At 64.8% G+C, this 55,912-nt stretch carries 52 protein-coding genes, 2 tRNA genes and 1 pseudogene (1 of these 55 cut by a window edge); 25 read left to right on the top strand and 30 right to left on the bottom strand.

The window, feature by feature from the left end; all coding sequences use genetic code 11:
* Positions 1-41: the start of a porin gene (locus B2P87_RS18005; RefSeq protein ID WP_141891797.1), read on the bottom strand. The gene continues 973 nt to the left of window position 1, outside the view; only the first 41 of its 1,014 coding nucleotides appear in the window; its start codon is at positions 39-41; the stop codon falls past the left edge of the window.
* Positions 42-349: 308 nt separating this feature from the next.
* Between B2P87_RS18005 and B2P87_RS18000 the strand changes: the two genes are divergently transcribed.
* From B2P87_RS18000 to B2P87_RS17980, 5 genes are all read left to right on the top strand, one after another.
* Positions 350-835 carry a DUF3576 domain-containing protein gene (locus B2P87_RS18000; protein WP_141891796.1) on the top strand — a complete coding sequence of 162 codons (486 nt, stop codon included), beginning with the start codon at positions 350-352 and terminating at the stop codon, positions 833-835.
* Between the two features lie 88 nt (positions 836-923).
* Positions 924-3,488: a leucine--tRNA ligase gene (gene leuS, locus B2P87_RS17995; protein WP_141891795.1), complete on the top strand. Its 2,565-nt coding sequence runs from the start codon at positions 924-926 to the stop codon at positions 3,486-3,488.
* Complete coding sequence (lptE, locus tag B2P87_RS17990) at positions 3,475-3,990, top strand: LPS assembly lipoprotein LptE (protein WP_141891794.1); 516 nt, start codon at positions 3,475-3,477, stop codon at positions 3,988-3,990. The genes leuS and lptE overlap by 14 nt, the downstream gene beginning before the upstream one ends.
* Positions 3,987-5,015: a DNA polymerase III subunit delta gene (holA, locus tag B2P87_RS17985; RefSeq protein WP_141891793.1), complete on the top strand. Its 1,029-nt coding sequence runs from the start codon at positions 3,987-3,989 to the stop codon at positions 5,013-5,015. The genes lptE and holA overlap by 4 nt, the downstream gene beginning before the upstream one ends.
* A gap of 76 nt (positions 5,016-5,091) precedes the next feature.
* Positions 5,092-5,682, top strand: a complete 591-nt coding sequence (locus B2P87_RS17980) for a glutathione S-transferase family protein (RefSeq protein WP_141891792.1) — start codon at positions 5,092-5,094, stop codon at positions 5,680-5,682.
* On the opposite strand, the gene B2P87_RS17975 is transcribed toward B2P87_RS17980, so the two are convergent.
* Entirely contained in the window at positions 5,655-6,854 is a 1,200-nt protein-coding gene (locus B2P87_RS17975) for a TIGR03862 family flavoprotein (protein WP_141891791.1), read from the bottom strand. The genes B2P87_RS17980 and B2P87_RS17975 overlap by 28 nt on opposite strands.
* Before the next feature lie 68 nt (positions 6,855-6,922).
* Between B2P87_RS17975 and B2P87_RS17970 the strand changes: the two genes are divergently transcribed.
* On the top strand, positions 6,923-7,216 hold the full coding sequence (locus tag B2P87_RS17970; RefSeq protein WP_141891790.1) for an HNH endonuclease: 294 nt from the start codon (positions 6,923-6,925) through the stop codon (positions 7,214-7,216).
* Here the strand turns inward: B2P87_RS17970 and B2P87_RS17965 are convergent.
* From B2P87_RS17965 to B2P87_RS17955, 3 genes are read right to left on the bottom strand one after another with little or no spacing between them, the layout of a single operon-like run.
* Entirely contained in the window at positions 7,213-7,899 is a 687-nt protein-coding gene (locus B2P87_RS17965; RefSeq protein WP_244940755.1) for a VOC family protein, read from the bottom strand. The genes B2P87_RS17970 and B2P87_RS17965 overlap by 4 nt on opposite strands.
* On the bottom strand, positions 7,896-8,507 hold the full coding sequence (locus B2P87_RS17960) for an enoyl-CoA hydratase/isomerase family protein (protein WP_141891788.1): 612 nt from the start codon (positions 8,505-8,507) through the stop codon (positions 7,896-7,898). Before B2P87_RS17960 ends, B2P87_RS17965 begins: the two co-directional genes overlap by 4 nt.
* Positions 8,504-9,253, bottom strand: a complete 750-nt coding sequence (locus B2P87_RS17955; protein ID WP_141891787.1) for an SDR family oxidoreductase — start codon at positions 9,251-9,253, stop codon at positions 8,504-8,506. Before B2P87_RS17955 ends, B2P87_RS17960 begins: the two co-directional genes overlap by 4 nt.
* Before the next feature lie 135 nt (positions 9,254-9,388).
* Here B2P87_RS17955 and B2P87_RS17950 point away from each other — a divergent pair, with 135 nt between their 5' ends.
* From B2P87_RS17950 to lpxK, 5 genes are all read left to right on the top strand, one after another.
* Positions 9,389-10,912, top strand: coding sequence for a DUF2125 domain-containing protein (locus B2P87_RS17950; RefSeq protein ID WP_141891786.1), 1,524 nt, complete (start codon positions 9,389-9,391; stop codon positions 10,910-10,912).
* A gap of 121 nt (positions 10,913-11,033) precedes the next feature.
* Positions 11,034-12,380, top strand: coding sequence for a TldD/PmbA family protein (locus B2P87_RS17945; protein WP_141891785.1), 1,347 nt, complete (start codon positions 11,034-11,036; stop codon positions 12,378-12,380).
* A complete protein-coding gene (locus B2P87_RS17940) occupies positions 12,367-13,170 on the top strand; it encodes an inositol monophosphatase family protein (RefSeq protein ID WP_141891784.1) in 804 nt (267 codons plus the stop codon). Before B2P87_RS17945 ends, B2P87_RS17940 begins: the two co-directional genes overlap by 14 nt.
* A 113-nt stretch (positions 13,171-13,283) precedes the next feature.
* Positions 13,284-14,477: a 3-deoxy-D-manno-octulosonic acid transferase gene (locus tag B2P87_RS17935; RefSeq protein ID WP_141891783.1), complete on the top strand. Its 1,194-nt coding sequence runs from the start codon at positions 13,284-13,286 to the stop codon at positions 14,475-14,477.
* Entirely contained in the window at positions 14,464-15,465 is a 1,002-nt protein-coding gene (gene lpxK, locus B2P87_RS17930; protein ID WP_141891782.1) for a tetraacyldisaccharide 4'-kinase, read from the top strand. Before B2P87_RS17935 ends, lpxK begins: the two co-directional genes overlap by 14 nt.
* 83 nt (positions 15,466-15,548) lie before the next feature.
* Here lpxK and B2P87_RS17925 read toward each other — a convergent pair whose 3' ends face one another.
* Both B2P87_RS17925 and B2P87_RS17920 read right to left on the bottom strand, forming a co-directional pair.
* Positions 15,549-16,220 carry a DsbA family protein gene (locus tag B2P87_RS17925; RefSeq protein WP_141891781.1) on the bottom strand — a complete coding sequence of 224 codons (672 nt, stop codon included), beginning with the start codon at positions 16,218-16,220 and terminating at the stop codon, positions 15,549-15,551.
* Positions 16,217-16,744: a DUF721 domain-containing protein gene (locus tag B2P87_RS17920; protein ID WP_058285289.1), complete on the bottom strand. Its 528-nt coding sequence runs from the start codon at positions 16,742-16,744 to the stop codon at positions 16,217-16,219. The genes B2P87_RS17925 and B2P87_RS17920 overlap by 4 nt, the downstream gene beginning before the upstream one ends.
* An 84-nt stretch (positions 16,745-16,828) precedes the next feature.
* Between B2P87_RS17920 and B2P87_RS17915 the strand changes: the two genes are divergently transcribed.
* Both B2P87_RS17915 and B2P87_RS17910 read left to right on the top strand, forming a co-directional pair.
* Entirely contained in the window at positions 16,829-17,893 is a 1,065-nt protein-coding gene (locus tag B2P87_RS17915; RefSeq protein WP_141891780.1) for an A/G-specific adenine glycosylase, read from the top strand.
* A gap of 84 nt (positions 17,894-17,977) precedes the next feature.
* A complete protein-coding gene (locus tag B2P87_RS17910) occupies positions 17,978-19,111 on the top strand; it encodes an alkane 1-monooxygenase (RefSeq protein WP_141891779.1) in 1,134 nt (377 codons plus the stop codon).
* A gap of 3 nt (positions 19,112-19,114) precedes the next feature.
* On the opposite strand, the gene B2P87_RS17905 is transcribed toward B2P87_RS17910, so the two are convergent.
* From B2P87_RS17905 to B2P87_RS17890, 4 genes are all read right to left on the bottom strand, one after another.
* The gene (locus B2P87_RS17905; protein ID WP_141891778.1) at positions 19,115-20,506 is read right to left on the bottom strand and encodes an adenylate/guanylate cyclase domain-containing protein; all 1,392 of its coding nucleotides are present in this window, start codon (positions 20,504-20,506) and stop codon (positions 19,115-19,117) included.
* A 190-nt stretch (positions 20,507-20,696) separates the two neighbouring features.
* Positions 20,697-21,800: a site-specific DNA-methyltransferase gene (locus tag B2P87_RS17900; RefSeq protein ID WP_058285285.1), complete on the bottom strand. Its 1,104-nt coding sequence runs from the start codon at positions 21,798-21,800 to the stop codon at positions 20,697-20,699.
* 107 nt (positions 21,801-21,907) lie between these two features.
* Positions 21,908-22,525, bottom strand: a complete 618-nt coding sequence (locus B2P87_RS17895) for a ribonuclease HII (protein WP_141891777.1) — start codon at positions 22,523-22,525, stop codon at positions 21,908-21,910.
* Between the two features lie 102 nt (positions 22,526-22,627).
* Complete coding sequence (locus B2P87_RS17890) at positions 22,628-23,146, bottom strand: hypothetical protein (RefSeq protein WP_141891776.1); 519 nt, start codon at positions 23,144-23,146, stop codon at positions 22,628-22,630.
* 170 nt (positions 23,147-23,316) lie between these two features.
* Here B2P87_RS17890 and B2P87_RS17885 point away from each other — a divergent pair, with 170 nt between their 5' ends.
* From B2P87_RS17885 to B2P87_RS17875, 3 genes are all read left to right on the top strand, one after another.
* Positions 23,317-23,610 carry a hypothetical protein gene (locus tag B2P87_RS17885; RefSeq protein WP_141892137.1) on the top strand — a complete coding sequence of 98 codons (294 nt, stop codon included), beginning with the start codon at positions 23,317-23,319 and terminating at the stop codon, positions 23,608-23,610.
* Complete coding sequence (locus tag B2P87_RS17880; RefSeq protein WP_058285282.1) at positions 23,582-24,283, top strand: winged helix-turn-helix domain-containing protein; 702 nt, start codon at positions 23,582-23,584, stop codon at positions 24,281-24,283. Before B2P87_RS17885 ends, B2P87_RS17880 begins: the two co-directional genes overlap by 29 nt.
* 130 nt (positions 24,284-24,413) lie before the next feature.
* Positions 24,414-25,988: a DUF427 domain-containing protein gene (locus tag B2P87_RS17875; RefSeq protein WP_141891775.1), complete on the top strand. Its 1,575-nt coding sequence runs from the start codon at positions 24,414-24,416 to the stop codon at positions 25,986-25,988.
* Positions 25,989-26,171: 183 nt separating this feature from the next.
* On the opposite strand, the gene B2P87_RS17870 is transcribed toward B2P87_RS17875, so the two are convergent.
* Both B2P87_RS17870 and B2P87_RS17865 read right to left on the bottom strand, forming a co-directional pair.
* On the bottom strand, positions 26,172-27,206 hold the full coding sequence (locus B2P87_RS17870; protein ID WP_141891774.1) for an ACP S-malonyltransferase: 1,035 nt from the start codon (positions 27,204-27,206) through the stop codon (positions 26,172-26,174).
* On the bottom strand, positions 27,203-29,392 hold the full coding sequence (locus B2P87_RS17865; protein WP_141891773.1) for a dehydrogenase E1 component subunit alpha/beta: 2,190 nt from the start codon (positions 29,390-29,392) through the stop codon (positions 27,203-27,205). Before B2P87_RS17865 ends, B2P87_RS17870 begins: the two co-directional genes overlap by 4 nt.
* Before the next feature lie 381 nt (positions 29,393-29,773).
* On the opposite strand from B2P87_RS17865, the gene B2P87_RS17860 reads away from it, so the two are divergent.
* The 5 genes from B2P87_RS17860 (at position 29,774) to B2P87_RS17840 (ending at position 34,919) form a co-directional block, all read left to right on the top strand.
* Positions 29,774-31,222 (top strand): mannose-1-phosphate guanylyltransferase/mannose-6-phosphate isomerase, encoded by a 1,449-nt coding sequence (locus tag B2P87_RS17860; RefSeq protein ID WP_141891772.1) that lies wholly within the window; start codon positions 29,774-29,776, stop codon positions 31,220-31,222.
* 4 nt (positions 31,223-31,226) lie between these two features.
* Entirely contained in the window at positions 31,227-32,321 is a 1,095-nt protein-coding gene (locus B2P87_RS17855; RefSeq protein ID WP_141891771.1) for a glycosyltransferase, read from the top strand.
* A gap of 124 nt (positions 32,322-32,445) precedes the next feature.
* The gene (locus B2P87_RS17850; protein ID WP_027245290.1) at positions 32,446-32,712 is read left to right on the top strand and encodes a spike base protein, RCAP_Rcc01079 family; all 267 of its coding nucleotides are present in this window, start codon (positions 32,446-32,448) and stop codon (positions 32,710-32,712) included.
* Complete coding sequence (locus tag B2P87_RS17845; RefSeq protein WP_141891769.1) at positions 32,709-33,611, top strand: phage head spike fiber domain-containing protein; 903 nt, start codon at positions 32,709-32,711, stop codon at positions 33,609-33,611. Before B2P87_RS17850 ends, B2P87_RS17845 begins: the two co-directional genes overlap by 4 nt.
* A 45-nt stretch (positions 33,612-33,656) precedes the next feature.
* Positions 33,657-34,919 (top strand): O-antigen ligase family protein, encoded by a 1,263-nt coding sequence (locus B2P87_RS17840; protein ID WP_141891767.1) that lies wholly within the window; start codon positions 33,657-33,659, stop codon positions 34,917-34,919.
* On the opposite strand, the gene B2P87_RS17835 is transcribed toward B2P87_RS17840, so the two are convergent.
* The 6 genes from B2P87_RS17835 to B2P87_RS17810 form a co-directional block, all read right to left on the bottom strand.
* On the bottom strand, positions 34,895-35,959 hold the full coding sequence (locus tag B2P87_RS17835) for a glycosyltransferase (protein ID WP_141891766.1): 1,065 nt from the start codon (positions 35,957-35,959) through the stop codon (positions 34,895-34,897). The two genes, B2P87_RS17840 and B2P87_RS17835, sit on opposite strands and share 25 nt — an antisense overlap.
* Positions 35,956-36,876, bottom strand: a complete 921-nt coding sequence (locus B2P87_RS17830; RefSeq protein ID WP_141891765.1) for a sulfotransferase — start codon at positions 36,874-36,876, stop codon at positions 35,956-35,958. Before B2P87_RS17830 ends, B2P87_RS17835 begins: the two co-directional genes overlap by 4 nt.
* Complete coding sequence (locus tag B2P87_RS17825; RefSeq protein ID WP_167510275.1) at positions 36,873-38,192, bottom strand: lipopolysaccharide biosynthesis protein; 1,320 nt, start codon at positions 38,190-38,192, stop codon at positions 36,873-36,875. Before B2P87_RS17825 ends, B2P87_RS17830 begins: the two co-directional genes overlap by 4 nt.
* A 100-nt stretch (positions 38,193-38,292) precedes the next feature.
* Positions 38,293-39,672 (bottom strand): polysaccharide biosynthesis/export family protein, encoded by a 1,380-nt coding sequence (locus tag B2P87_RS17820; RefSeq protein ID WP_208764508.1) that lies wholly within the window; start codon positions 39,670-39,672, stop codon positions 38,293-38,295.
* Positions 39,673-39,697: 25 nt separating this feature from the next.
* A complete protein-coding gene (locus B2P87_RS17815) occupies positions 39,698-40,339 on the bottom strand; it encodes a YjbF family lipoprotein (RefSeq protein WP_244940754.1) in 642 nt (213 codons plus the stop codon).
* Positions 40,336-42,414: a YjbH domain-containing protein gene (locus B2P87_RS17810; RefSeq protein ID WP_244940753.1), complete on the bottom strand. Its 2,079-nt coding sequence runs from the start codon at positions 42,412-42,414 to the stop codon at positions 40,336-40,338. Before B2P87_RS17810 ends, B2P87_RS17815 begins: the two co-directional genes overlap by 4 nt.
* On the opposite strand from B2P87_RS17810, the gene B2P87_RS17805 reads away from it, so the two are divergent.
* The gene (locus tag B2P87_RS17805) at positions 42,413-42,784 is read left to right on the top strand and encodes a hypothetical protein (protein ID WP_141891760.1); all 372 of its coding nucleotides are present in this window, start codon (positions 42,413-42,415) and stop codon (positions 42,782-42,784) included. The two genes, B2P87_RS17810 and B2P87_RS17805, sit on opposite strands and share 2 nt — an antisense overlap.
* Before the next feature lie 2 nt (positions 42,785-42,786).
* Positions 42,787-43,077: a hypothetical protein gene (locus tag B2P87_RS17800; RefSeq protein WP_027245281.1), complete on the top strand. Its 291-nt coding sequence runs from the start codon at positions 42,787-42,789 to the stop codon at positions 43,075-43,077.
* 99 nt (positions 43,078-43,176) lie between these two features.
* Here B2P87_RS17800 and B2P87_RS17795 read toward each other — a convergent pair whose 3' ends face one another.
* From B2P87_RS17795 to B2P87_RS17760, 8 genes are all read right to left on the bottom strand, one after another.
* Complete coding sequence (locus B2P87_RS17795; protein WP_141891758.1) at positions 43,177-45,321, bottom strand: GumC family protein; 2,145 nt, start codon at positions 45,319-45,321, stop codon at positions 43,177-43,179.
* Positions 45,322-45,424: 103 nt separating this feature from the next.
* Positions 45,425-46,111: a sugar transferase gene (locus B2P87_RS17790; protein ID WP_141891757.1), complete on the bottom strand. Its 687-nt coding sequence runs from the start codon at positions 46,109-46,111 to the stop codon at positions 45,425-45,427.
* Between the two features lie 537 nt (positions 46,112-46,648).
* Positions 46,649-46,894: a VPEID-CTERM sorting domain-containing protein gene (locus B2P87_RS17785; RefSeq protein ID WP_058285269.1), complete on the bottom strand. Its 246-nt coding sequence runs from the start codon at positions 46,892-46,894 to the stop codon at positions 46,649-46,651.
* Positions 46,895-47,033: 139 nt separating this feature from the next.
* Positions 47,034-47,762: a metallophosphoesterase gene (locus tag B2P87_RS17780; RefSeq protein ID WP_141892134.1), complete on the bottom strand. Its 729-nt coding sequence runs from the start codon at positions 47,760-47,762 to the stop codon at positions 47,034-47,036.
* A gap of 134 nt (positions 47,763-47,896) precedes the next feature.
* Positions 47,897-48,409: a hypothetical protein gene (locus B2P87_RS17775; RefSeq protein WP_141891755.1), complete on the bottom strand. Its 513-nt coding sequence runs from the start codon at positions 48,407-48,409 to the stop codon at positions 47,897-47,899.
* A 176-nt stretch (positions 48,410-48,585) separates the two neighbouring features.
* Entirely contained in the window at positions 48,586-50,187 is a 1,602-nt protein-coding gene (xrtE, locus tag B2P87_RS17770; protein ID WP_141891754.1) for an exosortase E/protease, VPEID-CTERM system, read from the bottom strand.
* A gap of 143 nt (positions 50,188-50,330) precedes the next feature.
* Positions 50,331-51,362 (bottom strand): SDR family NAD(P)-dependent oxidoreductase, encoded by a 1,032-nt coding sequence (locus B2P87_RS17765; protein WP_167510274.1) that lies wholly within the window; start codon positions 51,360-51,362, stop codon positions 50,331-50,333.
* Between the two features lie 272 nt (positions 51,363-51,634).
* Positions 51,635-51,710: transfer RNA gene (locus B2P87_RS17760), tRNA-Thr, on the bottom strand.
* 175 nt (positions 51,711-51,885) lie between these two features.
* Here B2P87_RS17760 and B2P87_RS17755 point away from each other — a divergent pair.
* Positions 51,886-51,972, top strand: a tRNA-Leu gene (locus B2P87_RS17755).
* A gap of 96 nt (positions 51,973-52,068) precedes the next feature.
* On the opposite strand, the gene B2P87_RS17750 is transcribed toward B2P87_RS17755, so the two are convergent.
* Positions 52,069-53,556 carry a flavin-containing monooxygenase gene (locus B2P87_RS17750; RefSeq protein WP_141891750.1) on the bottom strand — a complete coding sequence of 496 codons (1,488 nt, stop codon included), beginning with the start codon at positions 53,554-53,556 and terminating at the stop codon, positions 52,069-52,071.
* Between the two features lie 11 nt (positions 53,557-53,567).
* On the bottom strand, positions 53,568-54,011 hold the full coding sequence (locus B2P87_RS17745) for a cupin domain-containing protein (RefSeq protein ID WP_058287464.1): 444 nt from the start codon (positions 54,009-54,011) through the stop codon (positions 53,568-53,570).
* 125 nt (positions 54,012-54,136) lie between these two features.
* On the opposite strand from B2P87_RS17745, the gene B2P87_RS17740 reads away from it, so the two are divergent.
* Positions 54,137-55,171, top strand: coding sequence for a helix-turn-helix domain-containing protein (locus tag B2P87_RS17740; protein ID WP_244940752.1), 1,035 nt, complete (start codon positions 54,137-54,139; stop codon positions 55,169-55,171).
* Between the two features lie 383 nt (positions 55,172-55,554).
* Here the strand turns inward: B2P87_RS17740 and B2P87_RS17735 are convergent.
* Positions 55,555-55,912 (bottom strand): annotated as a pseudogene (locus B2P87_RS17735) (hypothetical protein); the annotation flags it as partial.

The following is a 55,912-nucleotide window of genomic DNA, read 5'->3' as shown; positions in this document are numbered from 1 at the left end:
GTGGCGATCAGCGCGGTAGTCGCGAAGAGAACCTTTTTCATGTTTTTCCCTCGGTTTCTATTCCTCAGCCCAAACCGGGGAATCCGGCGTGGGTATGCCAAGGGGTTTCGCTCTTTCGGCCCCGTTTTGGCAAGTCTTGGGAAAGTCAGGCGAAACGATGCGGCCCGGGATGGTGCAGCTTTGCCACAGTCTGCCCGCCCCTGGCGCACTGTGCCGCCGGATAAGCCCGGGTTACGGCGGAAACACCCGGCGGCGCAGCACAACAGCCTCACTATAGCAGCCAAAGCCCTTGCTCCGCCGGCTTGGCTTGCGTTAGGTGTTCGCGCAGAAAATGGCTCCGGGAGCGGTTATGGAATACGGAAAGACCCTGCGGGTAACTTTGGTCGGTGCGATCTGTCTCAGCCTCGCGGCGTGCGGCGGCAACAGAGGCGGCGATGCGCCGTCCAGCACGGCCCGGACAATCAGCCACAAGGAAGAGATTCAGGGCGCCGCGACCAAGTCCTCGGTCTTTGACTTCCTGAACGCCAAGCCGGATCAGACCGTTCAGGTGAACCGCTACCTGTGGACCGCCAGCCTGGATGTGCTGTCGTTCCTGCCGGTGCAGTCGGTCGATCCGTTCACCGGTGTCATTGTCACCGGCTACGGCACCCCGCCGGGCGGCGGCCGCTCCTACCGGGCGACCATCCATATCAAGGACCCGGCGCTGGACGCGCGCTCGCTGAATGTGGCCCTGCAGTCCAAGGGCGGCCCGGTCAGCGCCAGCACCACCCGGGCGGTCGAAGATGCGATTCTTTCCCGCGCTCGGCAGCTACGCATCGCGGACAAGAAACTCTGACCCGCTGCGCACTGGAAACACCAGCCAAACCCCATTATCAGATGCGCCGGGCCACTTGCCCGGCGTTTTCATGCAAAGGACCGCTCTGATGCCGCGTTACATAGCTCCTGAAATCGAAGCACGATGGCAGAAAGCCTGGGACGAGGCCGGAATTTTCCAGGCCAAGCGAACCGGCGGCAAGCCCAAGTACTATGTGCTGGAGATGTTCCCCTACCCGTCGGGGAAACTGCACATGGGCCATGTGCGCAACTACACGATGGGCGACGTGATCGCGCGCTACAAGCTGTCGACCGGCCATAACGTGCTGCATCCAATGGGGTTTGACGCCTTCGGCATGCCCGCCGAAAACGCCGCGATGGCGTCCGGCGGACACCCCAAGGACTGGACGTACTCCAACATCGACACGATGGTCGAGCAGATGAAGCCGCTGGGCCTGTCGCTGGACTGGAGCCGCATGTTCGCGACCTGCGACCCGGAATATTACGGCCAGCAGCAGGCGCTGTTCCTCGACTTCCTGGAAAAGGGCCTGGTCTACCGCAAGAACGCGGTGGTGAACTGGGACCCCATCGACATGACCGTGCTGGCCAACGAGCAGGTCGAGAACGGCCGCGGCTGGCGCTCCGGCGCGCTGGTGGAGCGGCGCGAGCTGACCCAGTGGTTCTTCAAGATCTCCGATTTCTCCGAAGAGCTGCTGTCGGCGCTGGACACCCTGGAAAACTGGCCCGCCAAGGTCCGCCTGATGCAGGAAAACTGGATCGGCAAGTCGCGCGGCCTGCAGTTCTCGTTCGAGCGCACCGACGGCGGCGCGCCGATCGAGGTCTACACCACCCGCCCGGACACGCTGATGGGGGCATCGTTCGTCGGCATCTCGCCCGATCACCCGGTTGCCAAGGCGCTGGAGGCCGAATCGGAAGAGGTTGCAGCGTTTGTTGCCGAGTGCCGCAAGGGCGGCACCACCGAGGAAGCCATCGAAACGGCGGAGAAGCTGGGCTATGACACCGGCATCCGCGTGAAGCATCCGCTGAACCCCGACTGGGAGCTGCCGGTCTGGATCGCCAATTTCATCCTGATGGATTACGGCACCGGCGCGATCTTTGCCTGCCCGGCGCATGACCAGCGCGACCTGGATTTCTGCCGCAAGTATGACCTGCCGGTCACCAACGCCTTCTTTGCACTGGATGAGGACGCGCCGGTCGCAACCGAGGCCCTGGTGCCGCCGAAGTCCGAAAAGGTCCGCTGGGTGGATCATTTCGCCGGGCTGACCGAGGCCACCGGCGAAGATGCGATCAACGCCACCGTCGACTTCGCGGAAAAGGCCGGCTGGGGCCAAGGCGTCACTAAATACCGCCTGCGCGACTGGGGCCTCTCCCGCCAGCGCTACTGGGGCTGCCCTATCCCTGTGGTCCACTGCGCAGACTGCGGCGTGGTGCCGGAGAAGAAAGAGAACCTGCCGATTGCGCTTCCTTATGATGAGGGCGGCAAACCGATCGACTTCTCTGTTCCGGGCAACCCGCTGGACCGCCACCCGACCTGGCGCGACTGCGCATGCCCGTCCTGCGGCAAGCCGGCCCAGCGCGAAACCGACACCATGGACACCTTCGTGGACTCGTCCTGGTATTTCGCCCGTTTCACCGCCCCGCGCGCCGAAACCCCGACCGACATGGCCGAGGCCGAATACTGGATGAACGTCGACCAGTACATCGGCGGCATCGAGCACGCGATTCTGCACCTGCTGTACTCGCGCTTCTTTGCCCGCGCGATGCACATCTGCGGCCACCTGCCGGAGAAATCGAAGGAGCCGTTTGACGCGCTGTTCACCCAAGGCATGGTGACCCACGCGATCTACAAGACCACCGGCGGCAATCACCGCCCGGTCTACCACTACCCCGAGGAAGTGGAACTGAAGGACGGCAAGGGCTTCCTCAAGGACGGCACCGAGGTGGAAATCATCCCCTCCGCCAAGATGTCGAAGTCCAAGAACAACGTGGTGGACCCGCTGCACATCATCTCGTCCTTTGGCGCCGACACCGCGCGCTGGTTCGTGCTGTCCGATTCGCCGCCCGAGCGGGACGTGGAATGGACCGCTTCCGGTGCCGAGGCCGCGCACAAGCACCTGAACCGGGTCTGGAACCTGTGCGACCGGATCGGGGAGATGGACCGCAACGCCGATGGCGAAGGCGACGAGGAGTTGCTGCGCGAGATGCATAAGTGCATCCGCGACGTGACGCTGGGCATCGATTCCTTCGGCTTCAACGCCGCGATTGCCAAACTTTACGCCTTCACCGGCACGCTGTCGAAATCCAAGGCCAGCTATAAGGTGCAGCGCCAGGCGGTGATGACGCTGGCGCAGCTGATGTCCCCGATGACCCCGCACCTGGCAGAGGACATCTGGAACCATCAGGGCGGCGAAGGCCTGTGCGCCACAGCACCCTGGCCGGTTGCGGACGACGCGATGCTGGTCGAGGACACTGTCACCCTGCCGATCCAGATCAACGGCAAGCGCCGCGGCGAAATTGAGGTCGCCAAGGATCTGGACAAGGCAGAGGTTGAAAAACTGGCCCTCGCGCATGAAGCTGTGCAAAAGGCGCTGAATGGCAGCGCTCCGAAGAAGGTGATCGTTGTGCCGGGCCGGATCGTGAATGTCGTTGCTTAACCGCAGAACCCTGCTGCTGGCCCTGCCCCTGGTGGCAGCGGCCTGCGGCTTTACCCCGGTGTACGCTCCCGGCGGCACCGGGTCCGCGCTGCATGGGCGGATCGCGGTTCAGGCACCCGAGGAGATCACAGGCGCCACCGGCACCGACGCCTATTTCCTGGTGCAGAACCTGGAACAGCGGCTGGGCCGCGGCGGCAGCCCGGACTACCGGCTGGATCTGACGCTCAGCACCCAGGAAGAAGGGCAGGCAATCACCGCCGGAAATGAGATCACCCGCTATTCGGTGATCGGAACGGTTAACTATTCCCTAACACGATTGTCAGCTGGCAATATTGTCTCCAGCGGCACCGTGCGGAACTTCACCGGCTACTCCGCCACCGGCTCCACCGTGGAAACGCTGGCGGGCGAGCGCGACGCGCATGAGCGGCTGATGGTGATTTTGGCAGACCAGATCACGACACAGATCCTGGCAACTGCGGATCTCTCCGCGCCGGCAGAATGAAGCTCTCCCCGCGCGAGGCAGACGGGTATTTCGCCAAGCCCGATCCGGGCAAAACCGGCATCCTGATCTATGGCGCCGACGCCATGCGCGTGTCGCTCAAGCGGCAGCAGGTGCTGGCCACCCTGCTTGGCCCCGGCGCCGAGGAAGAGATGCGCCTGAGCCGCCTGCCCGGCGCAGACCTGCGCAAGGATCCGGCCCAGCTTTTGGATGCGGTGAAGGCAGTCGGGTTCTTTCCCGGCATCCGGGCGGTCTTTGTCGAGGGCGCCAACGACACGGCCACGCCTGCCATCACCGCAGCGCTGGAGGAATGGCAGCCGGGCGATGCCCAGATCGTTGTCACTGCCGGGCAGCTCAAGGCCACGTCCAAACTGCGCAAGGCGTTTGAGGGCCACAACAACGCCTACGCCGCGGGCATCTACGATGATCCGCCCTCGCGGGCCGAGATCGAACGCATCCTCGGCGAGGCCGGCATCCGCGGCGTGCCCGCCGACAGCATGTCGGCGCTTACCGATATCGCCAATGACACCGGCCCCGGCGACTTCTCCCGCATGATCGAGAAGCTGGCGCTGTACAAACACGGCGACAGCAGCCCGCTGGCGCTGGAGGATATCGCCGCCGTTGCCCCGCAATCGACCGAAGCCGCGCTGGATGACGTGCTGCACGTGGTGGCCGAGGGGCGCAGCGCCGAAATCGGCCCGCTGATCCGCCGCCTGCAGGCGCAGGGCACCAACGCGGTCACGCTGTGCATCGGCGCGACACGGCATTTCCGCACGCTCTACACCATCGCAGCCGCCCCCGGCGGCCCGGCCCAGGGCATCGGCCATCTGCGCCCGCCGCTCTATGGCAAGCGCCGCGACCGGATGCTGCGGCAGGCGCAGAACTGGGGCGCGAACCGGCTGGAAACCGCGCTGACCATCATCACCGACACCGATCTGGCCTTGCGGTCTGCCGGCCAGACCGCCCCGGCGCTGGCGCTGATGGAACGGGCGCTGATCCGGCTGGCAATGCTGGGCCGCGCCCGCTGAACCGGCGGCGCGCCGTCCCGCTTGATCCGCCTCCGCCGGCGGCGCATCTTACCCGCACATGAACAGGAGAGAGATGATGTACACCGTCACAGGCATGCCGCTCACCCGCACCTTCCGGGTGCTCTGGGCGCTTGAAGAGCTTGGCGAGCCTTATGAGCTCCACCCGCACGGCCCCCGCAGCCCGGAGGTTCAGGCGCTGAATATCTCGGGCAAGGTGCCGGTGCTGCAGGCAGAGGGGGAGGTCATCACCGATTCGACCGCCATCATCACCTATCTGGCCGACAAGCACGGCGCGCTGACAGCGCCCGCCGGGACGGTGGCCCGCGCCAAGCAGGACGCGATCACCCATCTGCTGCTGGACGAGTTCGACGCCGTCCTGTGGGCCGCGGCCCGCCACAGCTTTATCCTGCCCGAGGAACAGCGGGTGCCGGAGGTGAAAGGCAGCCTGAAATGGGAGTTCGGCCACAATCTGGCGCGGCTTGAGGACAAGATGACCGGTCCCTTCCTGATGGGCGAGGACTTCACCATCGCCGACATCATCTTCACCCATTGCCTGAACTGGGCGCGCAGCGCCAAATTCCCGGTCGAGGGCGAGAAGATCCAGGACTACGGCAAGCGGATGCGGGAGCGCCCTGCCTTTCAGCGGGTCGCGGCACTCGCCAAGTAAGCCGCCGCCGCCCGGCCCGCCCAGCGCCCGGTCGCCAGGCATCCGGTCAGAAGGTAGCCGCCGGTGGGCGCTTCCCAATCCAGCATCTCCCCGGCGCAGAACGTGCCGGGGAGCTGTTTCAGCATCAGGGTGTCCTCCAGCGCGCCGCGGCAGACGCCGCCTGCGGTGGAAATCGCCTCATCCATCGGGCGCAAGCCTGCGTGCTGCACCGGCAGCGCCTTGATCAGCTGCGCCAGGGTCTGCGCATCCTGCGGCAGCGGTCGCCCGAATTCCTGCAACACCGCCGTTCGCGCGGGTCCCAGCTTCAGCACCTTGCGCAGATGGTTGGAAAAACTCGCCTTGCCGCGCGGCCGGGACAGGCGGCTGGCAATCTCCGCCGCATCCATGTCCGGCAGCAGATCCATCTGCAGAACCGCACCCTCCCGGACCGCCGCGCAGACGGAATAAACGCCGCCGCCCTCCAGGCCGCGCTCCGAAATGACCGCCTCACCGCGCGACGCCAGGCTGCCGGCGCGCAGGGCAATGCCCTTCAGCGGCTGGCCGAACTGAGGCTTCATATGCGCGGACCATTCCACCAGCAGACCCGCATTGGCCGGCTGGAACGGCGCGGTTTTCACGCTCTTTTCACGCAGATGCGGCACCCATGCCCCGTCCGAGCCGAGCCGAGCCCAACTGGCGCCGCCCAGCGCCAGAACCACGGCCCCGGCCCCGATCCGCTGCGGCCCCTCCGGCGTCTCAAAGGCGAGCGCAGCGCCGTCCCAGCCGGTCCAGCGCCAGCGGGTGCGGATCTGAGCACCGTACCCGTCCAGCCGCGCCAGCCAGGCGCGCAGCAGCGGCGAGGCCTTCATCACCGTGGGAAACACCCGGCCCGTCGATCCGGTGAACAACGTGCTCCCCAGCCCCAGTGCCCAATCCTGCACCGCTTGCGCATCAAAGGCGCGGATCATCGGTGCCAGCCAGTCCGCTGCGCCGCCATAATGCGTGATCAGCTGCTCAAAAGGCTCATCCTTGGTCAGGTTCAGGCCGGACTTGCCCGCCATCAGGAACTTGCGCGCAACCGACGGCTTGGCCTCGATCACCAGCACCCGGTGCCCGGCGCGGCCCAGTTCCTCTGCCGCCATCAGACCTGCAGGCCCGGCGCCGATCACCACTGCGTCCCACGTTTCCGTCATGCCATCCCCTTGCCAGCGCCCGCCGCCAGCGTGTCTATTCAGCGCACGAAACCGCAAGAGGCCCGCACATGTCCGATCCGGTCTGCCCGCTTTGCGGCCGTCCCATTCCCGACGGCGTTCCGCAAAGCCTGCACCATCTGATCCCAAAACTGAAAGGAGGCAAGGGCGGGCCGACCGTGCTGCTGCATGACATCTGCCACCGCGAGATCCACGCGACGCTGACGGAGGCAGAACTGGCCCGCGAGTACAGCACCCCGGAAGCGCTGAAAACACACCCGCGGCTGGCCAAGTTCATCGTCTGGGTGCAGAAACGCCCGCCGGGCTTCCGTTCCCGCGTGCCCGGCAAGCGGCGCAAGCGCTAGGTGATCTCCAGCCCCAGAAACGCCGGGCTGTCGCGCAGGTCGGCCCCGGCAATATGCTGGAATTCCAGCGTCGTATACGGCCGCTTCCACAGCCAGGGCCGGTTTGCCACAGCCCGCAGATCGGGATCCGGCGGGGTTTCCTCCGTATAGGCCAGGAAATGCAGGTCAAAGCCGAACTCCGCCACGTCCTGAACCGCCAGCAGCGTCATGTCCGAGTGCATGGCCAGTTCGGCGGCGATGTCGCCGGTGCGCAAGGTGATCTGCCCAAGATGCGCCCCGCCGCCCAGCGGCAGCGCCGGGTCGCCCGCCCCGTCGGGCCGTTTGCCCTGGAAGTCATGCTGCAGCAGCTCGATGGCAAAGCCTTCGGGATCGTGCAGATGCGCCATATAGCCGATGTCGCGGAACTGGTGCGGGGCAGAGACCTCTACCCCCTTCTGCCGCAGCTGTTCGCAGGCGGTGTCCAGATCGGGCAGGCAGATGCCGATTTTCCAATACCGCTCCTCCCGTGAATGCGGAACCGGGCGGCCGCCCGGCTGCAGGACCAGATCGGCGTCCGCCCCTGCATAGCCTGCGCGCCATCCGCCGTTGCCGCTGCGCGCCGTCATGCCCAGCACATCCGAATAGAACCGGGCCAGCCGTTCGAGATCCTGCACCTGCAGCTTCACACCGGACAGCCGCTTCACCGGCACATCCTCAGGATCCCGGCGGCGGTCTCCGGCTTGGCCGCCAGCGAATGCGCCAGCAGGTCCTGCGCGGTGGCCATCAGCGCGTCCGGCTCCACGATCCGGTCGACGAGACCGTAATCATAGGCTTCCTGCGCGGTGATCTTCTGCCCTGCCGCCAGGATCATCTTGGTGCGCGCAGGCCCGATCAGCGCCGCCATCCGGCCCGCGTCCGAGGGCTGCGGCAGGTAGCCGAGCTTCATCACCGGATAGAAGACCTTGGCCGACGGCACGGCAAGGCGGATATCGCAAGCCAGCACCATGCCGTTGGCGCCACCCGCGAGGGTTCCGTTCAGCGCAGCGACCTTAAGGCAGGGCACGGCGGCCATCGCATTCGACAGCCGCTCCCACACCGGAGAAGTCGCCAGACCGGCCCGTGCCTCGTCCAGGTCGGCACCGGCGCTGAAGACCTTGCCGGTGCCGGTCAGGATCAGCCCGCGCGCCTCCTGCGCGCGCTCGGCGATCTCTGCCAGCTCGGTCAGCATCGCGCCGGTCAGCGAATTGGCCTTGTCCGGGCGGTTGATGGTGATGGTCCACAGGCCGCTGTCCGCGATGTCCAGCCCGATCATGCCAGTCCGACCCGCTGGCGGATGCTGTCTTCCCGCAGGGAGACTTCCTCGCCGATATAATTGTCAGCGTCGGCCGTGCACATCCACAAGAGCGTCCGGGCTGGCCATTCCGGCGGGATGTGGTCTTCCCACTCCAGCGCGCTCACCGGGTTGATGCCACTGGCCTTGATCTCGCGCTGCATCCGGGTTGCCACCGTACCCGGCGACAGGCCCATAGCGCGGATGCCGTTTTCGCGCTCCTCCAGGTCCAGCGCGCTGGTCAGCATCGCCGCACCCGCCTTGGAGGTGCAATAGGCGCTCCAGCCCTCCAGCGGGCGGTGCGCAGCGCCGGAGCTGACGGTGATGATGGTGCCGCCGCCCGCGGGCTTCATCAGCGGCAGCGCGGCCCGGATCCCGTTGAACACGCCTTTGACGTTGATGTCGATCAGCTTGCCCCAGTCGTCTGGCTCAGCCGCCTCCAGCCTGGCGATCGGTTCGATCACGCCGGCATTGTTGATCAGAACATCCAGGCTGCCGAATTTCCGGTGCGTCTCCGACAGCGCCGCCGCCACCGCGGCATAGTCAGCCACATCGCAGGCGAAGGTCAGCACGTTCCCGCCGATTTCCGCCGCCAGTTCCTGCAGCGCCGCGCCGCTCCTTGCCAGCAAGGCCAGATTGGCCCCGGCAGCGGCAAACACCCGGGCCGCATCCGCGCCGATGCCGCGGCTGGCCCCTGTAATTACAACTGTTTTTCCATTGAAATCCATCCGCTGTCCCTCCAAGTGGCTGCTGTCCCAAGTGGTAAAGCGGTTAAGGGGAGCGGTCCAGCCCAAGGCCCCCTTGACGGCACCGCCCGCCGGGCCGACGATGATTTCAATTATCTCACAGAGAAAGGTTCTCTAATGTCCCGAATTTTTGCGCGCGGCGGTGCCGCAGCGGCAATTTTGGTTGTTTCAGCCCAGGGCGCCCTCGCCGATCTCAGCGCTCAGGACGTCTGGGCCGAGTGGAAAGCGTACCTGACCAGCACCGGCTACACCGTGTCCGGCACCGAATCCATTTCCGGCAGCACCCTGACCGTTTCCGATGTGTCTATGGTCATGCCGATCCCCGAAGAGGACGGGTCCGGCACCGTCAGCCTCCCGGAAATCAAGTTCGTGGAAAACGGCGACGGCACCGTCAACCTGCTGCTGCCTGCGGAATTCCCGGTCGGGTTTGAGTTCTCTGGCGACGGCGAAGAATTTTCGGGCAAGCTGCTCTACACCCATGACGGCGCGCCGCTGACGGTGGCCGGCGATACCGAGAACATGAGCTATGATTACAGGTCGTCCAAGGTCACCGTGACTTTGGCTGAACTGGCCGCCGATGGCGAGGCGGTTCCGGACGGCGTGGCGAATGCGCAGGTCACCCTGAACGATGTGACCACCACAACCGACATGAAGATCGCGGAGGTGCGCACCTACAAACAGTCGCTGTCCGCCTCCAGCCTGAGCTACGACATGGGGTTCAACGACCCGGAAAGCAACGGCAACGGGTCCTTCAAGGGCGCGCTGGAAGGGCTGAGCTTCAAGGGCACCAGCACCGTTCCAACGGGCCTCGACGCCCCCGACATGGCAGCGCTGCTGGAGGCCGGTTTTGCCTTTGACGGCACCTTTACCTTTGCCGGCGGCAAAGGCTCCATTTCCGGCCAGGAGGGCAGCGAAAGCTTTGCCATGGAGAGCAGCTCCGAAGGCGGTTCGGTCGCCATAGCGATGGACAACAAGCACCTGACCTATGACGTGTCGCAGAGCGGCACCAATGTGAACATCACCGGGTCCGAGATCCCCTTCCCGCTGGCGATCAGCATGGCGGAAGCCGGGTTCAACCTGATGATACCGCTTGCCAAATCCGAGGAAGAGCAGGATTTCGCCCTGGGCGTCACCCTGCGCGACTTTGCGCTGCCGGAGATGCTGTGGGGGATGTTCGATCCGACCGGCCAGCTGCCGCATGACCCGGCTACCGTCGTTCTGGACCTGGCCGGCAAGGGCAAGGTGCTGTTCGACATGTTCGACCCGGAAGCGATGGAAGCCCTGGAGAAGGGCGAGGAACAGCCGGGCGAGCTGCATGCGCTGACCGTCAATCAGCTGCAGGTGTCCGCCGCGGGCGCTGAGCTGACCGGCACCGGCGACTTCACCTTCAACAACGAGGATCTGACCAGCTTTGACGGGGTGCCTGCCCCCGCGGGCGAGGCCAACCTCAAGCTGACCGGCGCCAACGCCCTGATCGACAAGCTGATCCAGATGGGCCTGATCACCGAGGGCGACGCCATGGGCGCGCGCATGATGATGGGTATGCTGGCAGTGCCGGGCGAGGCTGAGGACACCCTGACCTCGAAGATCGAAATCTCCGAGGATGGCCAGATCCACGCCAACGGCCAGCGCATCAAATAACCGTCAAACCCTGACGGGTACTTAAAAGGGGCTGCCATGCGCGGCCCCTTTTTTGCAGCCCGCACTTGCGGCAAGGCGCCTCACTGGATAGCTCTTTTACAGAGCAGAACAGAAGGTGCCCATGACCCAGTCCCCCGAAGCGCTTTGCCACGCCCTGATTGACGCCGCCCGCAAGGCCGGCGCGGATGCCGCTGATGCGATGGCTGCTGAGGGCAGCTCTCTCAGCATCGAAGTGCGCGAGGGCAAACTGGAGCATGCGGAGCGCTCCGAAGGGACAGACCTGGGACTGCGGGTGTTCGTGGGCAAACGGCAGGCGCTGGTGTCGTCCTCGGACATGCGCCCGGAGACCATCGCCGCGATGGCCGAACGCGCCGTGGCGATGGCCAGGGAAGCGCCGGAGGATCCCTATGCGGGGCTTGCCGACCCGTCGCAGCTGGCCCGCGGCTGGGACCTGGCCGCGCTGGAGCTGGAAGACCCCTCGGGCGAGCCGGAACCGTCCGCGCTGCAGGCGGACGCCCTGGCGGCCGAGGCCGCCTGCCAGGAGATCGACGGCATCAGCCAGGTGCAGTCCGCCGCCGCGGGCTATGGCCGGCACGCGGTTCACATGGCTGCCACCAACGGGTTCTCCGGCGGCTACCAGCGCACCGGGCGGTCGCTGTCCTGCACCGGGATCGCAGGCACCGGCACCGGCATGGAGCGTGACCACGATGGCGACTCGCGCACCTTCCAGGGTGACCTGCGCAGCGCTCAGGAGATCGGCCGCACCGCCGGCGAGCGGGCCGTGGCCCGGCTGGGGGCGCGCAAGCCCAAGACCGGCAGCTTTCCGGTGCTGTTCGACGAACGCATCTCCTCCTCCCTGATCGGGCATCTGCTGTCCGCCGCCAATGGCGCCGCGATTGCCCGCGGCTCCTCCTGGCTGAAGGATTCGCTGGGCCAGCAGGTGCTGCCCGAAGCGCTTTCGGTCATCGAGGACCCGCACCGCCCGCGCATTTCCGGCTCCCGCCCCTTTGATGGCGAAGGGCTGCCGACCCGCCGCCGCACCGTTGTGGACAATGGCGTTCTGACCGGCTGGACGCTGGACCTGGCCTCCGCCCGCAAGCTGGGGCTGGAAAGCACCGGCAACGCCGCCCGCGGCATCGGCGGGGTGCCCTCGCCCGCAACCTGGAACATCGCGCTGACCCAGGGCGAGGCCAGCCGAGAGGATCTGATCGCCCAGATGGGCACCGGCCTGCTGGTCACCTCGATGATCGGCTCCACCATCAATCCGAACACCGGGGATTATTCCCGCGGCGCCTCCGGCTTCTGGGTGGAAAACGGCGAGATTGCCTATCCGGTGAACGAATGCACCATCGCGGGCAACCTGCTCGATATGCTGCGCCGGATCGTGCCGGCCAATGACGCGCGCACGCATCTGTCCACCGTGGTGCCATCGCTGCTGGCCGAGGGGATGACACTTGCCGGCAACTGACCTGCCCCTGCTTGTGAAAGCGGCGGAACTGGCCGGAGACATCGCATGCCGCTTCACGGGTCCCGAGGCCAGGAGCTGGGACAAGCCCGGCGGCGCGGGGCCGGTGACAGAAGCAGACCTGGCCGTGAACGCCATGCTGGAAGACATGCTGCAGAAGGCGCGCCCCGGTTACGGCTGGCTGTCGGAGGAGACCGAGGACAGCGCCGCGCGGCTGACACGGGACCGGGTGTTTATCATCGACCCGATCGACGGCACCCGCAGCTTTGCCCAAGGCTCCCGCACCTGGGCGCATTCCATTGCGGTTGCGGAAAAGGGCGTGGTGACGGCGGCGGTGATCTACCTGCCGCAGCGGGAGCTGATGTACACCGCGGCCAAGGGCCAGGGCGCTGCCTGCAATGGCGCCCCGATCCGGGTTTCCTCCGCCTTGGACCTGTCCATAACAGAGGTGCTGGCCGCCAAGCCCAACCTGCAAGCGCATCACTGGCTGGGCGGCACCCCGCCCGCGTTCATCCGCAGCTACCGGCCCTCGCTGGCCTACCGCCTGGCAAAGGTGGCGGACGGCCGGTTCGGTGCGATGCTGACGCTGCGGCCGAGCTGGGAGTGGGACATTGCCGCAGGCGATCTGCTGCTGCGCGAGGCCGGCGGCACCATCACCGACAGGACCGGCACCCCCTTGCGCTTCAACAACCCGGCCCCGCGCCTGAACGGCGTGGTGGCCGGCGGCAGCGCCCTGCACCGGGCATTGCTGGACGCGCTGGACCCGGACAGCCCCGGCATCACTGGACATTGACAGCGGCCGGCCTTAAGCGGCGGTAGCAGAGGCGGCTGCAACGCCGGCAAATTTTTCACAGACAAACCCGCATGTTGCCGATACGTTGGGCCGGAAATTTCAGATCGAACCAGATGCAACGGCGAACCACAGCTCCCAGCCGCCAATCCGTGCTGCAGCCCCGTCCCAGGGGCGAGCTGCTGTGGGTGCACGCAACAACGGCGGAGCGCTACCTGGCGCTGTGCGATATCGGCCGCCGGCTGAAGACCCTGCGCCCGGACCTGTCGGTGCTGGCCAGCTGGGAGCCCGGCCTGCGGCTGACCGGCACCGTCGGCTGCGATGTTCCCGTCGGCCCGCTGGCAGAAGACACCCAGGCGGAGGCGCGGGAGTTTCTGGGGCACTGGCAGCCGGACGCCTGCATCTGGACCGGCCCGCCGGCCCGGCGGGTGATGCTGCGGCAGCTGCGCGAGCAGGGCACCGGGGTATTGCTGGCCGACCTGCTGGAGGATGAGGTTCCGAACCGGGCCAGCCGCTGGCTGCCGGACCAGCGGCGGCGGCTGCTGGAGGGGCTGGCCTGCATCCTGACCCCGTCCAAGGACGTGCAGGCGCGGCTGGTCCGGACCGGCTTTCCGGCGGAGCGGGTAGAGCTGGCCGGCAAGCTGCGGGTCTCCGCTATTCCGCCCGGCTGCAACGATGACGAGCTGGCCGCGATGCAGCAGACCCTGGGCAGCCGCCCGGTCTGGCTGGCGGCCCATGTGAAGCTGAGCGAGCTGTCCCGCATTCTGGACGCCCACCGGGGCGCCTTGCGGCTGCTGCACCGGCTGCTGCTGGTGATCGCGCTGGACGATTACGCGGATCTGGACGCCGCCCGCAGCCTGCTGCAGGACAGCGGGCTGTCCTTTGCCGACTGGGAGACCGGCGGCGAGCCGGACGATTTCACCCAGGTGCTGCTCACAGGCGGCGAGGATCTGGGTCTCTGGTACCGGCTGTCCCCGGTTGCGCTGATTGCCAGCAGCCTGGATCCCGCGGCCCAGGGCCAGTCGCCCCTGGATGCCGCCGCCCTGGGCTCGGCCCTGCTGCACGGCCCGGGCATCCATGCCCACCGCGACTTGTACGAGCGTCTGGCCAAGGCCGGCGCTGCCCGACCCGTGCGGACGCAGGAGGAAATGACCGATGCGGTGGTCGCGATGTCGGCGCCGGACAAGGCAGCCGAGATGGCGCTGGCCGGCTGGCAAAGCGTGACCGAAAGCGCGGCCACGACCGACACACTTCTGGAAAAGGTTCAGGATCTTCTGGACCGGCGCGAGGATACCGATGCGGGCACCTGATTTCTGGCACAAGCCGCCGGGCGAATTCGATGCGCGGGCCGCCTTGCTGGCGCCGCTCGGCTGGGCCTATGCGCGCGCCACCGCGTCCAGAATCGCCAAGGGCAGCCCGGCCGCGGCCGGTGTGCCGGTGATCTGCGTGGGCAATCTGAACGCCGGCGGCACCGGCAAGACGCCCACGGTGATCTGGCTGCTGGAAACCCTGCGCAGCCAGGGGCATGAACCGCATGTGGTGACCCGCGGCTACGGCGGCACGCTGGAGGGGCCGGTGCAGGTGCTTCCCGCCACGCATGAGGCGGCGCAGACGGGGGATGAGCCGCTGCTGCTGGCCGCCTTTGGCGAGGTCTGGGTTGCCAAGGACCGCGCCGCTGGCGCCCGGGCCGCTGCCGCAGCCGGGGCGACGGTCATCCTGCTGGACGACGGCTTTCAGAATCCTGCGGTGGCGAAGGACCTGTCGCTGATCGTGGTGGACGCACAGCATGGCTTCGGCAACGGCCGCTGCCTGCCGGCCGGTCCCCTGCGCGAGCCAGTGGCCGCCGGGCTGAAACGCGCCGATGCTGTTCTGTCGATCGGGCCGGAGGCGGCCCAGCAGACATTCGCCGCCGCCTGGGGCGGCAAGCTGCAGGGCCTGCCGCATTTCACCGGCGCGCTGGAGCCCTTGCAGACCGGAATGCCCTGGACCGGCACCCGCGTGCTGGCCTTTGCCGGGATCGGCCATCCGCAGAAATTCTTCGACACCCTGCGCAGCCTTGGGGCGGATATCGCCCGGGCCGAGGCGCTGGACGATCATCAGCCGCTGACCCCGGCGCTGCTGACCCGGCTGGAAAATGAGGCCCAGCTGCGCGGCGCCCAGCTGGTCACCACCGAAAAGGATGCCGTGCGCCTGCCCGCCAGCTTCCGCCGCAAGGTGATCACCCTGCCGGTGCGGCTGCAGGTTGCCGGAGACGGCGCCTTGAAAGACCTGCTGAAGAAAGCCGCGCCTGCGCCCTGAGCCGCCACGGGTTTCGCCGTGCCCCCTCAAACAAAAAAGCCCGGGCACAGGCCCGGGCTTGCCATTGTTGCAGCGGTGCTGGCTTAGCTTTCCAGCTCTGCATCGAGCAGCTTCTTGAACTCCTCGTAGGACTGGTTCGAGATCTTTTCGCCGTTCAGGATGAAGGACGGGGTCGACTCGATGCCGTGCTCGGTCGCGTTCTCCTGGTACCATGCCACCAGGGTCTGCGCCTTGGCGCCATCCTGCAGGCAGGCTTCCAGCTGCTCGTTCTCCAGCCCCGCCAGGCGGCCGATCTTGCGCAGCTCGTCAACGATTTCCGACGCACCGCCGGCGCGTGCCCATTCGGACTGGCCCTTATAGATCAGGTCGGAGATGCCAAAGAACTTGTCCGGCCCGTTGCAGCGCGCAATCATCGACGCCCACAGCCCGTAGCGGTCGAAATAGACCTCGCGGTAGATGAACTTCACCTTGCCGGTGTCGATGTAGTCTTTCTTCAGCTGCTTGAAGACCGTGTTGTGGAAATTGGCGCAATGCGGGCAGGTGTAGGACGCGTATTCGATCAGCGTGACCGGCGCATCCTCAGCCCCCAGGGTCATCTCGGTGATGGTCGAGGTGTCCACCTCGGCCTCTTGCGCAAAGGCGGCGCCGACCAGCGGGTTTTCCGGCAGATTGCTCTGGCTGTTGAAACCGGTCAGGGCATAACCGCCCGCCACAACCGCAACAGCGGCAAACACACCAGACATGAGACGGGTCATTTGAACCCCTTTCCTTGCGTTTTCTGTTTTGTCAGCACATTGCGCCCCAGACGTTCCAGGGCGGCGCGCAAATCGTCGTTTTCCACCCCTTCGGCTGCCTTGCTGGCCTCCGCCGCATCCTGCGGGTCCGGCTGAAGCGGCGCTTGCACCTTGGGGGCATATTTGAATTCCACGCGGCCGTCGGAAAATCCCGTCGGTGCCGTTTGCGTGATCCGCACCTTGGAGATGGCGTTGAAGCCGTAAACCGCGTTCACCCGCTCGCGCAGGCGTTCCTTCTGCATCTCCAGCATCGGCGCGTTGGCCCCGGTTGTCAGCACCGTCAGCGTGGCGCCAAAGGAGCCGCGGCCATAGCCGACATTCACCGGCCGCGCCATCGCGGCAATATCCGGGCCTGCGATCTCTTCCCAATGGGTCAGCAGCCGGGATACCGCGAAGCCGCGGCTCTCCCCCGCCTTGCGGATCTGCTCATTGAGAAGCTTGGAGGTTCGTGCGAACCCGCGTGTTGTGCTGCGCCTGAATGCCATGATCTAGCTTTTGCTCGACTGCGTACCCTATTGTAAAGAGCCCGAGTACAGGTGCCAGCCTAACCGAATGCCAGGGAATAACGAATGCGTGACTTGAACAGCAATGCAGCGGAGATGAGCGGAGAGCTGCTGGCCTGGTACGATATCCACGCCCGCGAAATGCCGTGGCGCGTCAGCCCAGCAGAGCGCGCCACCGGTATCCGCCCCGATCCTTACAAGGTCTGGCTGAGCGAGGTGATGCTGCAGCAAACCACCGTGGCCGCGGTGCGGGAGTATTTCCTGCGCTTCACCAGCCGCTGGCCGACGGTGCTGGATCTGGCCGCGGCAGAGGACGCCGACGTGATGAGCGAATGGGCAGGCCTTGGCTATTACGCCCGCGCCCGCAACCTGCTGAAATGCGCCCGCACGGTGGCAGGTGAACTGGAGGGCGTCTTTCCCGGCAGCTACGAGGGGCTGCTCAAGCTGCCCGGTATCGGCCCCTATACCGCTGCTGCCATCGCCTCGATCGCCTTCGACCGCCCGGAGACCGTACTGGACGGCAACGTCGAACGGGTGATGTCCCGGCTGCATGACATCCATGATCCGCTGCCCGAGGTGAAACCGGTGCTGAAGGAGCGCGCGGCGGAGCTGACCCCGGCCCGGCGGCCCGGCGACTATGCCCAGGCGGTGATGGATCTGGGCGCCACCATCTGCACCCCCCGCAGCCCGGCCTGCGGCATCTGCCCCTGGCGGGACCCTTGCGCGGCGCGGGTGGCGGGCACGGCCCCTGAGCTGCCCAAGAAGACACCCAAAAAGCCAAAACCCACCCGCTACGGCATCGTTTACCTGGCCGAATCCGCGGCCGGCACCTGGCTGCTGGAACGGCGCCCGGACAAGGGGCTGCTGGGCGGTATGCTGGGCTGGCCGGGGTCGGAGTGGAACGAGGCCCCTGCCCCCAATCCCCCCTTTGCGGCAGACTGGCAGGATCTGGGCGGCGAGGTGCGCCATACTTTCACCCACTTCCACCTGATCCTGCAGGTGATGACGGCGGAGCTGCCAGAAGGGTTCAATCCGGACCCTGCGCAGGAACTGATCCCCCGCCACGGGTTCCGCCCCGCCAGCCTGCCCACGGTGATGCGCAAGGCCTTTGACCTCTACAGGGGGCGTTAGGTCAGGCTGCCTGCCACTTGGGTTTTCAGATCTTTGGGCCTAGGGTCAGCGCAGACGCGCGCTGACTGATTGGGAGACCCCGGCATGATTGCCCCCGAAACCCTTGCCCGCTGGCAAAGCGCCCTGCCATTCTGGATGTCCTTTCTGCTGCTGCCGCTGGTCTGGTTCGGCGCGCTGCAGGGGGGCTGGGCGCTGCTGCTGCCGCCGCTGGTCACCTGGCATCTGTTTGCGGTTCTGGACGGGATGTTCGGGCTTAACCTGGAAAACGCCGATCCCCAGACGCCGGACAGCGATCTGAAGTGGTACAAGGCGCTGACCGCGGCCTGGGTGCCGCTGCAGTTCCTCACGCTGTTCGGGCTGATCTGGTATGTCAGCGGCGCGGAACACCTGAACGGGTTCGAAAAGTTCGCCGCGTTTTTCGGCGTCGGCGTGGTGACCGGCGCTGTCGGCATCAACTACAGCCACGAGCTGATGCACCAGTCCAGCCGGGCCGAGCGCTGGCTGGGGGATATCCTGCTGGCGATGGTGCTCTACTCGCATTTCCGGTCGGAGCATCTGCTGGTGCATCACCGCTATGTCGGCACCCCGCGCGATCCGGTCACTGCGCGCTACAACGAGGGTTTTCACCGCTTCTATCCGCGGGTGCTGCGGCAGTGCTGGCATTCCGCCTTCCGCGCCGAGAAGGAGAAGCTGGCGAAGAAAAACCGCCCCTGGACCGACCGCTCCAACCCGTTCTTCCGCTACTGGGCGCTGCAGGCAGCCATGCTGCTGCTTGCGCTGCTGCTGGGCGGCGTGACCGGCGTGCTGCTGTTCCTGGTGCAGGCAGGCACCGCCATCTGGCAGCTGGAGGTGGTCAACTATGTCGAGCATTACGGGCTGACCCGCAAGCATCTGGGCGATGGCAAGTATGAGCCCGTCCAGCCGCGCCATTCGTGGAATGCGGCGCACAAGGCATCGAACTGGCTGCTGATCAATCTGCAGCGCCATTCTGACCACCATTACAAGCCGAACCGGCGTTTTCCGCTGTTGCAGAATTATACCGAGGCCGACGCACCGCAGCTGCCCTACGGCTACCCGGTGATGACCATCGCCGCGATGATCCCTCCCCTGTGGCGCCGGGTGATGAACCCCCGCGTGCGCCGCTGGCGGCAGCGGTATTACCCCGAAATCACCGACTGGCACGCCTATAACAAGGCCGAGAATCCGCTTCCGCGCTAAGGCTCAGCCCCAGGCCAGCACGGTCATCGGCTGATCCAGCCCGCGCACCTCCTGGCCGGGGTGCCGGGTGGCACCGTCCAGCAGGCCCGGCTCTGCCTGTTCTGCCCTGACCTGCTGCGCCAGCGTTTCACTGACCACGATCCTGGCCTGCAGCGTGCGGGTCAGGCTCTCCAGCCGGGCGGCAACATTCACCGTCATGCCGATCACCGCATATTCCAGCCGGTTGGCGCCGATATCGCCCAGCAGCGCCGCGCCATAGTGGATGCCGATCCCGGCGCGGATCTCCGGCTTGCCCTGGCGGATGCGCTCTGTATTCCACTTTGCCAGCGACGCCCGCATGGCATGGGCACAGGCCAGCGCGTTGCTGGCATCCCGCACCCCCGACACCGGCGTGCCGAAGGTCGCCATCAGCCCGTCGCCCAGGTATTTATCCAGCGTGCCGTGGTGGCGGAACACCTCGCGCTCCATCCGGCCGTGAAATTCGCGCAAGAGATCGATCACCGCCCGCGGCTCCATCCCCGCTGACAGCCGGGTGAAGCCGACGATGTCGATAAACAGCACCGCCACGTTCTCGCTGCGCACCTGTTTCAGCGGCTCGTCGTTCTGCGACAGCTGCTCCACCACGTTGGGCGAAAAGTAGCGCGACAGGTTGGCCCGCTCCCGCGTCAGGCTGGCATTGCGCCGCAGCAGCCCGTTGAACCGGCGCACCGAAAAGCCCAGCGTCACCGCCACCAGCACAAAGACCACCGCCTCCTGCACCCGCAGCCGCACAACAAAACTGTTTGGATCAAAAAACTCCGCCAGTTCCGGACTAAAGCCTAGGGCCGTGTTCACCGCTTCCGAGAGCCCCGGAACCGGGCTGGAGAACCACCACACAAGGGCCAGCGCGCTGAGCCACATCATCGCCGTCCAGGTGCCGATCGCAATCACCGTGCGCCAGGAATAGGCCATGGTGCCAGCCGCAAGGATGATAAAGAAATACTGGAAATTGTCGAACCTGTACTGCATGGCCACCGGTATGACACGGCTGTCGAAGGGGTTGGGCACGACCAGGCCGTAGGTCATGATGAGAAGGTCGAGGAAGATCAGGAAAAGCTCTACCCGCGACCTGCCGACTTTGCCCGCCCGGCTGATGAACCATCCATTGAGGCACAAGAGCGCAAGGATCCCGTGGTAATACAGCACGCTCCAGACCGGGTTCAGGAAGACAATGAAAATCGCAATAATAGGCAGTGCAATCCAGCGGGCCCGCACAGCCAGCTGCAGCCCGCGCCGCTTGTGCGCATCCAGCGCCGCCTCCGCAAACTTGCTTTCGGCGGATGAGGCCCGCTGCAAGCTGCCGCGCTCCGCCGCCTGAACGGCGCTGGTTCCGGACGCAAAGGCGGTATCGGTCATCGGCTTTCCCCCCTGCCCGCGGGCTGCTGCAGTTGCGGCACTTCAGATAACGGCCCGGCACGGCACAGGGAATAGCGCATCGGGCCGCATCAATGCAAAAAACCCCGCCTGGAACAGGCGGGGCAAGGTGTGCGCCTGCGCATGCGCGCAGGCACCTGCAATAGACTGCTGTGTTCGGAACCCGTGGTCTTCAGTTCTGCATCTCGGCCCGGATCTGCTGGCGCAGCACGTCGATCGGCACCGTCTTGCCGTCGCGCTTGAAGCACCAGTAGGTCCAGCCGTTGCAGGACGGCGCATTTTCCAGATGCGCCCCAACCTGATGGATCGAGCCCTTGATGTTGTCGCCGATCAGGGTGCCGTCTGCCCGCACCTTGGCCTTGTGGCGGCGGTTCATCGAATAAAGCTCCTCGCCCGGGCGCAGCATGCCGCGCTCCACCAGCTGGCCGAACGGCACCCGCGGCGCCGCGCGCTTGCTGGCGGAAACCTCCAGCGCCTCGCGGTCGAACTTGCGCACTGCCTTGATCCGCTTTTCCGCCACCTTGCGGTAGGCTTCCTCGCGCTCGATCCCGATGAATTCACGGCCCAGCATCTTGGCCACTGCGCCGGTGGTGCCGGTGCCGAAGAAGGGATCCAGCACCACATCGCCCGGGTTGGTCGCACCAACCAGGATGCGGTGCAGCAGCGATTCCGGCTTCTGCGTCGGGTGCGCCTTGTCGCCGTTCTCGTCCTTCAGCCGCTCGTGGCCGGTGCAGATCGGCAGCACCCAGTCGCTGCGCATCTGGATGCCTTCGTTCAGCGCCTTCAGCGCTTCGTAGTTGAAGGTGTATTTCGCGCCTTCCGACTTCGACGCCCAGATCATCGTCTCATGCGCGTTGGTAAACCGCTTGCCGCGGAAGTTCGGCATCGGGTTCGACTTGCGCCAGATGACGTCGTTCAGCACCCAGTAGCCTTCGTCCTGCAGCAGCGCGCCGACCCGGAAGATGTTGTGGTAGGAGCCGATCACCCAGATCGAGCCGTTCGGCTTCAGCACCCGGCGCGCCGCCTTCAGCCACTCGCGGGTGAACTGGTCATAGGCCGCAAAGCTGGAGAACTGGTCCCAGTGATCGTCCACGGCATCGACCTTGGAGTTGTCGGGGCGGTGCAGCTGGCCTTTCAGCTGCAGATTATAGGGCGGATCCGCGAAGATCAGATCGACCGAATTGGCCGGCAGACTGTTCATCGCCTCGATGCAGTCCCCGCCAATAATCGTGTTTAAAGGGAGCGCTGCCGCGCCCTTTGTCATGGTTTTATTCATTGCTCTGCCTCATAACCGCGGCGCATTTTTGCGCTCATTAGGTTGTCCACAGGATGAGTCATCGCGGATTCGAGGTCAATTTGTTTATTACAACAACGCCTTACGGTTCACTCTTGATACAAGATGTTGTGTACCGGCTTAAAGGAGCGCCGATGATGTGGGGTCACACCCAGTTGAACTAGCGCCTCGCGGTGCTGTTTCGAGGGGTAGCCTGCGTTTTTCTCCCAGCCATATCCGGGGAACTGTTGCGCCAAATCCACCATGATCCGGTCGCGTGCCAGTTTGGCGATGATCGACGCCGCCGCAATCGACAGCGATTTGGCATCCCCCTTGACGACCGCTTCGCAGGGCAAGACCACCCCCTTGGGGATCAGATTGCCGTCGATCAGCAGGTAATCCGGCGCCGGGTCCAGCGCCGCCACCGCGCGCTCCATCGCCAGATGGGAGGCGCGCAAAATATTCAGGGAATCAATCTCTTCCACCGTGGCGTGGGCAATGGCCGTCTGCGCGGAGGACAGGATCAGGCCTTCCAGCGCCGCGCGTTTTTTCAGGCTCAGTTTCTTGGAATCGTTTAGGCCCTCGGGGATCGCGGCACCGTCCAGAACCACTGCCGCGGCCGTCACCGGCCCGGCCAGCGGCCCGCGGCCCACCTCATCCACTCCGGCAATCCTCAGATGCCCCTGGGCAAGGGCGGCGGCTTCTAGGCTGTAGTCTGGCTGTGTCATGCGCCCGACAAAGCCAATGGCCGCCGGTTATGCAAGGGCCGCGGCGAAAAAAGGGGGGGCCGAAGCCCCCCAGTTTGCTGCTGCTCGAATCTGCGCTTTGGCTCAGCGCCGCACCAGCCGGTAGCCGTGGCTGTTCAGGCACCCGGGCTTGTATCCGGTGCGATGGCGCTGGCCGTTCCAGAACGTCACCCGGCAAGACTGCGGCAGCGCCTTGGTGTGGCCATAGCTGCGCTCCAGGCAGCCCTTGCCGACCAGCGGATGAGTGCGGCTGTAGCGCGGGAAGTATTTCAGGCACTGGGACGGCAGGTCATAGCGGCGCACCCGGGGCGGCAGCGGTTTCACATACCTGTCATCACGGCCATAGCCCCGGTAAGTGTGGCCGCCATGGGAATGGTTGTGCGGGGGCTGCGTGTAGTTATGGGTCACCGCATTGTCATCCTTATCCCTTGAATGCTTGATGGCAGCGCCAAGGATTCCCAGCAGCGCCAAGCCGCCGAGGATCTTTGCAACGTCTTCATCGGCGCGGGCGGGGGCCGCCGTGAACCCGGTGATGGCAATGGATGCGGCGACGATCAAAGCAATGAATTTGCGGTGCGGTTGCGGGCGGGATGTCCGGGCCATATCGGGACCTTTCTCAGAAATGGATTGTCGCGCAGCCAATGCGCCTTGATGACCCCAGCCTGCTTCCGCCCGCGCCGGACACGCAATATCGGCCTGTTGTTATCAGATATCAGCCTGCCCAACCCCCTGCGGTTATTGAATTTCACGCCGCAGAACCGCAGGATGCCTTCATGAAACAGCACCTTCTGATTGCCGCTGCCGCGGCCGCCCTTCTGGCGCTTTCCACCCCGGCTCAGGCCGCCGAATGCTTTGCCGATTACAAGGCCAAGCAGGACAATCCCTTGCGTCTGCATTACGGTGTGATCCAGCTTTTAGGCGCCTGCCAGAAACAGGCCGCCCGCAGCGAGATCCAGGCGCGCATCGCGTCCGATGGATGGAAGCTTTTAAATGTCCTGACCGTCTTCGGCCCCGAAGGCCTGCAAGAAAGGAAGGCCAATGCCGGATCCTACTATCTCCGTTTCTGAGGCCCGCGCGGCCGGCAGCAGGGTGATCGCCTTCGGCATTGCCGCCATCGTTGCGCTTTTGGTGATAGCGGGCACGGTGCTGCTGCTGACCCTGCCGGATGCCAATGCGTTCAACGCGCGCGTTGAGCGGCTGTTTGTCGAAAACGACCTGACCGCCCAGGCCGAAATCAAGCTGCTGGAGATCCTGGCCCAGTCCGGCACCGCCTTTGCCGACACGCTGACCAGCTACCGGATGGTGATTTTCGTGCTGCTGGTCTTTGCAACCGCTATGATGGTGGCAGCGCTGGCGGTGCTGGGCATGCTGGTGATGCTGAACCGCCGCATGGCGCAGATTGAACGGTCTGGCATCCAGGTGAATGAACTGCTGATCAGCCGCGATGAAAACACCGTCTATCTGAACAATATGGGGTTCAAGCTGACGCCCGCCGCGATGGAAACCCTGTCGGTCCTGGCCGAGGCCCGGCTGGACGACGACGTGCTGTCGGGGGCCGAGATCGAGGCGGTCATCTCGGGCCGCACTTCAGCCGATTGCGAGGAAGCTGCCGGCGCCACCCGGATCAAGCGGCTGCGGGACACGCTGGGCAATCAGATGGTCAGCGAGCTGCTGGTCAAGAACATCGCCAAGCGCGGGTATGTTCTGGCCATCAGCAAGGATGTGATCCGCATGGTCTGACTCTGCCCGCTCCGGTCCGCTCAACATCACGTGTTGCGCACTGGAATTCCCGCCGGCAGACCCCAGATAGATCAGAACCGGCCAATGCCGGCCGGTCCTGACAGCCGCAGAACAGACAAGGACCTTAAGGATGGATGCACAGGTTCAGACCGGCACCCGCGGATACGGCATTGTCGTCGAGCCGCTGCACGGCCAGGTCACTGCCCGGCGCAATGGCATCATCCTGGCGCAAAGCACCCGTGCCAAGGTGATGTATGAAACCCGCCTGCCCCCGGCGGTCTATTTCCCGGCAGAGGACGTGACCGTCCCGCTCTCCCCCCATACCGCCCTGCAAACCTTCTGCCCGTTCAAGGGCACCGCCAGCTACCGCGACATCCTGCTGCCGGGGGATCGCGTGCCGAACGGTGTCTGGGCCTATGAGGACGCGATGCCCGAGGCCGAGGCGATCTCCGGCCATATCGGTTTCATGCCCGGCGCAGAGGCTGAATTCGACCTGGGCCGGAACACGGTTGAGATGCCGGACTACGGCAATATCTCTGGGCCGGTGATCGACTGGCTGCTGCGCGATGCTTCCTTGCTGGCGACCCCGGAAGAGCTGACCGCCGCCTTGGCGGAGAAACTGGTGGAGCAGGGCATCTACCTCTCCCGCCTCTCGGTCATGGCGTGGTCGCTGCACCCGCTGATCGCGGGCAAGAACTACATCTGGCAAAGGAAGACCGGCGAGGTCACCACCTACGCGCCGTCTTACGAGATCCACGATCACCCGGCCTACCGCAACAGCCCGCTGCGGCATGTGTCCAACGGCTTGGGCGGGGTGCGCCACAGGCTGGACGCCTGCTGCTCCGACGATGCCTTCCCGATCCTCGAAGATCTGCGCAAGGAAGGCGCCACCGATTATGTCGCCATGCCGCTGCGGTTCTCCGACGGGCGCATCAACGTGCTGACCCTGACCAGCGCCCACCCAAACGGATTTTCCACCGCAAACCTCGGGCTGATCTTCGAATGCTCCGGCGTGATCGCGCGGTATTACGAAATCTTCATGCAGCACGAAAACGCCCAGTCGCTCTTGGAAACCTATGTCGGCAAACGCACCGGCGCCCGGGTGCTGGGCGGCGAGATCCGCCGCGGCGACGGTGATGAAATCGACGCCGCCATCATGTTCTGCGACCTGCGCGGCTCCACCCGGCTGGAGGAGCAGCTGGGCCGCCAGGACTATATCGCGCTCTTGAACCAGTTCTTCGAGACCGCCTCGACCATCGTGCATGATCACGGCGGCGAAGTTCTGAAGTTCATCGGCGACGCTGTGCTGGCGGTTTTTCCGGCCGGCAGCGACCCGGAACAGGCCCGCACCCAGGCGCTCAACAGCGCCCGCGCCATCGTGGCCCGGCTGGAGGAGATCGCGGAGGAGGAAGACGGACACCGCTGCGAAGCCGCCATCGGCATCGCCTACGGCCGGGTGACCTATGGCAACGTCGGCTCGCGGGAGCGGCTGGACTTCACCGTGATCGGCCAGGCCGCCAATATCGCGGCGCGGCTGGGCGATTACGGCAAGACGGTCAATCATCCGGTCGTCGTCAGCTGCGACATCCTGAGCGATCCTTCACATGGCATCCCGCTGGGCGCGGTCAGCCTGCACAATGTCTCGCAGCCGGTGACCTGTTTTGCCATCCCCGCCAGGCCCGCACCGCAAGCCGCGGCGGGATAGACGCGGATGAAGATGCGCACCGCAGAAGGGCCGCCGGTGCAACCCTGCCCCTGAACGCCGTCTCATCAGACCCCCTCCCGCCCTGCCCGCAGGGCAGGGCCACGCCCAAGGCTGCTTTGCCGGCATCTTCGATGCAGGCAACAGGCGCGGGAGCTTTCCGCTACCCCGCACCCAACGCCGCATTCAGCCGGTTGCAATCCCGCGCTGCGCCTCGTCGCCCATGAAGACCAGCAGCGGATTCTCCGCCTGACGCGCCTTGAAGGCCGCCTTGCCGGTCATCCCGTTCCAGCCGCAGTGCACCAGCGATTGCGCCACCGCGCCGCCCAGCGTGGTGCCGGGGCCGGTCACGATGAACAGGTCCGGCGCAAACTCATAGGCCGCGTTCTGCACCGCACGGGTGAAATCATAGGGCTCCACCACCTGATGCCCCAGCGTGTAGTCCCAGAGCGCCTGGGTATCCGTGGCCCCCGGCCACCAGATCTGCCCGCGCCCGTCGATCAGCGGCACCTTCGGCTGGGTGAACAGGTCCGCCCCCAGCCGCTTGCGCCCCTCTGCCGCCACCGGCGCCTGCAGCGCGGTGTGGAACGCCGCATGGTTGGCCAGACGCATCGGGAAACGCTCCTCCACCACCGGCACCGCCGCCTCGAACGCCGCCAGCCCGGCCTCGTTCCCGGCCAGCACCAGCAGCCCGCCCAGATCGATCGACAGCGCCAGTTCATGCCCCTCGCGCGCATTGATCCCTGCCACCAGTGCCAGCAGCTCCGCCTTGCGCACGGGATCGTTCTGCCAATCCGGCCCGGCAAAGGGATAGACCAGCTGGCCGCCGATCAGCTGCTCCTGCATCAGGGTGCCCATTGTGTTCACCACCTTGAACCCGTCCGCCGCACTCAGCGCCCCGGCCGCCGCCAGCGCGATGTACCAGCCCATCGAGTTGCCGGTGACCGCAACCACCTCGATATCCTCCACCAGCGACTGCGCATCCGCCAGCGCCGAGGCATAGATCAGCGGCGAGGCGATATCCCCGCGCGAATACTTCGACACGGAGAACCGCGTGGCCCCGTCCAGTGCAGTGACCTCTTCTTGCCCGGCGTCCCGCCGCTGCGCATCAAAACCCGCAAACAGCGCGGCCTTATCCGCGTGGTGGCGGTGCAGATACCCCAGCTCCGCCTTGTTATAGGTGCCCCGTCCAGGGCAGATCAGAACAGCGGTGCGGGTCATTTCTTGCCTCCTGCCAGCGTCAATGCAGCCGCAACGATGCTGTCCTTGGACGGCAGCGTCGCGCCATAGGCGGGTCCGGTTGCGATGAAGCAGTCGCTGGCGGCAATCCTAGCCATGGGGATATCGCTCTGCTCCGCAAACAGCGCCATCAGCGCTTCCGACTGGCTGCCGGTGATGCGGCATTCATCGACGATCAGCACATGCTTGCAGCCCTCGACCGCCTCCAGCAGCGCCGCCTCCGGCAGGGGCGCCAGCCAGCGCAGGTCCACGATCCGCGCCTGCACGCCCTGCGCCGCCAGCTCTGCCTGCGCCTGGGTGGAAAGGTAGCGCCCGTTGCCATAGGTCACGATGGCCAGATCGCTGCCATCCCCATGCACCCCGACCTCACCCAATCCGATGCGCTGGTCCGGCGAGGGGTAGGTCCGCATCCAGCCGCCGTCCTTTGCCTCAAGCAGGTCCCGCATCGGGTAGAGCGCAATCGGTTCGACAAAGACCACCACCCGCTGCTCCTCGCGCGCCAGCCGCACCGCCTCGCGCATCATCATCGCAGCCTCGGCGCCGTCCGACGGGCAGGCAATCACCAGCCCCGGAATATCCCGCAGCACCGCCAGCGAGTTGTCGTTGTGGAAATGGCCGCCAAAGCCCTTCTGGTAGCCCAGCCCGGCAATCCGCAGCACCATCGGGTTCGCAAACTGCCCGTTCGAGAAAAACGGCAAGGTCGCCGCCTCGCCGCGCAGCTGATCCTCGGCGTTGTGCAGATAGGCGAGGAACTGGATTTCCGGGATGGGCAGGAACCCGTTGTGCCCCATGCCGATCGCCAGCCCCAGGATCGACTGCTCATCCAGCAGCGTGTCAATCACCCGGTCCGGCCCGAACCGCTGCTGCAGCTTCTGGCTGACGCCATAGACCCCACCCTTGCGGCCCACATCCTCGCCCATCATGACGATTTCGCGGTGCTCCAGCATCAGATCTGTCAGCGCCCAGTTGATCAGGCGCGACATCGGCTGCGGCTCCTCCATCGCCCGCAGGTCGCTGCCGAATGCCTTAGCGCGTGTCTCGGCACTGGGGCCATTGGTCGGCGCACACTGCCGCTGCGGCGGGATCAGGCTGGCCGCCACATCCGCCGCCGTTTTCAGATGCGGCCGCGTCACCGCTTCCGCCCGGATCCGCTCCACCCGCGCGCAGGTGTCCTGGTAGATCTTCAGCGCGTCCGCAGGGGTCAGCACCCCGGCTTCCTCCAGCAAGCGCACCGAATGCAGCAGCGGATCGTTGGCCTCATCCGCCTCTACCTCGGTCTTGGCCAAGTAGGAGGTCGGCACATCCGCGCCGGCATGGCCGTAAAGCCGCACGGTGCGCAGGTGCAGGAACGCAGGCTTCTTGCGGGTCCTCACATACTCCGCCGCCTCCTGCGCCACCTGAAAGGCGTTGTAGATATCCAGCCCGTCCGCCTTGAAATATTTGATACCGGGGCGATGCGCCATCGAGGCCTCGATCCAGCCTTTCGGCGTCTTGGTCGAAATGCCGATCCCGTTGTCCTCGCAGACGAACAGCAGCGGCAGAGGCACCGCCTGCACCGAGGTCCAGCCCGCCGTGTTGATCGCCCCCTGCGCGGTCGAGTGGTTGGCAGAGGCATCCCCGAAGGAGCACATGACAATCGCATCCTCAGGCAGCACCTGGTGTTCCGGCTGGTGCCGCTTGGCGGCGCCAATGGAATAGGCCGCGCCGACCGCCTTGGGCAGATGCGAGGCGATGGTCGAGGTCTGCGGCGGGATCATCAGCGCCTTGGAGCCCAAGACCTTGTGCCGCCCGCCCGAGGTCGGATCCTCGCTGGAGCAGGCAAAAGACAGCAGCATGTCCCAGGCAATCCGCTGCCCCGGCACCTGATCGGCGCGGGCGATCTGGAAGGCCGCATCCCGGTAATGCAGGAACGCCATGTCGGCCGGGCGCAGGGCGCGGGCCACCGCCGCCATCCCCTCATGCCCGGAGGAGCCGATGGTGTAGAACCCCTCTCCCGCTTTCTGCATCGCCCGGCTGGTCAGATCCAGCGCCCGGCTCAAGACCTGCGCGCGAAAGATGCCTGCAGCCTCCGCCGCGGCAAGCGGCCCTGCGGGCGCGGCGCCTGCAGGCAGGGTCCCGGCCTGAACCCTTTCGAGGAAATTCTGATGCACGATCTGGGCGCGGTCCATGCGGCCTCCTTGGAACACTTGCTGTGTGCAGTTATCCGCGAAACCCCGGTGCAACGCCAATGAGATTGCGTACTGCTGCCATTCCAAAATGGAATGACAGACGGCTGACTCAGTCCGATCCATCACACAACTGGCGGACCAAGCCGGCCCTGGCCGCATAAGCGCTTTCGCCCCCCCCTTCAGCTCGGGCTCCCAACGGAGAGGCCTTTTCCGGCTCAAAGGCTCAGACCGCCGGGACGGCGCCGGCAAGCGGCGGGCGAACACGGCAGCGCCGCTAAACCTATGATGATATTTTGCGCCGCGACTCACCTCGCAGGGTTGTCAGGGCAACGGCCATTTACTAGGACCACGCGTAAGCGAACTTTAATTGAGTATTTTATCATGTTGATTACCCCAATCCTCCTGTGCGGAGGGTCCGGAACCCGCCTGTGGCCGCTGTCGCGCAAAAGCTATCCCAAGCAATTCGTGCCCCTGATGGGGGAAGAGACCCTGTTTCAGGCCTCCGCCCGGCGGCTGTCGGGGCAGACGGATCAGCTCAGGTTTGCCGCGCCGATGGTGCTGACCAATTCCGATTTCCGCTTCATCGTCACCGAGCAGCTGCAGGCCATCGGCATCGACCCCGGCGCCGTCCTGATCGAGCCGGAGGGGCGCAACACCGCGCCTGCCGTGCTGGCCGCGGCCCTGCGCGCCCAGGCCGAAGACCCCGATGCGGTGCTGCTGGTGGCGCCCTCGGACCACGTGGTGCCGGACACCGCAGCCTTCCACGCCGCTGTCGCCAAGGGCCTCGAAGCGGTGGCCCAGGGCCAGATGGTGACCTTTGGCATCACCCCTGCCCATGCCGAAACCGCCTATGGCTATCTGGAGCTTGCTGCCGCGCCAGAGGCCGGGAACGCCCCGGTTCCGCTTAAGCAGTTTGTCGAAAAACCCGATGCCGCGCGCGCCGCTGAAATGCTGGCAGCGGGCAACTTCAAATGGAACGCGGGGATCTTCCTGTTCCGCGCCGCGGATGTCATCGCCGCCTTCAAAACACATGCGCCGGCGCTGATGGAGCCGGTGCAGGCAGCGCTGGATCAGGCCAAGACAGACCTCGGCTTTCTGCGCCTGGCGGCAGAGCCCTGGAGCCGTGCCGAGGACATCTCCATTGACTATGCGGTGATGGAAAAGGCCGAAAACCTCTCAGTCGTGCCTTTTGACGCGGCCTGGTCGGACCTTGGCGGCTGGGATGCGGTCTGGCGCGAAAGCGGCCCGGACGCAACCGGCGTTGTCACCAGCGGCGGCGCCACCGCGATTGACTGCCGGGACACGCTCCTGCGTGCCGACAGCGAACGGCTGGAGGTTGTCGGCATCGGGCTGGACGGCATAATAGCGGTGGCGATGAATGACGCGGTGCTGGTTGCCGACAAATCCCGCGCCCAGGATGTGAAAAAGGCCCTTACCGCGCTGAAGCAAAAGGGCGCGGCTCAGGCCACCCAGTTCCCCAAGGACCACCGCCCCTGGGGCTGGTTCGAGAGCCTGGTGGTTGGCGACCGGTTCCAGGTCAAGCGGATCCAGGTGCATCCCGGCGCGTCGCTGTCACTGCAAAGCCACCTGCACCGCTCTGAGCACTGGATCGTGGTGAAGGGCACTGCCAAGGTAACGGTGAATGACGAGGTGAAACTGGTGACGGAAAACCAAAGCGTCTACGTCCCGCTTGGCGCCGTCCACCGGATGGAAAACCCCGGCAAGGTGCCGATGGTGCTGATCGAGGTTCAGACCGGCGCCTATGTCGGCGAGGACGACATTGTGCGCTATGAAGATGTCTACGCGCGGGGACAGGGCGAAAAGGGCTGAGTCTGTGAAAGTCGCCATTGTTCATTACTGGCTCGTCGGCATGCGCGGCGGGGAGAAGGTTCTTGAAGCTCTGCTGGACCTTTACCCGGATGCAGTGATCGTCACGCATGTCTACGACCCCGCCCAGGTCAGCAGCCGGGTCCGCCGCCATGAGGTGCGCGAAACCTTCATCGGCAGGCTGCCGGGCGCAAAGAAGCATTACCAGAAGTACCTGCCGCTGATGCCGCTGGCGCTGGAGCTTATGGACATGCAGGAGTTCGATCTGGTCATTTCCAGCGAATCCGGGCCGGCCAAGGGCGTTATCGTGCGCCCTGATGCGGTCCACATCAGCTATTGCCATTCGCCGATGCGCTACATCTGGGACCATTACCACGTGTACCGGGCGCGTGCAGGGCGGCTGGCCCGGCTGATGATGCCGCTGGCCGCCCACAGGCTGCGGATCTGGGATGTCACCACGGCCGCGCGTGTCGATCATTTCATCGCCAATTCCTCCTTCATCGCCAAGCGCATCGAAAAGTTCTACCGGCGCGAGGCCGAGGTGATCTTTCCGCCGGTGGACACCGCGGAGTTTGCGGTTTCCCCGGAAGTCGGCGGCCACTACCTGCTGGCCGGGGAAATGGTTTCCTACAAGCGGGCGGATCTGGCAGTGGAGGCGTTCAACGCCTCCGGGCGCAAGCTGGTGGTGGTCGGCGACGGGGAGATGAGGGAGGCGCTGGAGCGCAAATCCGGCCCCAACATCACCTTCCTGGGCCGGGTGCCCTTTGCCGAACTCAAGCAGCAGTTTGCAACCTGCAAGGCGCTTGTCTTCCCCGGGGAGGAGGATTTCGGCATCATCCCGGTCGAGGTCATGGCCTGCGGCCGCCCGGTGATCGCCTACGGGCGCGGCGGCGCGCTGGATACGGTGATCGAGGGGGTGAGCGGGGTTCTGTTCCACGAGCAGACCGCGGACGCCCTGAACGAAGCCATCTCCCGGTTCGAGGAGGAGCCGGGCCTGGTTGCCGGCCCTGAAGCAATCCGCGAGCTGGCAAAGGGGTTTGATACAGCCGTTTTCAAAGAAAAATTCTCTGCATTTGCGGCGCGGGCACTGGACAGAGCCTGACGCGCGCCGGCGCCGGGCCGCAAGGGTTGAGACGGGGTTAACGGGGCGTGCGCAGGCCTAGGGGGACTTTCATCCCTATGCCTTACCGTCTTGGCGGAACAAAACAGCTGATGAGGCCAGTCCGATGACCAACCCTTTTGACAACCGTGTGCCCGCGCTCTCCGGCCCCGCCCGCGACATTGCGCCGGTCGTCCCGTCCGATACCGTGGACCTGCCGGATGTCGCGATTGCGCTTTATGCCGAAACCGGCGGCGCGGTGACCCTGACCACCGTCCGGGGACAGCAGCGGACCGTCCAGGTCGCCGATTTCTCGATCCTGCCGGTCGGCACCGTCAGGGTTCATGCCACCGGCACCACCGCCGCAGGCATCCACGCGATGGTGCTGGCATGAAACTGCTGACCGATCTCTCCGTCACCGCGCGCCGCCACCGTCCGGCGGCGGCCCCTGCCCTGCTGCTCGACTTCGCCCGGCAGGCCTACCGGGCGGCAGGCGTGCCTGTGCCGCTGTCCTCGGTGCTGAATTTCAGCCGCGCCTCTGCCGCCGTCCGCGGGACCGCAGGCGGCCTGCTGGAAACGGCCGGGCCGGACGTGCTGCGCCTGGACCATGCCTTTGGCTCCGGGGCCTTCCGCGGCGCGCTGTTTGAACCGGCGGCCACCAACCTGCTGAGCCATTCCAGCGATTTCACCCAGAGCGCCTGGTCCGGATACGCCGCCAAGCCTGCGGTCACCGGCGGCCAGGACGCGCCGGACGGAAGCCTGACCGCGATGACGTGGAACTGCAGCGCCACCACCGGCGGTGCCGGCGGCCAGCGCGGCGGCATCCTGGTTGTTGGCGGCAGTGTCTCCGGCGTTGCCACCGCCAGCGTCTGGCTGCGCGCCAGCGCGCCGCTGGGGATGCGCTTCGGCCATTCGGACGGCACCTCAAAGGCCATCACCGTGACCCCGGAGTGGCAGCGTTTCAGCTACACCAATGTGCTGCCCAACACCCAGAACCGGGTTTTCATGCTGTATGAGGATGTGAACGCGGACACCGACGTCTTCATCTGGGGCGCGCAGGTGGAACTGGGCGGCAGCGCCAGTTCATACATCAGCACGGGCGCCAGCCCCACCGCCCGCAGCGCCGACCAGCCCGGCCTGACCGGGATCAGCGGCACCTTTGATGTGACCATCACCTATGATGATGATAGTCAGGATAAACTGGCCGGAGAGACGGTGAGCGAAGGCTGGTGGCCCGCGCTGTCACGGCCCTGGGTGAAGAAACTGGTGGTGGGAAAAGAGGCTGGAAGGTAGGTTCCGGCATCTGGTTCGCCCCTCCCCTTGAGATAGTGAGCGGTAATGAAAGTTGGCTTGATTTCATTTTTCCTGTTGTTTGCGCCGTTTACTGCTGCACGTATTTCTGACGGCTTCTCGATCGGCCTGCTGGACTTGATGTCTTTCGCATTTCTTGCGCTGGCCCTGCCGAGGATTTCGTCTGTCGCAAAAACGGGCCTCGGCTTTCTTCTGACCCTGCTGATCTGTACCCTGACCTTTTCATTTTTAGCCGGAAGCATCGTTAACGAGTTTTCGGCCAGGGACCTTGCATTCGCAAGAATGATTTTCATCATGCTCCCCGCCATCCTGCTTATTTCCCAACCCATGTCCGAGGAAAAAGTCTGGCGAATGACATTTCTCTTTTTCTGGGGAGGCTTCATTGCGGTCCTCTTGGGGATCGTGCTCCATCATCTGGGGATTCAAATCCGAAGCAATCAGCAAGCCCTTTGGGCCGGGGATGGTTCAGGTCCGAGCCTGAGAGCCGGCGGAGTACTCGGCAACAGCTCGGACTTCGGGCATCTGACCGCAGTGTGGGGAAGCGTATGCGGGTTGGGAGTGCTTGTGTTCGGACGAAGGAGAAGCCGCTTCCTGGTGACTCTGCTCATTTTCGCAGTGTCCTTTTACGCGACATGGATCGCGTCCTCGCGCGCAGCCACGCTGCACCTTCTGCTTGCCTACGGTCTGGCGCTGCCATTTCTGCTCGGGCGAACCGGCTGGGCTATGGCGGGCTGCGCCACGGTATTTACCCTTTTGTCGCTTCCATTTCTGCTGTCCGAGTTCAGCCTGTTGCTTCCGCAAAACGTTACATACAACCTTCAGCGGCTGGATTTCCTGAACATTTCGGGAAACAGCACGTTTATGCAAACCGGCCGTTTTGTAAACTGGATTCACCTGATGGCTGTTTTCCAGGAAAATTGGTTCCTTGGAATTGGATACAAGAACATCAACAGCGACTATGGAGTCTGGGGCGACAACTCCTATTTAACGATCCTTGTTGAATTCGGACTGCTCGCCGGGGCTGTCAATATCCTGCTTTGGATCTGGCTGATCGCAATATCTGCGGCGTCCGCGCTGAAAAACCGCCGCGGCGTCGTGTTTTTTGCGGTCGTTTTGTCCGAAGCCGTGCATGGGCTTACCGTGGATACAGGTACAATCTGGTACTCTATGCCGTTTGCATGGTTGTTTATCACCGCCCACTATCTTCTTCAGACCCAGTCCGGGGGCCTTAGGAACAAGAGAGGGGCAGCAACTGCCAGGAACCTCTATCCGGCGACACCGTATACCTGATAGGTTTTTGCCGCCATAACGTCGGCAGAATAGGTCTGCTCAGCCTCCCGGCGCGCGGCGGCGCTCAGACGCGCGCAGTCCTCCACGGTCAGCCCCTGCAGCATCCGGACGGCCTCGTCCGAGGTCCGGAACAGGCGCCCGGTCTCCCCGTCCCGGATCACGTCGGCGTTGCCGACCACATCGGTGGCCAGAACGCAAAGCGCTTCGGACATGGCTTCCAGAACCGCCAGCGGCATGCCCTCCCAGCGTGAGGTCGACACAAAGACGTGGGTCCGCCGGAAGTAGTCCCGGGGATTGGCGACGCCGCCGTGCAGCGTGACATGCTGCGCCAAGCCCTCATCGTTGAGGCGCTGCTGGATCTGCGGCAAGCGCTCTCCGGTACCGATCACATCCAGGTGGAACCGGAGGCTGCCGCTGAGCGCCTTGGCGATGTCGATGAGCAGATCCGGGTTCTTCTGATGGTCATACCTGCTGACTGCCAGCAGCCGGAGCTTCCCGCCATCCCATTGCGGCCGCGTTACCGTTTCGGGGATTTCGATGCCGTTGGGGATCACCGCCAGCTTGTCAGCGCGGATGACCCCAGCCTCCCGGATGAGCCTGGCCTCGCCTTCCGACACGCAGATGGCCTTTTGCGTGCCCCAGCCCAGGAGCTGCTCAAGACGGAGGTACAAGGCTTTCTTCAGCGGGCTGTATTCACCGGTGTGAAGCCCGTGGAACGTATGCACCACAGGGCGCCCGGTCCACAGTCCCAGCATGCGGGCATAAAGCCCGGCGCCCTTGCCATGGGAGTGCAGCACGTCGATTCCTTCGCGCCGTATGAACCTTGCGGTTGCGGCCAGCGAACCCAGCGAGAACGCGCGGTGCGGCAGCGGGACGATTCTGTCAGGCCCCAGCAGCGCGCGATAACGGTCGTGGTAGGGCTTGTCATCCGGGCAGGCCACATAAGCCCCGATCCCCTGTGGGCGGTGCTTGAGAAGCTGGTACAGGTGCTCCGGCCCGCCGCCGAGATCGGCCCGAACGGTGAGAAACAGGACCTTCATCCCCCCTCTCCTTTCCAGGCGGACAGGTCCCGCTGCAGCAGGGTTTCCAGGCGCTCCACGCCGGGGCGGAACCAGGCGGTCACTTCCGCCCGCAGCGCATCGTCCAGCCGGGGCCGGGGGCGTTTCACGTTCAGGAAGCCCTTGAGCGCGGCAACCAGCTTGCTGTCGCGCGCCAGAAGCGCCAGGCGCAGGGTCCTGACCGCCGGGGCCAGCGGCCCCGGGGGGGCCAGCAGGAAGTGCGACAGCCGGGGAAACCGCTGGGCGTGGGCGGCATTGCGGGGCGAAAAATCCGTGCGCCCGTCGTCCGGCAGGCCAAGGAAGGACAGCAGGTCCAGCCAGACCGCCCGCGGGTCATCGCGGAAATCGTCATAGATGATCACCTTGCGCCGGGGCGCGGGCACCAGCTCAAAGAAGCGTTCGATCTGCGGGGAAAACGCCGCGATCCGCCGGTAGAGCAGGCTGTCCGGGCGCCCGTCCTTGGCCGCGTCCCACTCCGCCTCGCGCCGCGGCTGATCCTGCCAGGCGGCGGCAAAGTCCTGTTCGGTTTCGAGGCCGGTGTAGAGCTGCTCCATATGGAAGGCGTGGGCCACATCAGCCGGGTTTCTCAGGATCGCCACGAACTTGGCTTCGGGGTAGCGGCTGGCGCAGGTGCTGACCGCCTGCGCTGAGCGCAAATAAGAGGTTGTCCCCTCGCCGATGATCCTGTGCCGTGCCGGGTCGGCAGCGGCAAACAGGGCGTCATACTCTGCCTGCGTTTCCGGGCGCAGCGCGTGCGGCTCAATCCCCAGATCGCTGCACCAGAACAGCGGTTCCTTGGGTTTGGAGAAGAAGACATCTTCGCGTTCCGCCAAGTATTCGGCAATTGCGGTGGTGCCGCATTTGGGGGCGCCAATCAGGAAGAAATTCGGGGTGCTCATGCGGCTTTGCTCCACAATGAGAAAATGGAAGGGTCGATGCCGACCCGCTTTTTGACGGTAAATAAAAGGGTGATATGCGTGACCGCACGCAACCCTGCGGTGCAGACTGCCGCGCCGGTCATGCCAAAATGTTCGGTGGCCGGGACCAGGGCGGCAAGGCAGATGCAGTTGAACCAGACCAGCCGCCGCAGGAGAATTTTTTCCTGGCCGGCCAGTTCCAGGATGTTGGGCACCGGGCCGCAGCAGACGGAAATGAGGAAGCCGGCCCCCAGAACGGTCAGGGCGGGGGCCGCGGTTGCAAAGTCCGGGTTCATCAGGGCAAGCAGCCAGTCGCCATGGAACACGATGATCAGAAAGCTGACCAGTGTGGCCAGGCTGACGAGGAGGACAGAATACCTCAGCATGGCCTGTGTTTCGGCGAAATTCCCGTTGGCATGCCCGCGGGCAACCAGCGGTGCCACGACCATGGCGGATGCGAGGGTGAAGAGGTCAAGGACTAGCGCGATCCGGAAGGCCGCGAAGAAGGGGCCGACCTCATCAGGCGAGAGCACCACGCCCAGAATGACCGGCGCCAGCACCGGCCCGCCAACCGTCTGGATCAGCGACGTGCCCCAAAGCGGCAACCCCGTCCGCACCCGTGCAGCCGCGGCCGCGAAAACCTCACGCAGGGCTATGGGCCTGCGCAGATAGGGATCGCTTCCGGCCTGAAGCAGGATCAGGGCAATCAACGGCAGGCCTAAAAGCCACACCGCAGCTGCCGCAGACAGGCTGAGCGAAAAGCCCCAGAGGCCCAGGCAAACCGCCAGAATTGCCAGCCTCCAGAAGATATCCCGGGGCAGCAGGGAAAACGCAATCGTCCGGTATCCGCGGAAGAAATGAACGGCGTTCTCGGCGAATGCCAGGGCGGCTGCCAGGACAGCCATGGCCGCAAACACCTGCGCATCCAGCTGAAGCAGGCCGAAGGCCCTGGCCGGAACCAGCAACAGCGCGCAGGCCAGGGTGCCGAGAACGACAATCAGCAGGCTGGATTTCCCGATCAGAGCGAGCTGCCGTCCATCCGCATTTTCATGGGCGATGGCGGCGTCCTTCAGGGACATCATGCGCTGCCCCAAAGACCCGGCAACCGCGAGCAGCGTTGCCAGGGAGAAGCAGAACCCGATGACCCCGAAGCTCTCCGTGTCGGTGACCCAGGCCAATGCGGTGAACATTGCCAGTGACGCCGCGGCGGCTGACCCTTTGATCAGGACCGCGACTGCGCCGCCGCCAAGCAGGCGCAGGAGCGTCTTGTTGCCTTTGAGCCGGTGCAATAGCTTCATCGTGAAAAAACTCTTTATCAAACTGCGTTCGCAAAAAATATGCATTCCTCCGGACAGGAGGCCTGCAGCGTACGGCTCTCAGGTCCGGAAAGTCCGCGGATCAGTCCGCCACCGCATTGATCGGAGCCGTGATCAGAGACGGTGTGATCTGGTCGATGGTGCGGCCCCAGCGGGTGACAGGGTTTTCGGCCACAAACACGATGTCATCGGGGCGCAGCTCGAAACGGGCAGCGAGCGGCAGATGCGCGGCATTGCGCACGTCCAGATGCCAGGCGGTGACGGCGCCGAACTCGCGAATGTCGTCGGAGGCGCGCAGCACGTAGACCTGCGACGCGTCGCCGGTCTCCTTGGCGATGCCGCCGCCGGTGTCGAACAGCGCATCCGCCAGCGTCGCCTTACGGCCGAACGGCAGCGTGTAGCGGCCCTGGGTGCGGACCTCGCCGCTCAGATAGACGTAATCCCGGTCCACCGCGTCCAGCTCCAGCGCCTGGGAGAAGTTCTCGCGCTGCTCATCAAGGTCGGCGCGGCGCAGGGTGAGGGCGGCGGTCAGCTCGTCAATCGCAGCACGGCGGCCCGCCAGGGTGGTCTGCTGCAGCTGGATCTGCTGCGCGAAATAACGCTCGGCGCGGCCAAGGTCGTAATCGGTGTCCACAAACACCGAGTCATCCGCCAGCAGCTTGAGACGCTGCAGTTCGGAGCGGGCATAGAGATCCTCCAGCGGGATCTGGTACATGGTGCCATCGCGGTAGATCCGGACCGAGCTGGTGTCGATATCCGCCACCGAGACCGACCCCGCCGCCGCCAGCGCCTCGCCCAGGGCGAGCGGCGTCAGGGTGATGGGGTAAACGCCGGGCTGGCCCACGGCGCCGCCGATCGAGACCCGGCGGGAATTGAATTCGGAAATCTCAAGGCTGAAGGTCGGGTCGATCTGGCTTTCCACCAGGCGCTGGAACAGGAGCGCTTCGGCCTCGTCCACGGTGAGGCCCGCGATGCGCACGCGGCCCACGTCCGGGATGTTGATCGAGCCGTCATCCTGCACGGTGTAGCCGTTGCGGCTGTTCTGCGCCGCCAGCAGCCCGGACAGTTCTGCCACGGTGCCTTGCGTCGACGGGGTGGACAGCACCACCACATCGCCGGTGCCGATGGTATAGGGGCCGGGGTCCACAGCGGGCGGCGGATCCAGCCGCAGCCCCTGGCGGCTGCCGTCCTGGGTGGAGGGCGCGTCGGGCAGCCGGCCCAGGCCGCGCGGGCTGGCCCCGGCACCCGAGCCTGCGGAGATCTGGAAGACGGCAGGCAGGGTCTTGGGCTGATAGGCGGCGCGGTTGGCGACCAGCACGGTTTCCGGGGTCACGGCCACCACCCGGACCTTGCCCGCGTCCGACACGCCTGCCTTCACGGCAGGGCTGCGGTAGACGGTTGAGCAGCCGGACATCAGTCCTGCCAGAGCCAGAGCGCTGAGGGCAACGGAAATGCGGCGCACGGTGCGTCCTCCAATCAACTTACAATCAAATCTCATCCGGCACCGTCTTCATAAAGAGGTTGCCAAGGAAGCTGCCGGTCCACTGCGAGGATTGCAAAACCTCGGGGACTCCCTGCCGCACCCAATAGGTATTCGTGAAGCTTTCCGCTACCCCGTGGCAGCGTTCTTCCAGCTTTTGAGCGGCAACCGGCAGGCCGCGCAGAAAAATGCTCTCCGGCCCCAGGCGCGTCACAACGCATTTGTAGGCGTGCAGTTCGATCTGGTCGTTGCCGTTCAGGAAACTGTGGAACCGCTCCGCCGTGCCCTCCTGCCGGGCCAGCACCAGCGCCGCGCTTTGCCGCACATCCGAGGCCGCCAGACCAGAGCCGAACCCCTTGGCGGAGGTGAGAAACCCCTTCTCCAGCGTGATCGTGGCGCCATCGGCGGTCAGCCAGGTCTGCACCCCTGCCCGCTCGGTCTCCAGCAGCATGACGCCGCTCAGGTCGCGGCTGGGAAAGCTCACCTCCAGCCGCGGCGGGATCGGGCGCACAGACGCCAGCGCATTGGCGCGCGGATGGAACCGGGGCGCATCGGGCTGCAGCGCGCCGCGCAGCAGGTCGAGTTCGTCCCTGGCGTCGCCGCAGGACGCGAGCAGCAGGCAGATCAGGGCAGTGCGGAACAGCCTCATCGCAGGAACCTCCCCCATCCCTTGGCCAGCTGCTGGGCGCGCGCCTCGCGGGTCACGCCATACAGCCGGTTGCGCACATTAAGCCGGGCGCCGCCATCGCGCAGCACCGGGCGGATCACCTGCGCCAGCCGGTCGCGCGACGGGCGGCCGGTCAGCCAGGACACCGGAATTTCCAGCCGGATCCCCTTGTCAAACGAGCCTTCGCCGAAATCGTCGAAGCTGACCGTGGTCAGGGTAAAGAAGGCGCCGACCTTGAAGCCATTGGCAAATTCGCGGTCGAGCGTGACGGTGGCCCCGTAGTCGCCGGCCAGATATCGGCCTGCGTCCACCTGCGCGTGGTATTCGCCGGGCAAATCGTAATAGGCGGAGACATGGCCGGTCGCGACCGAGTAGTCCTGGAACCCGAACAGCACGTCAAAATCGCGCTGCTTGACGTAATTCACCTCTGCGCCCAGCGCCAGCCGGCTGTCCGCCGGGAACCACAGCACTTCGCCCGAGACGCCGCCGTACATGGTCTCCAGATAACCCGCCGTGGTGCGGGCATAAAGATCGGCGCCGGGACGCCAGATGTATTCGGCGGTCAGATGCTCGACGCGCAGGTCGGATTCCCGGGCGTAAATCCCCCAGTCGGACCGCACTCGCTGGATCACCGAATTCGACTGCCGCTGGCTGTCATCGAGGTTGCCGGCGGCCGGCTGGCGCAGTCCGGCAGACAGGGTGAACCCCGGGGCGGCGGTGTAATCCAGCCCCATCTGGGCGCCGATTTCATAGCGCAGCGGCGCATCCGGGTCGAAGAACGAAGCCTGCAGATAGGGGCCGAACCGGTAGCTGAAATTCGGATAGGCCGCATCGGTGAAGCCGCCCCTGAACAGCGTCAGGCTGTCGGATACCTCGGCCCGGGCAAAGCTGCGCCAGGCCCCGTCGGGATCATGCTCCAGCTCATAGAGATCCTGGCGGGCGATGCGCACGGAACTGAGCGGCACGCCGTTCGACATGAGCGCGATATCAAAGCTTTGCACCCGCGCAGGCTGGGTATTGGCCAGCACCCGCGCCGCCCGCCCGACAGCCTGCGCCGCCTGGCCGTAGGTGCCGTTTTCCACCCCGATCCGCAGCGTGCCGCCCGCGTCCTCCAGATAGACCAGCCGCAGCCCTTCCAGCTCCAGGCTGCGCGTCAGGACCTGCTGCCGGCGGCCCGGTGCCGCGGTATCAGGCAGGTTCCAGCTGGCCAGCGCCACCCGGTCGATCGGCTGCAGCGGCGGCGGCGAGGCGCCCTGCCCGCCCGGCGCCACGCTTTGCCGCGGGTCGATGAAATAGCTGTAGTTGAGCCCCAGGGTGGTGCCGTACATGAAGGCCGCGGTCACCTGCGCCCCGTTCTTCAAACGGTACTGGGCGCCCAAGTTGAACGGCGAGCTGACCTCGAAACCGATGCGGTCCCGCTCTTTGGTATAAAGGTCCGGGGAGTATTCCGCGAGCAGGATCAAGCGGTCGCTGTAGGCCCAGCTGGCGCCGCCGAACAGCGCCGCTTCGCCCCGGAACCAATTGCCGAAATCCAGCCGCCCCGTTTCGGTGATGTTGCCCGCACGAGGATCGCTGCGGGTGTCGAACCGGCTGCTGAGCAGACCCAGCGGGTTGGAGAAACTGCCGCGTCCGGCCAGCCGCCCCCAGCCGATGCCGCCGGACAGTTTCAGCCGGTCCCGGATGGTCTTGGTGGCAACCAGATATTCCGAGGCATAGATGCCGGTGCCGCCGAAGTCGCGCAGGCCCAATGCCAGGGCCGGGGACGTCCGGCCTTCCTCGCGCAGCTGGAAGTGCAGGTCGAAGCTGCGGTCGAAACGGTCGCCGATCTCCCCGTCGAAGCCCTCGATCACCGCATAGCGGAAGCTGCCATGCACCCAGGGCAGCATCTGAAAGGTCATCGTGGCCCGCAGGGTCTGATCCAGCACACCGCTGGTAAAGGCCAGGGTGCCGTCGGGATACATTTCAGCCGTAGGCGTTTCGATCAACCCCGGCGTGCCGTAGACTGAAGTGCTTTGCGCCTGAGCCAGTGAAGGGGCGAGTGCCGGGGCGGCCGCCATGAGTGCTGCCGAAAGCAATTGCCGTCCCTGGAAAATCACGTTTGTCATACCGTCTAAGAATGTACTGCTGGCCTGCCGCCCCTTTATCCGTTTTTCGGCGGACTGTCCCGCAGGCTGGAGAAAAGGCCGGAAATGTCTTTCTGCTGTGGCGAATCTGCCTGTCTCTTTCCCTGTTTCGGACGCCAGTGCAACCCTTGCCGGAGCAAAACCGGCGGTTGCGCGGCTTCTGCGGTTTCCGCCATTGGTTTTGCCGCCGGACGGCGGCGGAAAAACACCATTTTGGACACACAAAAGCGGCTTTGCAGCAGTGCAGCATTTGCAGCGCCGGCAGAGCATGATAGCTTGGCGGCGAATAGGTTTAGGAGATTGACGATGATCCGGATTACCCTTTTGGCCCTGGCCCTGTCCGCAACCGGTGCTGCCGCCCAGAGTGTCAGCCCCGCAACCGCTAAGGACGATTGCGAAGACACCCAGAACACCGACGATGACGAGTGTCTCGCAGCGCTGGCAGACGCTGCCTCCGCAGCAGAGGCGGAAGGCGTCACCGGCTTTGTGCCGCTGGTGGCACCGGCGCTTGGAGCGGCAGCCGCTGCCGCCGGACTTGCAGCCGCAGCAGGCGGCGGCGCGACCCCGTCCACCACAAGCACCGTCAGCACGAACTGAAGCACCCGCAACTGCGGCCCGCAGTCTGCAAAAGAGATCGGCGCGCCCCCTGCGAGGCGCGCCGTTCCTTTTCAAGCCGTCTTCTCCGGCTTCAATGCGTCAGTTGGCGTAGTATTTTGAGCCATAGTCGCCGTAGCTGTAGCCATACTGCCTCATCCGGCGGGTGTTGATCTGGCCCAGGATCATCCCGGTCAGGCGCTGGTTGTCGGTATGGAACAGCCGCAGGGCCTCCGCCACATCCTGTTCGGCGGTGTCGTCCCATTTCACGGTCAGCAGCACCGCGTCCGCATTGCGGGCGATCAGCCGGGCGTCAGACACAATCAGCACCGGCGGCGTGTCGATCAGAATGACGTCATAGCGCTGCCGCATCTCGTTCAGGAAGTCGCGGAACCGCTCCGACGCAAAAAGATCGGCGGCGTTGGCCGAGGTCTTTTCCCCCGCCAGGATGTCACAACCCAAGAGCGGATCCTGGAAGATGGCTTGGTCAGCCGCGATATCCCCTGCCAGCACCGAGACAATGCCCTGCGGCGGCACATTGCTGAGCTGGGCCGTCATCGTCCGGCGCCGGATGTCGCCCTCGACCAGCAGCACCTTCTTGCCGATGCCAACGAAGTTCTGCGCCAGCGCCAGCGAATTGGTGGTTTTGCCTTCCCCCGGCAGGGAGGAGGTCAGGACCACGACCTGCGGCGGATGATCCACATTGGACAGCATCAGCGAGGTGCGCAGGTTGCGCACCGCCTCCGCGGTGGCGGAAGACGGTTTCTCGGCCAGGTATTCCAGCACCTTGCGGCGGCCGCTGGCCGGGAACACCGGGATCTGCCCCAGCACGCTGTAGCCGGTCTTGCGCTCCAGCTCCTGAGCGGAGCGGATGCCCCGGCGCCGTGCTTCCATCAGCAGCACGATGCCGGCGCCCGCCATCAGCCCCAAAATCCCGCTCATCGCAAGGATCAGCGATTTTTTGGGCGCGGAGGGGCGCAGCGGAATCACCGCCCGCGACAAGAGGCGGCTGTCCGCTTTCTGGATGCCCTCCTGGGCCGAGGTCTCCTTGAGACGGGTCAGGAAATACTCATAGAGCAGCCGCACAGCTTCTGCCTCGCGGGTGAGCTGCTGCAGGGTGATCAGGTCTTCGCTCTGCCGCGCGGTTTGCCTGGACAGTTCCGCCTCCGACTGCACCAGCGTCTGCAGCTGCTGCGTTGCGCGGCGGGCATCCAGCGCGGCGCGGGCCAGAAGCCGCTGGAAGGCGGTGTCAAACGCGGCCCTGCCCGCGGCGGTGTCCGCCTGCGCCAGCAATCGCTGCAGCTGCCGGTCCTGGCTGACTTCCGCCCGCTTCTCCCGGGTTTCCGCCGCGCGCAGCTCGCTGTAGCGCACCTGCGCGGTTTCCTCCGCGGCTCTGGCCAGGGCAATACGCTCGCGCAGATCCTTCAGCTGCACCTCTTGCGCCTGCAGCGCCTCCGGCGAGACCAGGGCGGTGCCCGCATTGAATTCATTGGCCTTGGCCTCGGCGGTTTCCAGCTCCGTCTTAAGCTCGGCCACACGGCCGGTCAGCCAGGTTGTCGCCTGCTCGGTGGCGTCGAATTTCACTTCGATCTGGTTGAGGATGTAGAGATCCACAATGGTGTCGGCAATCAACGCCGATTTGCGGGCGGATTCCGTCTCCGCAGTGACCTCGAACACCAGCGTATTGGGAACATTGCGCACCGAAATCTTGTTCAGCAGGGTCGAAACCACACTGTCCCGGATCAGCTGTTCGACCAGCTCCTCCGGCATCTCTTCCGTCGGCTTCTGCAGGCCCAGCAGCGATTTGATCTGCGATTTCACCGTCCAGATCAGCGCGCCCAGCGCAGAAGGTTCAACCAGGGTTCCGTTGAATTCCGGATCGTCCATCAGGCTGAGCTTGTCGGCGACCTTGCTCATCAGCCCGCGCGATTGCAGCACCTCCAGCTCGGAATTGACCTCGGCGTAGTCGCCCGACAGGCCGCTGACGACGCTTTGCAGATCAACCACGCTTTCCTGCTTGGTCTCCAGCATCACCACGGCGCTGGAGGTGTACTGCGGCACCGCTGCGACAAAGGCGTATATCCCGCCCAGGAAGATGGCCGCCGCGGTCGCCAGCAGCATGATCCACTTGCCGCGCCACAGGGTGGCGAACAAGGCGCCAAGGTCTATGACATCGTCGTCCGGCGTTTCAGAGGGCGCAGGGCGCTGCACAGGGAAGGAAGCTTCACTCAAAGGCGTCTGTTTCATGAATACCCAAGTACCGTACTGATGATGCGCGCCGCACACGCGCATCATCCCCCGCATACACGCGGGGGCTTTAAGAAGAAAGTCCTGCGGACCGGTGCCGGACTCAGCGGCCGGTTCTGCCCAGCACTGCTGCACCTGTGCGGAGGATGATTGTCAGATCCTTGAAGAAACCGCGGCAGGACAGATAGGCCACATCCAGCGCCACCCGCTCATCATAGCTGATGTCATTGCGGCCGGAGATCTGCCAAAGCCCGGTGATTCCAGGCTTTTGGGCCAGATACGCCGGCACGCTCCTGCCGTATTTCGGCAGCTCCTTGGTGACAATGGGGCGCGGGCCGACAAAGCTCATCTCGCCCTTCAGCACGTTCCAGATCTGCGGCAGTTCATCCAGGCTGGTCCTGCGCAGGATCCGGCCAAGCCGGTTGACGCGCGGGTCGCTGGTCAGCTTGTGGTCACGCTCCCATTCAGCAGCAGCCTCGGGGTTGCTGTCCAGATGGGTCTGAAGCCGTGATTCGGCATCGACCACCATGCTGCGGACCTTCCAGCATTTGAACGGCTTGCCGTTCTGGCCCACACGGGTATGCCCGAAAAATCCCGGTCCGCCATCCAAGCGCACAACACCCCACAAAATCAGGATGACAGGAACAAGGACAGGCAACAGCAAAAGAGCAAATAGTATATCAAAAATCCGCTTACCCGATCTGGAGTAATAGCCCGGCGAAGAATAGCCAGGCACCTGATATTCAACAGATCCATCGATGGAGTACGCGGTCAGTGCAAAATCCTGCATCGTCTAACACTCCGAAATTCAAACGTCTTAACCAAAACCCACCTGCCAAAAGGGATAGGTACGGGCTCATTACACTCAAGTTACGACAAACTTAAGTAGTATTTTCTACACTTTTGAGACTTGGTTAACCATTGTGTCCTGGGAGCAAGACCTGGGTGGCCCGGTTCAATTCTGAGGGGATGACGGGCCTTGATTCTGCCGGAATGCTGGTTTCCGGCGCCGGTGGCCTGAGGCCCGATACAGCTCTTTTGGCTGCCAGAGCCTAAAGGAAAGATGAAGCCTGCAGGCGACAGCCCGGCGTCGCCCTTCGGCGCGCAGCCTGTCAGCACGAATTCAGATCGTGTGCCCCCTGGGCGCTAACGCCCGACACGCCGCAAAACCACAGGCCCGCCGAACGCCGAGGCGCTTGGGACGGAACCTGTGCAGAGTACGGTGGGGCGGGGGCTTTGCGGCGAGAAGCTGCTGCGGCGATTGCCGCAGACGCCTGATCAGCCTTGGCGGAAATGGATTTACCCCGCTGAAGGGGCCCGTTCCGAATCAGGCGCGGCGGCGGTTCACTTCCCAGGCCAGGGCCAATGCAGCGCCAACCGCCGCTAGCGTCAGCAGACCCGCGCTGGCGTCGATTTCCGGCACGCCCCACGCATTGCCGTTCCCGTTGCCGCCGTTGCCGTTGCCGACTCCATGCCCGTTGCCATTGCCTTTGCCAGGCTTCGCTAAAGCGGCGGACAGGGTCATGCAGTTGACAATGAAAGCGGTGCTAAGGGCGGTAAAAAGATTTTTCATCTGCTGGGCCTCAAAAGGTAACTGTTAAACTCCCCCATCGAAGGCACTTAACACCTTCTTAACCACCGCTCAACTTGAAGCGTGGGACAGGTGCGTTATTCCCGCACGGCTGTATCCGGTCTGCACCGATGACCTGACGTCAGGCGGGCTGCGCAGGCACGCTCAGGAACCGCGGCGCGCTGCCATCAAGGCAGACAGCAGACAGGGTTCCGGTGGCATAGGCGCCGGTATCGACGGCAATCCGGCCCCGCTCCGCCGCGGGCGTGCTGACGATGGTATGGCCATGCACGACCCAGACCCCGTCCCGGCGCGGGGTGCGGAAGAACTCCCGGTGCCCCCACAGCAGCGTGCCGTCCTGCTGCGCGTCTGCGGCCGTGCCGGGATCCGCCCCGGCGTGGGCCACCAGCACAGTGCCGGACAGCAGAGAGGTCTCCAGACCGGCAATCCAGGCAATCAGATCCTCCCCCATCGCCGCCTGCAGGCGGTCGCGGCAGCTGCGCAGCTCATCTGCGCTCATCTGCGGGCGGGCGCCGCAGATGCCGAAGGATGCCAGCGTCTGCAGCCCGCCGTTCCTGATCCAGCGGCCGCCGTCGCGGGCGGGGTTCTGCAGGAAGCGCAGCAGCATATCCTCATGATTGCCCATCAGGCAGGTCAGATCCGGGCGGGCGCTGAGAAAGCGCAGCAGTCCGGCGCTCTGCTCGCCCCGGTCGACGTAATCCCCGGCCAGGACGACTTGGTGATCCCGCGGCACCTGGGCCAGCATCTGCTCCAGCAGCGGCAGGCAGCCATGCACATCGCCGATCACGCAGAGCGGCACCTCAGGCGCGGGATCCGCAAAGGCGGCGCCTTTTGCGAACTTGCGGAGCATGGATGACAGCACGATAGGCAAATCTCCCGGTAGCCTGTTTGGCGCAGTGAACCCCGGCGTGCGGCAACGCGCCGGGGTTCACTGCGGTCACCTCCGTGATACCCGCCAGCCCGCACCGGGGCAAGCTGGCCTGCTCAGGCGCTGCGGCAGGCTTTCACACCCATGCGGATGATTTCGCTGCCCTTGATCTTGTAGATGCCGGAAATCCGGTTGCGGCCTTCCGCCATGAACCAGACCTTCAGCGGCTCCGGGTAGAAGTCCGCCATCACCCGGCTGAAATAATCGAACTTTTCCTGCGCCAGGCGGCGGCCGCTGCGCGACGGACCGTGGAAGCCGAAGGTGGTGTTCGGATCAACGCAGGCCCCCGGCAGGCCGAGGAACATCGTGCAGGTGGAATAGCAGACCCGGCCGCGGATCTCGACCCGGGTGCCGCTGCGCTTGAGGTTTTTCAGTTCGATCAGCCGGTCGTGCAGATAACCGCCACGGTCGCTGCCCACGACATAGGTTTGCTGGGCGGCTGCTGCCTGCGGCTGCAGCACCGCAAGTGCCAGACATGCGGCAACGGCGGCATTGGCGGTCTTGCGGAAGACGGAACGGGCGCGCCCCGGCAGGGCAGCAGCAGAAGATGCGATATTCAGTGCCAGCATGATCAGATCTCCAATGCAAAGAAACGGGCGTTGGAGACTGGATAGAAAACCCCTGCGCGCTGGCCGGGGTGGAGATGTGGCAAAAATTAGTACATTATCAACACTTTAGCCCGCATGTTAGGCAAATTTTAGTAGTTCTCGCCCTGTCCTGCGGCGTGCCGCCAGGCGGGATGAGATCAGATCAGATCATAATTCATGGTGGCGATGGCCACGGCAGCGATGATGGCGTTGGCCAGCATATGCGCCTGCACGGCGCCGCCGGGGCGGCGGGTCCGCAGGTACAATAGCCCGAACGCAACGCCCGCCGCTGCCCCGGCCAGCCAGCGGTCGTGCAGCGCCGCAAACAGCAGGCTGCTGACCGCCAGCCCGGCCAGGACGCGCCAGGGTGCTGCGGCGGAAGTGCCGGCGGCACGCTCCAGCACATAGGCGCGGAAGAACAGCTCTTCGATGACCGGCACCAGCAGCACCGTGCCCAGCAGGCGGCACAGGATCCAGAACGGATCCGGCGCCTGCGCCGCGCTGGCGGTGGTGTCCGGGGCCAGCAGCAGCCACATTGCCGCCACCGCGCAGCCGGTCAGCCAGTCGGCCGGCCCGGCGCGCCAGTCGATAGCCCTCAGCGCAGGCCAGAACAGCGCCAGCCCCAGCAGCATGAACGCCACCCTCAGCGGGTAGCCATCGGCAGGATTTTCCCAAAGCAGCGGCGTGATGGTGCCGCTCATCATGAAAAGGATGAACGGAACGATTCTGGCAAACAGCGGATCCGCCCTCAGGGGCAGGCCGGGGCGGGCGCCAGGCTTTGCTGCCCCGGTGTGGAAAAAGGCCATGTTGTGGACGATGGCCAGAACCGCAAAGGCCAGCAGCGAAAACATCAGCCAGCCCGCATAGGAGTGAAACCCGTCCACCGCCAGTTTCGGCGAGACATTTGCACCCAGCCAGATCAGCGCCGAAATCCGCAGGATGTTCAGGATCCAGCTCAGGCAGACCGCAACCGGGAACAGCAGCGCCCAGTAGGGGCCCATCCGCAGTGTCCGGCGCGCCAGCAGCGCATAGAGCGCCATGAACACCGCCACCAGGGCCACGCCTTCGGCACCGGAACAGCCCGAGGCAATGCGGACCGAAAAGTCGTTGAGGCCGATAATCCGCTCCCCCGGGAGGGTGAACAGCTCGGTGCCGGTCAAGGCAAACACCCCGCTCGCGGCCTGGAACGTCAGCCGGGTCAACGCGCGGTTCTCGCCCCACAGCCATCCGGTCGCCTCAACCACAAGCGGGAGAAGGAAAAATCCGGCTGCCACCAGCGGCAGGAAGGCGCCATTGCCCAGCAACCACTGCTTCCAGGCGCGCAACGGCAACAGCCAGAGCGCAGCGCCCAGAAGCGCAAGCGCGCCGCCGGCCAGGAACAGCGGCGCCGCCTGGCTGAACTGCGCCTCCAGCTGAGCCAGCGGAAGCCGCCAGAGCGGCACCAGCACCAGCACCAGCCCCAGCAGATGCAGCCCGGCCGGAACCAGGCGGCGGGACGGCGCCGCGGCCGCCAGATGCGCATAGCTGTGCCAAAGACGGGGGCGGGCCACTGTCATCAGAACAACGGCAGCACACATGAAGAAAACGCTCAGAGGAAGCGTCCGCAGCCCCCGGCAGAGAGTATATGCGGACACATTCCCGCAGAAGAACTGGTCCGCATCATAGGTCAGCAGGCGAATGGCCGCGGCCTCGGCCACTGCCACCAACAGAAAAACAGCCAGACGCATGGATGCAGGCCGCAAGATCAGTTCTTGCCTCATGATCACTCCCCGGACGCGCGGTTTGGCAACAGGGTGGCGCAGACCCTGCCCTGTGCAGTCACAGCCGCTCCTTCATAATTCAGGCAGCCGCAGGTTCAAGAGGCTCACCCCGGCCCGGGACGGTCCCGGCTGCGCCGCTCGGCTCACTGGCTGTCCGGGGCCTCCGGGTAATACGCCCGGTACCACTCAACAAACTGCGCTACACCCTCGGCCACTCCGGTTTGGGGGGTATAGCCCGTCAGCCGCCGCAGCAGCGAGGCATCGGCCCATGTGGCGGGCACATCGCCCGCCTGCATCGGCATCAGGTTGCGCTCCGCGGTGCGGCCGGTGGCGGCCTCCACCGCGGCGATAAAATCGTTCAGCTGCACCGGCTCGGAATTTCCGATGTTGATCACCCGGTGCGGCGCCACCGGCGACAGGCTGTCGCCCTCTGGCACCGCCCCGTCCGCCGGGCGTTCCGGCACCGCGTCCATCAGCAGCCGGACGGCCTCCACCAGATCGGTGATATAGGTGAAGTCGCGCTGCATGCCGCCATAATTGTAGACGTCGATCGGCTGCCCCGCGAGAATCGCTCTGGTGAATTTGAACAGCGCCATATCAGGCCGCCCCCACGGGCCGTAGACCGTGAAGAAGCGGAACATGGTGACTGGCAGATCAAACAGATGCGCATAGGAATGCGCCATGTTCTCGGTCGCCTTTTTGGAGGCGGCATAGAAGGACATCTGGTGATCGGCCTTCTGGGTCTCCCTGTAGGGCATCTCGGTATTGGCCCCGAACGCCGAGGAGGTGGAGGCCAGCAGCATGTGCCGGGGCGGATGGGCGCGGGCGGCTTCCAGGATCTCGAAGGTGCCGGTGATGTTGCTTTCCAGATAAGAGCGGGGATTCTCGATCGAATAGCGCACCCCGGCCTGCGCGGCGAGGTGGACCACATAGTCCGGCTTGTGCGCCTCAAAGACCTCCAGGACGACGCCGGGATCCTCGATGCTGCGGGTGATGACGCTGAAGTCCGGGTACTGTTCCAGCATCGCCTGCCGGTCCCGTTTCAGCTGCACGCTGTAGTAATCCGACAGGTTGTCGATGCCAACGACACGGAACCCGTCCTCCAGCAGGCGCCGGCACAGGTGGTAGCCGATGAAGCCGGAGGACCCGGTGACAAGAACGGTTTGCTGGGTCATCAGTCTGCTCCAGGGGCCTGTCTGAACCGCCGGGATCCGGAACCCGGCCGCAGGGTGTTGTTTCGCAAGGCGCCGGACCACCCGCCGGGCATTATGGCAAACCGGGCAGGGGCATACCATCCCCGGCAGCTCAATCCGGCCCTGCCAGCGGGTGCGGCATAAGCAAACAGCCTCCCCGGACGGCCGCAGGCAGGGGAGCGGGGGACGCGCGCTGCAACTGCCGTTGGCTGGCGGCACGCACCAGCGATCATTCACAAGACTGCGGAGGAAACTGGTGCCGGTGATAGGACTCGAACCTACGACCCCATCATTACGAATGACGTGCTCTACCAGCTGAGCTACACCGGCGCCGCTGGTTTCATAATGCCGGGCCGTGTTGCAGGCAAGCGAAATTGCCACTCTGCCAGCGCCATCGGCGACCTTTGCAGGTGCGGCTGAAAATCCCGGCAAACCTGGATTCCGGCGTGCTATTTCCGTTTGACGCCCCTTGCGACTCCGCTTATACGCCGGTTTCACGACACCTGCCCAGGTGGCGGAATTGGTAGACGCGCTAGCTTCAGGTGCTAGTGTCCGTATGGACGTGGAGGTTCGAGTCCTCTCCTGGGCACCATCCCCCCTTACTCGAAAATTTGCATGCAGCAGCGCGCCCAATGTGTGCTGTTGAAACATGAGCGCCCGCCGTTTCCGGCAGGCGCATGGGCAGGCTTCAGGCCGCCTGATATTGCGGTGCCGTTGCCAGGAAACGGCCGTAGGCGCTGGCATCCGGCGGCGCGAATTGCTCCACAAGAGGGTTCGGCCGCTTCCATTGCGTCGCCCCCATATCCATCAGCAGCTCATCGAAGTGCTTGAAGTGGAAAGGCGCCGAGCACAGCCCGCCATAGATTTGCGCCGCCGGACGCTCCTTGCGGCGCCAGTCGAGCATCATCTGGATGTTCTCCTCCATCTCCGCCCGCGAAGGCTGACGCGCCAGCTGGCCATCGGCATAGCGGACCAGCCAGTTTGCCACCATCTCCGCCGACAGAATGGTGCAGAAGCTGGAGTTGAAGCCGACAAAGCCCATTTCCGGCAGGTCCGGGTTCACCGCCAGACGGTAGGTCCGGTACTGGCCGTCCGCCTCGATCAGTTTGTCCAGGTGCCGCTGCGCGAGATAGGGAATACCCAGCTTCCAGCCGACCGCTGAAATCACCAGGTCAGCGCCGATTCTCTCACCGTTTTCCAGCACGATTTCATCGCCTTCATACCGTGAGAATGTGGTGCGATGCGGAGTGATTGAACCGTCCTTAAAACCCTCAAACAGGCCCGGTGTCACGATCGGCACCGAGCAGGAAACGTCTTTCTCGATCGGGACATCCGGGACCATGTCCCACTTCTTCAGCCCCAGCTGCATCTTCAACAGCGCCTCAAGACCGCGGAAATTGGCCCAGATCAGCGGCTTGGCCAGACCATAGAAGGCCTTGTGCAGCCAGCTGCGGCCCCAACCGTTGAACTGCACTTCCTGCGCCCGCATGTAGAGCAGCTTCTTAAAGTTGATGCCGCCGACAAAATACGGCACCCGCCAGACATTCTGCCGGTAGACCAGATGCACCTGCTTGGCACCGTTCTGGACCGCGTTGACCGCGACATCGGTGGCGGATTTGGACCCGCCCAGCACCACAACCCGCTTGCCGCGCGCGTGCTCCGGGTCCAGATACTCCGAGGAGTGCATGACCTCCCCGCCTTGCGCGGTGAAGGCTTCCTGCCCGGGGTGGGTCAGGATGTTTTTCTCGGAGAACTGCCCGGTGCAGACCACTGCGAAATCCACGTCCTGCACCCGGGTCTCGCCGCCTGTCTCAATCACCAGCCGCCAGCCCGGCTGCCCGTCCGGGCGCCGGTCCATTTCCAGCACGTTGGCGTTCAGCTGGAACAGCCGGTGCAGATCGTGCTTATCCGCATAAGAATGCAGATAGGCGTGCACCTGCGGGCCCTTGGGCCATTCCGGATACTCCTCTGGCATCGGGTGGTCGGTATAACAGTACAGTTCTTTGGGGGATTGCGTCTGCACCCCCGGATAAGAGCGGGAAAGCTCCCACACGCCGCCCAAGTCATGGCTGCGCTCATAGCCCAGAACCTGATGCCCCTTTTCGGCAAAGGCCTTCGCCGCGGCCAGCCCGCTTACCCCGCCGCCGATGACGGCGACCGTCTTGCGTTTCACCATGTCCGCCTCCCTTATTCCGACGGCGGCGGCAGGAAATCCACCTCATGCAGCGCGGACAGCCGCACCAGTTCTTCCGGATCTGTCACCCCGTCCAATGCGCAGAACAGGTCAAACAGCTTGCGCGACGGCGCCACTCCGAACACGCAAGTGGCCTCTGCACCGGAGCGGTTGAAGATGCCGTGCGCCACCCCCATCGGCATCCGCACTGTGTCGCCCGGGCCGGCCTGGTACACGTCGCCGCCGAATTCCACCTCCAGCGTGCCCTCCAGCATGGTGATCCACTCGTCCTGGGTGGGGTGCACATGCGGCGGCACAAAGGTGCCGTCCGGAATGGCCGCGTGCCAGACAAACGCGTTTTCGCTGTGCAGCTTTGGCGTATAAGTGTGCCCGACGACATTCCAGGACAGGCCCTCCAGCCCGCCGGTCGCTTTGGTGATTCCCTGATCCAGAGCCATAGTTTCCTCCCTTATCGCTCGTATAGGAAGCCTAGGGGCAGCCCCGGAAAAGGGTTATCCAGAATGCGCAAAATAGCGCGGAACCGCATGATTGCCTGACTGAGGAACCGTGCTAGGCTGCGCCGATGACCCGGCAGCAAGCAGAACACAAGAGCGAGCCCTTGCGCGCGTGGCGGCAGTTCCACAGCCGCGACATCGACGAGGCCCGCAGCCTCGTCGCCCAGAAATTCTGCGACCACCGCCTGCAGCCTGCCGGCAGGAGCCTCGGTTTCGGCACCCGCCACAACCATGTTCCGGGACGCAGCCTGTCGCTCAATTACCTGTGCTACGGATCTGCCGTGCAAATAGACCCGGGCGAGCTGCAGGATTTCTATCTCGTGCAAATGCCGCTGAGCGGCGCAGCCGTGGTTGCCAACGGCGCGGCAGCGGTGGGCTCGAACATCCGCCAAGCCACCGTTCTCAACCCGACGCGGGTAACGCAGATGACATGGCAGGCGGACTGCCGGATGCTGCTGCTGCAGATTGACCGGAACGCGCTGCACAGTATTGCCGAGCGCGCCTCCGGGCTGCCGCTGTCTGAGCCGGTGGTCTTTGACACAGCCGCACCCATCAGCACCGGCCCCCTGCACGACTGGGCCCGGCAGTTCATCGCCTGCGTGAGGGCAACCGATGCGCAGGCCGGATTCGGCCACTGGGGCGCCTTGCAGCAGCAGGTGATCGAAGAGCAGCTGATCCTCGGCCTGCTGACCCACCAGCAAAGCAACATCCGCCATCTCCTGTCTCCGCGCGCCCCGTTGGGCAGCAGCCTTCAGATCCGCCGCGCGCAAGACTATATCCACGCCAATGCGGCAGAGCCGCTGACCGTTTCAGCCATCGCCGCCGAGGCCGGCTGCAGCATCCGCACCCTGCAGACCGGGTTCCGCCAGCATTTCGGCCTGACACCGGTGGAATATCTTCGCGATCTGCGGCTGGATCTGGCCCGCTATCTGCTGCTCTCGCGCCCTGCCGGAACGCCGGTCAGCAGCATCGCCTATGACAGCGGCTTTTCCCATCTGGGACGTTTTTCCCAGCTCTACCGCGCCCGCTTTGGCGAACTGCCCAGCACCACCCGCGCAGCCAACGGGTTACCGGACCAAACCGAGCAATCCACATTTCCCTGACACGCGTGTCTGTTCGGGGGACTGGATCCAACCCCCGGAAACGCCTGCGGATTTATCGGCGGCCGCCGCTCCGCGAACTGACGCGGGGTTGAAGCTGTAACAGGATTTGCGAAGAAACCCGCGGGCAGATCCCGTGACGAAACAACCAAGGATTGCGCACTTCGGTCCATTGATATCAGTGCCAATGAGGCATAAGAATGCACGCATCTTCGATTCGGCAATCCAACTCCCGAAGTTTGCCATTTAAATCAGTTACTTGCGAATTGACAAATGGTGGCGCACCCCAAAAACATGCACGCCAAAACCAAAAGCATGCACAGGTCTGGCAAAGAAAGAGCCCGCTCAAGGCGGGCTCTTCGCGGCAACTACACGCGCTCTGATCGTTATTGTTCTTTGTGAAGCAGCGACGCCATCACCTCGGGATTGAAGGCCTCTTCGAAGTCGACAACAGTGAAAGGTGAGTATGCAGGCGAGAGACGGTACGTCTTTGCAAATGCACTCACAAAATGGTCGAGCGAACACGACTGCGCATCTTCGAGCTTAGCCAAAGCAAAGGCCTCGACGACGAGCTCAATGACCAATCCCCAACGGTTCATGCATGCACAGAGCAACCTCTTGAAGAACTCTGCGTGAGAAAGTTGGTCGAAGGATATCCCAACTGTGTCAGCGTAACTGTATACAAGCCTGTTCAGTTCATGTGCATCCTTCCTGAGATCAATCGTAAGCGCCCGATTTTTACCG

Origin of the sequence: Leisingera sp. UBA4491, from assembly GCF_002388965.1 — a bacterium.
Taxonomy (GTDB): domain Bacteria; phylum Pseudomonadota; class Alphaproteobacteria; order Rhodobacterales; family Rhodobacteraceae; genus Leisingera; species Leisingera aquaemixtae.
The sequence above is the reverse complement of the archived record's forward strand: the minus strand, read 5'-3'. Positions and strand labels throughout refer to the sequence as shown.

Excerpts from the sequence above, each read along its gene's own strand:
- B2P87_RS18000 (WP_141891796.1), top strand. The coding sequence starts at position 350 with ATGGAATACGGAAAGACCCTGCGGGTAACTTTGGTCGGTGCGATCTGT.
- leuS (WP_141891795.1), top strand. The coding sequence starts at position 924 with ATGCCGCGTTACATAGCTCCTGAAATCGAAGCACGATGGCAGAAAGCC.
- lptE (WP_141891794.1), top strand. The coding sequence starts at position 3,475 with ATGTCGTTGCTTAACCGCAGAACCCTGCTGCTGGCCCTGCCCCTGGTG.
- holA (WP_141891793.1), top strand. The coding sequence starts at position 3,987 with ATGAAGCTCTCCCCGCGCGAGGCAGACGGGTATTTCGCCAAGCCCGAT.
- B2P87_RS17980 (WP_141891792.1), top strand. The coding sequence starts at position 5,092 with ATGTACACCGTCACAGGCATGCCGCTCACCCGCACCTTCCGGGTGCTC.
- B2P87_RS17975 (WP_141891791.1), bottom strand. The coding sequence starts at position 6,854 with ATGACGGAAACGTGGGACGCAGTGGTGATCGGCGCCGGGCCTGCAGGT.
- B2P87_RS17970 (WP_141891790.1), top strand. The coding sequence starts at position 6,923 with ATGTCCGATCCGGTCTGCCCGCTTTGCGGCCGTCCCATTCCCGACGGC.
- B2P87_RS17960 (WP_141891788.1), bottom strand. The coding sequence starts at position 8,507 with ATGATCGGGCTGGACATCGCGGACAGCGGCCTGTGGACCATCACCATC.
- B2P87_RS17955 (WP_141891787.1), bottom strand. The coding sequence starts at position 9,253 with ATGGATTTCAATGGAAAAACAGTTGTAATTACAGGGGCCAGCCGCGGC.
- B2P87_RS17950 (WP_141891786.1), top strand. The coding sequence starts at position 9,389 with ATGTCCCGAATTTTTGCGCGCGGCGGTGCCGCAGCGGCAATTTTGGTT.
- B2P87_RS17945 (WP_141891785.1), top strand. The coding sequence starts at position 11,034 with ATGACCCAGTCCCCCGAAGCGCTTTGCCACGCCCTGATTGACGCCGCC.
- B2P87_RS17935 (WP_141891783.1), top strand. The coding sequence starts at position 13,284 with ATGCAACGGCGAACCACAGCTCCCAGCCGCCAATCCGTGCTGCAGCCC.
- lpxK (WP_141891782.1), top strand. The coding sequence starts at position 14,464 with ATGCGGGCACCTGATTTCTGGCACAAGCCGCCGGGCGAATTCGATGCG.
- B2P87_RS17925 (WP_141891781.1), bottom strand. The coding sequence starts at position 16,220 with ATGACCCGTCTCATGTCTGGTGTGTTTGCCGCTGTTGCGGTTGTGGCG.
- B2P87_RS17920 (WP_058285289.1), bottom strand. The coding sequence starts at position 16,744 with ATGGCATTCAGGCGCAGCACAACACGCGGGTTCGCACGAACCTCCAAG.
- B2P87_RS17915 (WP_141891780.1), top strand. The coding sequence starts at position 16,829 with ATGCGTGACTTGAACAGCAATGCAGCGGAGATGAGCGGAGAGCTGCTG.
- B2P87_RS17910 (WP_141891779.1), top strand. The coding sequence starts at position 17,978 with ATGATTGCCCCCGAAACCCTTGCCCGCTGGCAAAGCGCCCTGCCATTC.
- B2P87_RS17905 (WP_141891778.1), bottom strand. The coding sequence starts at position 20,506 with ATGACCGATACCGCCTTTGCGTCCGGAACCAGCGCCGTTCAGGCGGCG.
- B2P87_RS17900 (WP_058285285.1), bottom strand. The coding sequence starts at position 21,800 with ATGAATAAAACCATGACAAAGGGCGCGGCAGCGCTCCCTTTAAACACG.
- B2P87_RS17895 (WP_141891777.1), bottom strand. The coding sequence starts at position 22,525 with ATGACACAGCCAGACTACAGCCTAGAAGCCGCCGCCCTTGCCCAGGGG.
- B2P87_RS17890 (WP_141891776.1), bottom strand. The coding sequence starts at position 23,146 with ATGGCCCGGACATCCCGCCCGCAACCGCACCGCAAATTCATTGCTTTG.
- B2P87_RS17885 (WP_141892137.1), top strand. The coding sequence starts at position 23,317 with ATGAAACAGCACCTTCTGATTGCCGCTGCCGCGGCCGCCCTTCTGGCG.
- B2P87_RS17880 (WP_058285282.1), top strand. The coding sequence starts at position 23,582 with ATGCCGGATCCTACTATCTCCGTTTCTGAGGCCCGCGCGGCCGGCAGC.
- B2P87_RS17875 (WP_141891775.1), top strand. The coding sequence starts at position 24,414 with ATGGATGCACAGGTTCAGACCGGCACCCGCGGATACGGCATTGTCGTC.
- B2P87_RS17870 (WP_141891774.1), bottom strand. The coding sequence starts at position 27,206 with ATGACCCGCACCGCTGTTCTGATCTGCCCTGGACGGGGCACCTATAAC.
- B2P87_RS17865 (WP_141891773.1), bottom strand. The coding sequence starts at position 29,392 with ATGGACCGCGCCCAGATCGTGCATCAGAATTTCCTCGAAAGGGTTCAG.
- B2P87_RS17860 (WP_141891772.1), top strand. The coding sequence starts at position 29,774 with ATGTTGATTACCCCAATCCTCCTGTGCGGAGGGTCCGGAACCCGCCTG.
- B2P87_RS17850 (WP_027245290.1), top strand. The coding sequence starts at position 32,446 with ATGACCAACCCTTTTGACAACCGTGTGCCCGCGCTCTCCGGCCCCGCC.
- B2P87_RS17845 (WP_141891769.1), top strand. The coding sequence starts at position 32,709 with ATGAAACTGCTGACCGATCTCTCCGTCACCGCGCGCCGCCACCGTCCG.
- B2P87_RS17840 (WP_141891767.1), top strand. The coding sequence starts at position 33,657 with ATGAAAGTTGGCTTGATTTCATTTTTCCTGTTGTTTGCGCCGTTTACT.
- B2P87_RS17835 (WP_141891766.1), bottom strand. The coding sequence starts at position 35,959 with ATGAAGGTCCTGTTTCTCACCGTTCGGGCCGATCTCGGCGGCGGGCCG.
- B2P87_RS17830 (WP_141891765.1), bottom strand. The coding sequence starts at position 36,876 with ATGAGCACCCCGAATTTCTTCCTGATTGGCGCCCCCAAATGCGGCACC.
- B2P87_RS17825 (WP_167510275.1), bottom strand. The coding sequence starts at position 38,192 with ATGAAGCTATTGCACCGGCTCAAAGGCAACAAGACGCTCCTGCGCCTG.
- B2P87_RS17815 (WP_244940754.1), bottom strand. The coding sequence starts at position 40,339 with ATGAGGCTGTTCCGCACTGCCCTGATCTGCCTGCTGCTCGCGTCCTGC.
- B2P87_RS17805 (WP_141891760.1), top strand. The coding sequence starts at position 42,413 with ATGAGTGCTGCCGAAAGCAATTGCCGTCCCTGGAAAATCACGTTTGTC.
- B2P87_RS17810 (WP_244940753.1), bottom strand. The coding sequence starts at position 42,414 with ATGGCGGCCGCCCCGGCACTCGCCCCTTCACTGGCTCAGGCGCAAAGC.
- B2P87_RS17800 (WP_027245281.1), top strand. The coding sequence starts at position 42,787 with ATGATCCGGATTACCCTTTTGGCCCTGGCCCTGTCCGCAACCGGTGCT.
- B2P87_RS17795 (WP_141891758.1), bottom strand. The coding sequence starts at position 45,321 with ATGAAACAGACGCCTTTGAGTGAAGCTTCCTTCCCTGTGCAGCGCCCT.
- B2P87_RS17790 (WP_141891757.1), bottom strand. The coding sequence starts at position 46,111 with ATGCAGGATTTTGCACTGACCGCGTACTCCATCGATGGATCTGTTGAA.
- B2P87_RS17785 (WP_058285269.1), bottom strand. The coding sequence starts at position 46,894 with ATGAAAAATCTTTTTACCGCCCTTAGCACCGCTTTCATTGTCAACTGC.
- B2P87_RS17780 (WP_141892134.1), bottom strand. The coding sequence starts at position 47,762 with ATGCTCCGCAAGTTCGCAAAAGGCGCCGCCTTTGCGGATCCCGCGCCT.
- B2P87_RS17775 (WP_141891755.1), bottom strand. The coding sequence starts at position 48,409 with ATGCTGGCACTGAATATCGCATCTTCTGCTGCTGCCCTGCCGGGGCGC.
- xrtE (WP_141891754.1), bottom strand. The coding sequence starts at position 50,187 with ATGAGGCAAGAACTGATCTTGCGGCCTGCATCCATGCGTCTGGCTGTT.
- B2P87_RS17765 (WP_167510274.1), bottom strand. The coding sequence starts at position 51,362 with ATGACCCAGCAAACCGTTCTTGTCACCGGGTCCTCCGGCTTCATCGGC.
- B2P87_RS17750 (WP_141891750.1), bottom strand. The coding sequence starts at position 53,556 with ATGGTGAAACGCAAGACGGTCGCCGTCATCGGCGGCGGGGTAAGCGGG.
- B2P87_RS17745 (WP_058287464.1), bottom strand. The coding sequence starts at position 54,011 with ATGGCTCTGGATCAGGGAATCACCAAAGCGACCGGCGGGCTGGAGGGC.
- B2P87_RS17740 (WP_244940752.1), top strand. The coding sequence starts at position 54,137 with ATGACCCGGCAGCAAGCAGAACACAAGAGCGAGCCCTTGCGCGCGTGG.